We start from the raw sequence: 57,208 nt of genomic DNA, 5'->3' as shown, positions 1-57,208 counted from the left end.
CCGACTGGTTTCTACGCCCAAATGAATGACTGCTTTCAGAAGGACAGGTGATTTTCGACGGGAGCGCAGCGAACGCCCGCTTGCCGCCCTGCACGTCATTCGTCGTTCCCCGCGACCAACCGCGCCACCCGCTGCTCGAACCCCTGCCTGACTGAGGCCACCAGCCCTTCAGGAAACCCCGGTGGCATCTCCGCCAATGCCCTGTCAAAAGCCCGCTCCGCCCGCCCCCGAATATCCTCGAACACCCCCTCCACCTGTTCCCGCGAGAACCCCGCCGCCAGCGCCGTCTCGACAAAGTGCCGCCCGTGGATGTCCGCGACGCGGTAATGCCGCCCCTGGCCCGCGCGCATGGCGAGCTTCATGTCCTTGATCTGCAACGCGCCCGCATCCAGCGAGGGCTGCACCGTCAGCACGTCGTAGATCGGCGTCATGCGGAACCGCCCGCCGGGCATCAGGGCAATGCTGAAGTTCTTGGCGTGCCCGTCCGTCGCCCCGATCAGCCAGAACAGGATCACGGCCTTCAGGAAATCCGCCCGGTCGCGCTGCGGCTCGTCGCTGCCGGTCAGCACATCGCAGATTTCCACGATCCCCGGACCGCCCTCGTTCTGGTACTTGCGTGTCGGGGGCACCGACAGGGCCTGGCAGCAATCCTCCTGCGGCAGGCGGATCAGGCGGCCGTCGCGGGCGCGCAGCCGGTCGAAGCGTTCGATGACCAGTGCGCGCGTCCCTACGAAATCCGCGATCTCGGTCCGTGCGACGGTCAGGCCGAAGCCCGCCAGCAGGCGCAGGCAGAAATGCTCGTTCTCGATGCTGTCAGTCAGGTCCATTCCGTTGGGCAGGCGGCCGATGGCGGGCTTCAGGATATGTGTCGTGGGCGTGGTGCCGGTCGGCAGCACCCATTGCCCTTCGTGGAACAGAAGCGCCGTCTTTTCCTGCGCGCCGGCGACGGAGATGCGGAAATTCCGCTCGGCGTGGATGCCAAGCGGGGCCTGCGCCAGATCGCTCAGCATGGCGCCGATCTGGGCGTCGATCAACGGCTCGCCGGTCAGCGCGCGCGCGTCGCCGGGCTCCTCTCCCTCGGGCAGGAATTGCAGCGCGCCCACGCAATCGCGCCCGATCCGCGCGAGTAGGCTATAGGCGTCCACACCATCCGCGCCCACGCGTTCCGCCACACGGCGGCGGATCAGGTCGCTGTCGGGCAGCAAGTTCTCGAAAACCGCGATCACGGGCGGGCCGGTGTAGCGCTCGGGCCGCAGGGGCAGGGCGCGCGAGATGGGCAGCGTGTTCTCCCAGGCAAGCCATTCCGGCGCATAGGTGAAGGCGAAGGCTCCGTCCGGCGCGCGGAAATACTGCCCCACGCGGCGGCCGTTCATGTAGACGTCGAGCGGCGCATAGGCGCGCTTGCGCCCCATCAGAAGATGTCCTCGAGGTCATGCTGGGTCATCTTGCTGCGCGGCACGATCCGCAGTTCGAGGTCGAGCGCTGCCAGTAGGTCGAAGATCGTGTCCACCTTGGCGCCGCTGGTGCCGGTCTCGATGTTGGACACCGTGCGCTGCCAGACGCCCGCGCGGGCGGCGAGCTCGGCCTGCGTCAGGCCCTGTGCCTTGCGGGCAGCGCGCAGGACCTGGCCGAGATCCTTGGTGGTGCGGGCGATCTGATCCATCCGGGTGATCCTTTCCCGACGAAGATGATTGGGAGATCATATGGAGTCAATATGTTCTGTGAGTAATAATCTCGATTTATGATCCCGCAGACATTTTTCATCTTCGTTCGTTTTTGCCTTCTGCCGGGCGAGTGGTGGTGGATCGTCGACGGTGTAAGGCATGGCTGCTTGATGCTGGTCGGCATGAATTTTCCCCACGCGCAGAGACCGAGAATTAGCCCATGGGCTATATACAGAACTTATAGCTCTCGAGCTATATTGACACAATATCGTCCTTGAGCTATCGGAAAGCCATGGACACCCTGCCTGCGTACCCAATCCGAAGCCTGCGCCAAGCCGGGGCCGTGCTTAAGGCGCGGCGCGCGGCGCGGAAGATCAGCCAGAAGCAGCTTGGCGAGATGACGGGCACCGCGCAATCCACCATTTCCGACATCGAGAACGGCGTCGTGTCCGTCAGCCTCGATGTCTACCTGCGCCTTCTCGAGGCCCTCGGTGCGGAACTGTCCGCGACGGATCGTATAGCTGACCCAGGGCAGCGCTAGGATGGCACGGATTACACGCGCGGCCCGCCGCACACGCCAAAGCAAGACCGCCGTCTGGTACGAACGGGCGCGGGTGGGCACGCTGACCCGCGCGACGAATGGGGCCATCGCCTTCACCTACGATCCTGACTGGCTCGCCTCCGAGGCCGCCTTTCCGGTTGTCAGCGCCCTGCCGCTGACCAGGCTCAAATGGCAGGGCGATCCCGTTGTCGCCGCCTTCGACAACCTCTTGCCCGATGCCGAAGGCGAGCTGCGCGAGAAGATCGCCGCGCGTGTCGGGGCGCAGGGCAAGGATGTGTTCTCTCTGCTGTCCGTGCTGGGGCGCGACTGTGTCGGTGCGCTGCAATTCCTGCCGGTGGACGAGGCCCCGTCCGAACAGGACATGCAGTATCGCGTCATTTCCGAAGGGGAGATGGTCGCCGACCTGAAGAACCTCGCCGCCGCGCCGCTCGCCCTGGGTGAAGACGAGGATTTCCGGATTTCCATCGCCGGCGCGCAGGAGAAGACGGCCTATCTGCGTATCAATGACCAGTGGGCCAAGCCGCGCGGCATCACGCCGACCAGCCATATCTTCAAGACGCCCATGGGCCTCATTCCGGGCCCCGAGGAGATCGATCTGAGCGACAGCGTCGAGAACGAGTTGTTCTGCATGACGCTGGCGCGTGAAATCGGCCTGCCCGTCGCGCATGTCGAAAAGCTCACCCTTCCCGGGCAGGTGGTTTTGTCGGTCGAACGGTTCGACCGTGTCTGGCAGGGCGACACCCTGAAACGCCTGCCGCAAGAGGATATCTGCCAGTCGCTGGGCTACCCTTCTGCCATGAAATACCAGCGACTGGGCGGCCCCGGCGTCGCGCAGATCATGGAGCTTTTGCGGGAATCTGACACGCCCATCGAGGATCGGGAGACGTTCTTCCGGGCGCAGATCTTCTTCTTCCTGATCGGGGCCTCGGACGGGCACGCCAAGAACTTCAGCCTGCGTCTGGGGCGTCGGGCGCGGTTCACGCTCGCGCCCCTCTATGACATCCTGAGCGTCGCCCCGGTCGTCCGCGCGGGCCGCTTGCAGCGCAAGCGCTACCGCCTCGCCATGTCGATCGATGGCCATTACGGCATCGACGAGATCGTGCCCCGCCATTTCGAGGCCGAAGGCCGCGCGGCGGGTCTGCCCAAGGGCCGCGCCTTGGAGTTGTTGCAGGACATGGTAGATCGGCTGGGTCCTGCGCTCGAGCGGACGCTTCTGGCGGTAGGCGATCAGGTCCCGGCGGCGGTCAGTGAGCCGATCGCGAACGACGCGATCCAGCGGGCGGCGCAGATAAGGGACCTGCTTTAGTGTTCCGGAGCCTTTGCGGCTAACCCCTCCAACGCTTTGTCGACCTCGTACGCCTTCTTGGTCAACTGTGCCTCCCACAGGATGCGGAACGCCTCGGCGAATTCGACCAAGCCCCCGGCGAAGGTGCGGATCGTGGTCATGTCGTCATCGAAAAAGGGCAGCGGGCGGCTGCGCAATTTGGCCTCGTTCAGCTTGCGGGCGATGTGGTTGACCGCAGCGCCTTCGGTGGCGACCTGCGCACCCCAGGCTTGCAGGTGGTCGAGCACGGCCTGATCCACCGGGCGCAGCAGGATGTCGGCCGCTTCCATCAAGCGGCGCAGGGCGGCGGGTTGGTCGGTGATGCCTCCGCGCTCAAGCGCGGCTTGAAATCCCGCCAGCTGGCGCGCGCTTAGGCGGGTGCTCATCGTCGTTGTCGAAGCAGAGCGCGCGCCTTTGGCCCGGCTCAGCGTGTTGTAGATCGCCCGGGTCGAGACGCCGAAGCGGCGGGCCAGAGCGGCGGCAGGGCTGCCCTCGGCGCGGGCCTCGATGATCTGGCGACGTTCGTCGTCGGTCAGTTTGCGATGGTGGCGCATGTGAAGTTTACGTTCCTATTTCTTGCCAACTTCCTTCAAGCCCCCCGCCTCCCAGCGTCAGCGGAGGGGGATCAGGGGCTTGGAGTCCGTTTCGGTGGATTGCTGCGCGCGACGGGGTGCAGGGGACGCGAGACGGGAAACGCGATGCGCACAGCACGGGGCAGGAACCGCGGCGCAGAGGACGTGATGCGCGATGCAGAAGGCGCGGCGCAAAGGACGCGGGACAGGGCACACACTCCAGAAGGCGCGATGCACGGGACGCGATGCGCGGCGCAATTTGCAGAGGACGCGCCCGTCATCCCGCCAACCCCGCCGCGTGAAGCTGGCCATCGGTCACCAGCCCCGCCGCCACCAGCGCCGTCACCTGCGGGGCGGTGATGTGTTTGCACATCGGGCTGCGGTCTCGGACCCATGCCGCCAGCCGGGCGTGGTGATCAGCGGCCAGCGCCTTCTGCGCCTGCCGTTTCTCGGCCATCGCATCAAGGAAGCGCTGCCACCGGCGCGCGGCGAACCAGTTGTCCGCGAAACACACCTTGGACCGGGTGAAGCCAGCGCTCTCGTTCGCATAGGCCTGCACGGCGCGCAGCAGGTCGTCGGGGTCGATGCCCTCCTTCACGGCCTCTTCGATCTTCGAAAGGCACGCTGCCTTGCCGCGCTGCCGGTCTTTGGGGTAGGCGGCCCAGATCCTTTCAACCCTTTCATCCACCGCCTCCTCCGCGCGCTTGCGCGTAGGTGGTTTATGGATGGTTTCAGGGTGGTTTGGGGTCCACCGTGGACCCGGTACCCCGGCCACCCTGGACCCCCTACCGGGGTCACGCTGGACGGGGTCCACTGTGGACCCCGTTCCTTCGTCAGGTTCGGCGGAGCTTTCCAAGGCCATGACCCGGTCGAGCACGATCCGGTAGATCACGGTGAAACCGTTCTTGCAGGGACGCCGTCCGGTCTCGATCAGGATGCCTTCGCGCAGGAAGTCGGTGATGGTGCGCTTGACGGTGCTTTCGCCCAATTCGGTGTGGCGCTGGATCGTCCCCTTCGAGCACCAGATGCCCGAGCCGTCGTCGCTCGCCTTGTCGGCCAGGAACATGATGATCTGCTTGCGCGCGGCGCTGCCGAAGATGCGGTCGGCGCAGAGATTGGCAACCTTCCAGCTCATGCGCGGCCTCCCGGGAAGGGGAAGCGGCGACGCGTCAAGGGCGACGGATCATACCGCTTGACAGAACGGAAAACGCCGCCGCACCATCCGCCAAAAGCCTCTGTCCGGGCCTGCAAATGGTTTGACAATCGGCAGCTAAGTGCCTGATTTTCCGTAGTGGGTTTGACAGAAATTTCGCCCGTAACCGCCTGATATTCCATCCACAATTTGGGATTGAAAATCCTCGTGTCGGTGGTTCGATTCCGCCCCCGGGGACCATTCTTTAGAAAAATCACTATTTTTTCAGGACTCTGACCGTCAGCGTCAGCTCTCAATCCACCGATTCGACCACCTTTTTGCTGACGACTTAGCCCTGGACCCCGCATGTTGTCGCGGTGCAAACGACGCTTTCAATAGCGATCGGGCTCCAACTGCGCCAACGCACTACCACGCGCTGGGGCCGGCCGACTTCAAGGAATTTGCAAGCCGTTGCAACGATGATGGCGAGGAACTGGCACAAGCACCCAGGCAAGTCCGAAGGTCTTTCCAAGACCGACATGCCCATTTTCGGGTTTGTGTCGAAATCGGACACAGATTCTTCCGATGACACGCAACTTTCCTGCTACAGATGCCGGCCAACCTACAGCGCTGGATTTCGCGTTCAGGCTGAATTACGGTTCAGACTGGCAGCCTAGGTGTTTTATCCCACGGTTTGATGGTGCGATCCATTCGACGGAATGGAAGGAGGCACTATGGGACAAGTTCGTCATGGCAGCGCCACGTACTGTTACCCGACAAGCGATTTGCATGGCAAATCCGCCGAGACGGCGCGCAGGCTGTCAGAGCAGCAAGACGGCGATCGCAAGCTTCGACCGCGGCGCTGAGCCGGGAACTCGGCATCAATCCGAAGACCGTTGCGAAGTGGCGCAAGCGCAGGACGGTCGCGGATCGCAAGACGGGTCCGAGGGACCCACGCTCGCCTGTTCTCAACGAAGCCCAGGAGGCGATGGTGGTGGCTTCCGTCGCCACACTCTCCTGCCGCTTGATGATTGCCTGTACGCCTTGCTGCCCTCGATCCCGCATCTGCCCCGCTCAGCGCTGCATCGCTGCCTTCAGCGGCACGGCATCTCGCGGCTACCGGATGTCGAGGGCCCCTCTCGGGACATTGCTGCGCAATACCCTGCCGGGCAGCGGACAACCCCGAGCGTCAGCGCGTCAAGCGCGACCCGATCGGATTTTCCCACATCGAATGAGCCTTGTCGCGCCATTGGTCCGAGAGACAATGGCGAATGCCGAAGCGCAGACCGCAGAGGGCAAGCTCTATCTCTTCGTGGCAATCGACCGCACCAGCACGTTCGCGGTCACTCAGCGGGTCGAAAAGGGTCGACAGACTCGCAACCGTCGCGATCAGAAAGACCGGCTTGCGCCCCACTCCATCGGCGAGCCCACCGAAAGGCAGCTCGGCCATCATCGTCACGGCGGCGCAGACGGCAAAGAGCGTTCCGATCTCTCCAACACCCAAGCCCCATCCATCAAGCGCCAGAGCGGTCACGGTAACGATCGCCCCCATGGCGAAACGGTCCAGGAATTGGTGCCCTTGAAAGACATACACATGCCGACGCGCGGCTATCGGCAACTGTGCGAAGGGCATATCGGCGTCAGCGAGAATGTTTGGGAGACTCAGCCGGAAAAGCAGGCATTGCAACTGTCATCGTGGATCTTTGCCCGAAGCAGCTATCCGTGTAGTCCGTAGCATCGGTCAGAACGGGCTCGAGGCGGACTTGCGGCAGTGCGGCGGCTTCATCGCCTAGGTGAGCCGGTCTCCCCGGCGGCGACGGCTCGAACCGGTTATTGGCCGAGACAATCTGCACAGAATCGGTGCGTCACCGAACCGTCGGTCAGTCAAAAACAATATTGAAGGCCAGCCTGCTCTGTTCTTTCGGCAAGCCCTGCCGGTCCGCCCATGGAAGATGAGGCCGCGCGAGAAGCAGCGCCAAAAGGCAGCCCACAGACACTGCGATCTGGTCTGCACCGCCTGCGTAGGCAGGTCTGGACTGGCTCGGGCGACAATACGTGAAAGGTGGCCTCCCGGACCCGGGAGTCGAGAGCGGGAGGGCCTGTTACCAACGCCTGTCCAAAGGGGAACGGCTGGACCGTCCCGCACCGACACCTAATCCGGCGTCGGATATCTCGCCGGACCCGCCCGGCCAAATCCGGAGTGGCGTCTCTTTGGACACTGCTCCGGTCTGGCTGGCCTGCGCGGTTACTCTTGCGCGACGACCTGGATGAATTCCAGCATGTCGGGCGCCAGGGTTTCATCCGGCGTGTCGATATGCTCGACGACCGAGATGTGGTTGTGCCCCATCGCCGTCGCCATCACCGGCAGCGCGCCGTCGCGGGCGATCAGCCCCTCGACCAGCTGGCGGGTCTGCGAGACGATGAGCGCGGGCTCATTCTGCGCCCAAGCGACCATGACCGGGATCGTTCGGCCATCGAGCGCATTCAGCATCGATTGCGCCGCGCGGTCGCCATCTTCACCGAAATACAGAAGGTCGCGCATCGGATCGAGGTCATGGTCAGACAGGTTAGCCGACGGCATCGAGATCAGGATCGCGCCGACCACGCCATCATTCTCGGCCTGCAGGTCCTCGCGGAAGGCATAATCGCTCACATGCACGGATCCGGCCGAGTTTCCGGCGATGACGATCCGGGTCGGATCACCGCCCGAAGCCGCGATGTTCTCGCGGATCCAGGCCAGCGCACCGGCCACGTCTTCCGCCCCCATGGGAAAGGTGCTTTCGGGCGCATACCGATAGTTCATCGTCACGGCGACCACGCCATGATGCGCAAACCAGCGGCCGACATTTGCCGCCCCCGCCTTGTCCCCGCGCACGAAGCCGCCGCCATGGACGAACAGCAGCACCGGCAGGCCCTCGGCGGCGTCCGGCGCGTAGACATCGAGACGCTGACGCTCGTGCTCGCCATACGCCTGATCGTCCGTGACATTCAGGCCGTCATTCGTCTCTGCCGCGTGCAGCGGACCGTAGAGCTGCATCGTGCCGCCGACCATCTCGCGCGACAGTTCCACCCCCAGCCCGGGCAGGGCCGCCGCAATATCCGGCGTGTTGGTGATCTGCGCCTGCGCCATGGGCGCCGACAGCCCGAGGGCCGCCGCCAGTACAATCCGTTTCATATTCATCCTCCCTGAATGAAAAGCCTTACAGCTTCAGAAGCGCCGCCGCGTTCCCCTTGCAGACGGCAAGACGCTCTGCGTCCGAGATCGGCGCCGCCTCGATCCAGTCGCCGGCCTCGTCCGGGGTCTCGAACGGATAATCGACGGCGAACATCACGCGGTCGCTGCCCAACGTATCGAGCGCACAGCGCAAAGGCGCATCCGCGCAGACGCCCGAGGTCGTGGCCCAGACATTGCGCTGGAAATAGGCCGACGGCGCCATCGCCAGAGACATCGCGCCCCGATTCGAGATCTCCCAGCGGCTATCCAGCCGCCACAGCAGATAGGGCAGCGTCTCGCCCATATGACCGAGGATCAGCTTGGCGTTTGGGAAGCGGTCGAAAGTACCGGCGAAGACCAGCCGCAGCGCATGGGTTGCGGTTTCTACGGTCCATGACCAGACCGGCCCCCAAAGCTCGGGATGGTCATGGTACATCGCCACCTGTTCGGGCGGGTTGTTGGGGTGGATGTAGATCGGCACGCCCAGATCGCTGACCCGTTCCCACAAGGGCGCGTAGCGGTCATCGTCCAGATAGGTACCGCCGGTCTGCCCGTTGATCATCGCACCCTGCATGCCCAGATCGCGCACGCAGCGTTCCAGCTCATCGGCGGCGGCCTTCGGGTCCTGCACGGCGAGATGGGCGAAACCGCCGTAGCGGTCGGGGCGCCGGGCCATTTCTTCGGCAAGGAAATCATTGACCTGACGCGCTTTCTTCGTCGCGGTCGCGACAGTTTTCTCGGCCTGAACGCCGGGACCGGCCAGCGACAGGATTGATTTCTCGACGCCGATCACGTCCATCGACTCAAGCCGCCGGTCGCCGAAGTCCAAAAGCGCCTCACGCGCCTTGCCGAACAGCGAGGGCGAGATGTTCCCAGCCGTCTTTCCGAAATACTCGAAGAAGTCCGGGTGCATGAAATGCTCTTCCAGAGCAATCTTGGGGGTATGGGTCATGGGTCAGACTCCTTCAGAGTTCGAAGATCTTCTTCTCGGTCGCGTGCAGGCAATCCGAGGCCCCTTGCGCGGCGATCAGGTAATTGTCGCAGATCACCGCGAAGACGCGGCCATCGTCGAAACCGGGATGCACGGCAATGCACATGCCCTCGGCCAGTGGCATCGTTTCGTCGCGGCGGATCAGTGGACGCTCGACCATTTCGCAGCCCTGACCATGGGCATAGAGCCGGGTCTCGGCCGGAAGGCCCCGCGCCAGCATCCAGTCATCATGGGCGGCGGCGATCTCGGCCGGTCTGGCACCGGGTTTCATCAACGACAGCGTGTGATCCTGTGCCTCCTTCATCAGCGCGAAGGTCGACAGAAGGTGATCGTCGGCACGGCCCAGAACCATCGTCCGTGCGATTTCCAGATACAGACCGCCCGGGCCGTTGATCTCGATCAGGATGGCGCGGTGATCGCCCTTCTGCATCTCACGCGTCTGGAACGGGCGGTTCAGGAACCGACTCGATTGCCCGACGGGCGCGGACAGACCCAGCGTGATGCCCTGATCCGAACCCAGCCTGCGGCCCACAGCTTCGGCATGGCTTGACACGTCACGGTCAGTGACTCCGGGACGGATGAAGTCACAGACCTCGACAAAAACCTGATCCTGCAGATGCGCGATCTGGCGGATGAGGGCGATTTCCTCGAGGCTCTTCACCGCTTTCAACGGGTCGAGCGTCTCCGTCGCGTCGACCAGATCGAAGCCTTCCGACAGCGCTTTGATCATACCGTAGGGCATGGCTGACGGCACCAGCGCGCCAATGCGCTTGCAGCCTTTCAGCGCATCCAGCAACAGCGCGGTGTCGTAGTCCACCGTATAGACGATCGAATGGAACGACGGTGTGCCCAGCACCCGCCCTACCCCGCGCCAGGCGGGATCACCAGCCTCGGGCGCGCGGTCAGTGCCGAAGGCGCCCATCTCGATGACACTCATCGGGCGGTCGGCAAAAAACACCACGGTGCGCGGATAGCCGTTGTTGGCCGGCACATCGGTGAACCAGCGGACATAGCCGCCGATCCAGTCCTCGCGCGCCTGCATCACCAGTGCATCAAGGCCAAGTTCGGCCATGACGCGGCGGGCGATGGCCCAGCGGCGCTCCATTTCGGCGTCGGAGATCGGCGAATTGGTCTGCATGGGTTACTCCCGGTCCAGACGATTCGTCAGCGCGGCCACCCCGCCCGAGAGATACTCGGACATGCGCGCCTCGACGACCGGCAGGGCCTGTTCGTGGTAGGTGTCGGAAAAGCCGCCGATATGCGGCGTGACGATGCAGCGGGGCGCGTGCCAGAACGGGCTTTCCTTGGGCAGCGGTTCCTGTGCGAAAACATCCAGCGACGCGCCACCGATCCGCCCCTCGGTCAGGGCGGCCAATAGCGCGTCCTCGTCGACGCAGCCCCCGCGCGAGAGGTTCACGAGGTATCCGCCGGGCTTCATCGCGCCGATGGCCTCGGGGCCAACGATATGGTGGGTGGCAGGGCCATAAGGCACCAGCACCACAGTGAAATCGGCCTCGGCCATGGCGCGGGGCAGATCGGCGCGGCGGTGAATACGGTCGAAGCCCGGCACCTCGGCCCGGCCATCCGAAACGCCGGTGATCTGCATGCCGAAGGGTCGCGCCACCCGCGCCAAGGTCTCGGCAATCGCGCCGAGTCCGATGATGCACAACGTCTTGCCCATCAGCAGCGACTGCTTGCGCCGGTCCCACAAACCCGCGTTCTGGTTTGCCAGAATGGCCGGAAAATCGCGGGCCAGCGCCATCATCGACAGGATCGCGAGTTCTGACATCTGCGGCCCGTGAATGCCGCTGCAATTGGTCAGCGCCACGCCCTTCAGATCGGGATTTGTCAGCAGGTTGTCGATGCCGGTGGTCAGCGCCTGCACCCAGTCGAGCCCCGTCGCGGCGGCAATCGCCGGGACCGGGATGAAAGGGGCGAGGCCAATGATCACCTTGGCACCGGGCGCCATCATGACAGCCTCGTCCGGGTCATTGGTGGCGAGATACTCGGCCTGCGGCAGCCGCGCAGACAGTTCGCGCGCGTAGAACGGCGCCTCGCTGTCGAAGATCAGAACCTTGGGTTTCATCAATACAGGACCTCAGGCAGCCAGAGGGTCAGGGGCGGAAAGGCGAGGATCAGCATGATCAGGATCAGCGGCGCGATCAGGAAGGGCGTGATGCCCCGGTAAAGCGCGGCCATAGGCATGTCGGGCACCTGCGCGCGGATGATGAACAGGTTCATGCCGACGGGCGGTGTGATCAGCCCCAGCTCGACGAGGATCGCCACCAGCACGCCGAACAGGATCGGGTCGAAGCCATAGCCGGTCAGTACGGGCAGGAAGACGGGAACGGTGATCAGCACCATACCGATCCCTTCCAGAAAGCAGCCCATGACGATGTAGATCACGATGATCAGCGCCATTACCAGCACGGGCGACAGGTTGGCGTCCTGCGCCAGCGCCAGCAAGGTGACGGGCAGCCGGGTCTGGACGATGAACTGGGAAAACAGCGTCGCGCCGAGGATGATCATGAACAGCGCGCAACTGACGATGACCGAGGTCTGCACCGCTTTCACCAAGCCTTGCAGGCTGAGCGAACGGCGCAGCGTTCCCAGCACGATCGCCCCGAAGGCACCGATGCTGGCGGCCTCGTTCGGGCTGAAAAAACCGGCATAGATCCCGCCGATGGTGAGGCCGAACAGCAGCACGAATTGCCAGGCATGGCGCAGCGCAAGCAACCGCTCCATCAGGGACGCCGCTGCCTCGCGCGGGGTCGAGCCGTCGCGGCGCGCGACGATCAGGGCCACCGCGATATAGATCAGCATCAGGACGATGCCGGGGAACAAAGCGGCGGCGAAAAGGCGGGCCACCGATTGCTCGGCGATAGAGCCATAGATCACAAGGATGATCGAGGGCGGGATCAGGATGCCCAGCGATCCTCCTGCCGCGATGGAACCAGAGGCGAAGCCGTCATCATAGCCCGCTTTGCGCATTTCCGGCAGGGCGATGCGGGTCATCGAAGCGGCCGTTGCCACCGACGAGCCGCAGATTGCGCCGAAAGCGCCCGAGGCCGCGAGCGACGCCACTGCCAGCCCGCCACGAACGCCCGACAGCATGACGCGGGCGGCGCGGAACAATTCGGCCGACATGCGGGAATTGGACGCGACCTCGCCCATCAGCACGAAAAGCGGGATGACAGAGAGATTGTAATTGGACGCTGTGTCGAAGAACACCGTCCCCGCCACGTATTGCGCCATGCCAAGACTGTTCAGAAGAATGTTCCCGACGATCCCTGTGATCGCCAGCGCCAGCCAGACAGGCTGGCGCAGGAACAGCATGACGAACATCACGCCGATGCCCGAAAGGCCGAGGGCAAAGGCGCTCATTCCGACCCCTCCCGCCAATAGGACACAACCTGCACCAAGGCGGCCCAGAGGATGCCCAGAACGCCCACAGCGAGCACCCCCCACATCGCCCATTGCGGGATGCCCAGCTCTAATGAGCGGTCACCATAGCGCCACGCGTTGCGGGCCGGATCGATAGCGGACCAAGCGAAGAACAGCATGACTGCCATCGTCATCACCGCCGCGATCGACGCCAGCAGACGGACCGAACGGCGGCCGATGACCGCGTCCAGCAGGTCGATGACGATCTCGCCCCGATTGGCCAGCACGGGTGCGAAGCCGAAGGCGACCATCACCAGCAGCAGGATCGACACCGCGTCATAGGCGCCCTGCACCGGCGTGTTGAAGACGGCGCGCAGGATGACGTCGCAGGTCACCACCAGCATCATCAGCACCAACGCGACCGAGGCGATCCACAAGAACAGCTGGCTTACGCGGGAACGGGGCCGGGGGTCGGACGGGGTATTCATTCGATATTCCTCGAAGGATAGGGAATAGCGGCCCGCCCGCGCCTGAGCGGGCCGCTACCCTCTTACTCGGTATAGGCGTCGACGAAGGCCTGCGCCTGGCCGCCGACGGTTTCTACCGCCTGCGACACGATCCCCGAGAAGGCTTCGGTCAGGCTGCCGATCTGTTCGTCCGACAGCGTGACGATGTTCACACCGGCATCGACCATGTACTGGCGCCCGGCGGTCTCACCTTCGTCCCAGCGCGCGCCGTACCATTCCGCGCGGTCGGGGCCGGTGGTCGCGTCGATGGCGGCTTGCTGTTCGGGTGTCAGGCGGTCATAGGCCGCATCCCCCATCACCAGCGCGAACGTAGCCGATGCAAGGCCCGGCTCCATCGAGTACTGCGTGACCGGCGCAAGGTCGAAGGCCTGCGCGGCCTCGAACGGGAACGAGGCCCCGTCGACGATGCCACGGCTCATCGCGTCGGCCGATTCCGCCGGCGGCACCGGCACCGGCGAAGCACCCATCGCCTCGATGATCTGCTGCCAGACCGAACCGGCGTAGCGGATGCGCAGCCCGCTCAGGTTCGACAGATCCGAGGGGTCGACCGTTGTCAGATGGATCTTCAAGGGCGGCGTGACCGCCATCCATAGGATATGCGTCCCTTCGTGTTCCGCCGCGAGGTAATCCGGCGCAAGTTCGGTCAGGCGGCGCGACGTGATCGCGCTGTCGAGACCCGCCGACGGGTGGGTCAGCGGCAGGCCCGCGAGTTCGGTCATAGGGAAACGACCCGGCGTCGCGCCATGCAGGATGATGGCGATATCCGCCCCGCCCGACCGCACGAGGTCGAACTGCCGCGGCGGCGGCCCAAGCTGCCCGGCCGGGAAGATCTCGACCTGCAACTCGCCATTAGTGGCGGCGCTCAGCTCTTCGCCCCAGGCCTCGATCGCGCGGTTGAAAGTATGGTTGGGCGGCAGGAAGCTGGAAACGCGCAAGGTCTCGGCCGAGGCCATGCCGCTCCATCCCGTCGATAGCGCCGCAATTGCGGCCAGCGTCATTGTCATCAGTCTCATGTCGTCACTCCCCTGTTTGACATGGTCTGGTTGTGGCGCCGCCGATCGTGCCGCCGGTCGCCCTGTCACTCGCTGCAAGCCGCGTGTCAGAACGCGACCTGATCGCCGCCTTTCAGCGCGAGGATCTCGCGCGCCTCATCGGGCGTGGCGATGTCATGGCCGAGCTCTTCGACCAGACGGCGGATCTTGGCGACCTGCTGCGCATTCGATTCCGCCAGTGCCCCGCGCGAGATGAACAGGCTGTCCTCCAGACCGACGCGCACATGCCCGCCCATCTGGCTGGCCGTCACCGCCATCGGGATCTGCGCCGCCCCCGCCGCCAGAACCGACCAGCGGTACTGATCGCCGAACAGCTTGTCGGCGGTGCGCTTCAGGAACACGAGGTTCTCCACATCCGCGCCGATCCCCCCAAGGATCCCCAGTACGAATTGCAAGAAGATCGGCGCCTTGAAATGCCCCTGATCCATCATGAATTTCAGGTTGTAGAGATGGCCCACATCGTAGATCTCGTGCTCGAACTTGATCGCGTGCGGCGCCAGCGTCTGGGCCGCTTCCTTGATGTCCCGGAACGTGTTGCGGAAAATATTGCCTTCCGAGCCCTCGACGTAATCCTTCTCCCAGTCGAATTTCCACTCGCTGTAGCGCGCGGCAAGACCGTGGAAGCTGAAGTTCAGCGACCCCATATTCATCGAGCACATCTCGGGCGAGAAGGTCTTCGCGGGCGCGATCCGCTCCTGGATCGACGCGGTCAGCGAGCCGCCGGTCGAGATGTTCACCACCGCATTCGTCGCCTGCTTGATCCGCGCGAGGAAGGGCGCGAAATCGTCGGGGTTGATCGAAGGCGCGCCGGTTTCGGGGTTGCGCGCGTGCAGATGCAGGATCGCGGCCCCGGCCTCGGCCGCGGCGATCGCCTGCTCGGCGATCTGGTCATAGGTGTAAGGCAGGGCGTCCGACATGGTGGGCGTATGGATCGCCCCGGTCAGGGCGCAGGTGATGATGGTCTTGGGTTTGCGGGCCATGTCAGGCCTCCTTCTTGGCAAGGCCGCTCACACGACGGCTGAGCGGGAAAAGTTCAACGCCCCAGCGGTCACGCAGAAACCCCCAGAGACCGCGTGGCGCGAAAAGCATGATGACGATGGCGACGACTCCGAGCGCGATCAGGTAGAGCGTGCCGAGATCGGCCAGCGTCTCGCGCAGGGCGAAGAACACCAGCGTGCCCAGAATCGGACCTTCCAGCGTGCCGATCCCGCCGATCACGACGATGAAGATGACAAAGGCAGTCCAGTCATTGGCGCTGAAGGCGGCATCGGGCGAGATGCGCAGCTTTTGCAGAAAGATCAGCGCGCCGATCAGTGCCGTCAGGCCCGAGACCACGACATAGACGGTGAACTTGGTGCGCCAGATGTCGATCCCCAGCGAGCGCGCCGCGAGTTCGTTGTCGCGGATCGCCGTCAGCGCGACCCCTTGGCGCGAGCGCAAAAGCCACACCACCGCACCGATCACCAGCATCCCCGCCCCAAGCGCCAGCCACCACGCCACGGCTTCGCGCGCGTCGCGACCATCGGCCAGCGACCGGACGATGCTGGGCGAAAGCGACGTGCCCGAGCCGCCGCCGAGGCTGGATATCTGGGCAAAGGACAGCCGGAACACCTCGGCCACAACCCAGGTACCGATGGCGAAATAGGCGCCGCGCAGTCGGAAGATCAGCACCGCGACCGGCGCCGAGATCACGAAACCGGCCAGCACTACCAAGGGCAGCGCGGCAAACGGATGCAGCCCGGCCAGCATGGTCAGCGCAAAGAACAGGTAGCCGCCGAAGCCGACATAGGCCTGCTGCCCCACAGACACGAGGCCCGCATAGCCCGCAAGCAGGTTCCACAGTACAGCGAGCGACATGTAGAGCGCGATCTCGCCCATCAGCCGCAGGTCGGCCCGGCCTGCCCACCACGGCGCAGCGATCAGGAGGATGACGATCGGCACCAGCACGAACAGCCAGGCGGTCGACAGACGGGTGCGGCGCGTGACTGAAAGGCTCATGCGTCGATCCTCGGAAACAGGCCGCGCGGACGCAGGGCAAGAATGATCAGGAAGGCGATGTGACCGGCGAGGATCTGGTAGCCAGGGTCGATCTTGGCGCCCAGCGTCTGCGCAACGCCGAGGATCACCCCGCCGGCCAGTGTCCCCCAAAGGTTGCCCAGCCCCCCGATGATCACCGCCTCGAAGCCGAAAATCAGCCGGGTCCCGCCCGCTGCCGGATCGAAGGCCGTGCGGATGCCGAGGAACACGCCCGCCAGCGCGGTGACTGCCAGCGACAGCGCCATGGCCAGACCAAAGACATGCGCCCGGTTCAGCCCCATCAGCTGCGCCACGTCCTGTCGGTCCGAAGTCGCCCGGAATGCCCGACCCAGCGCGGTGCGGTAGAACATCCATTGCAACGCGGCAATCACCACCACGGCCGTGACGAAGACCATCACCGGCATTACCCCCACGGCAAGCGGGCCAAGACTGACCGAGGCGGTTTCGATCGCGCCCGCCTGCAGGTTCTGCGGATCAGCGGAATAGCCCATCAGCAGCACGTTCTGCAGGATCACCGACAGACCGAAGGTCACCAGAAGCGGCGGCAGAATGTCCTCGCCCATGGTGCGGTTCAGGATCAGCCGTTGCAGCGCATAGCCGACCAGCGCCATCGTCGGCACGACCAGCACGAGCGCCAGCAGCGGGTTCAGCCCAAGGCTCACACTGAAACTGAGCGCGACATAGGCAGACAGGACGATGAGATCGCCATGGGCGATATTCACGAGGCGCATCACCCCGAAGATCAGGGACAGCCCCGCCGCGAACAGGGCGTAAAGCCCGCCCAGCAGCGTCCCCTGAACGATGGCGTTGAGCCAGTCCATGCGTCAGACTCCGAAATAGGCGCGGGTGATGTCCTCGCGCGGTACGGTTTGCGACTGGCCTTCCAGCGAGACCCTTCCCTCCTGCAGGCAATAGACCCGCTGCGAGACCGACAGCGCCTTGGCGATATCCTGCTCGACGATCACCGCCGTCAGCCCCTCGCCGACGATGCCCGGCAGGGCCTCGTAGATCTGGCGGATGATGACCGGGGCGAGGCCGAGGCTGATCTCGTCCATCAGGACCAGGTCGGGGTTCGACATCAGCGCCCGGCCGATGGCGACCATCTGCTGCTGCCCCCCGGACAACGACGTCGATTGCTGGTTGCGACGTTCCTTCAGGATCGGGAACAGCGCATAGACCCGTTCCAGCGACCACGGACCCTTGCGGCCGAGCTGCCCGCCGATGATCAGGTTCTCTTCGACACTGAGGGACGAGAACAGAAGCCGTCCCTCGGGCACCAGCGCGATCCCCATCGCCGCGACCTGATCGGCGCGCAGAGCGCCGATGGCCTGCCCCTTCCAGCGGATCGCCCCGGGCGCGTTTCGCAAAAGGCCCGCGACCGAGCGCAGCATGCTGGTCTTGCCCGCGCCATTCGCGCCGATGACGGCCACCACCTCGCCGGGCTCGACCTTCAGGTTCACGCCGTACAGCGCCTGAAAGTCGCCGTAATGCGCGTTCAGCGCCTCAAGGGTCAGCAGAGCGTCAGGCATCGGCTTCGATCCCCAGATAGATTTCCTTGACCTCGCGCGATTGCATGATCGCCTGCGGCTCGCCCTCGGCAATCTTGCGGCCGAAATCGATCACCATCAGGCGGCTGACCACGGCGAGAAGGGCGTGCACGACATGCTCGATCCAGACGATGGACACGCCGGTCGCATGCACGTCGCGGATTGTCTGGATCAGGGATTGGCATTCGTTTTCCGTCAGCCCGCCGGCGATCTCGTCGAGCAGGATTACCCGCGGCTTCGCACAGAGCGCCCTGCTCAGTTCCAGCCGCTTGCGTTCCAGAAGCGTCAGCCCGCCCGCCTGAACGTTCGACTTGGCAACAAGGCCGGTGCGATCCAGCACATCGAGGCAATGCGCCTCGGCCGCGCGGCCGGACAGACCCGCCCCCTGCGTCGCCGCGACATAGGCATTCTCGAACACGGTCATATGCGCGAAGGGCTGGGGCACCTGAAAGCTGCGGGCGATCCCGGCGCGGCAACGCTTCGCCGCCGACCAGCCGGTGATGTCCTGCCCGTCCAGCCGGATCGTGCCCGCATCCGTGGAAAGCGTCCCGGTCACAAGGTTGAACATCGAGGTCTTGCCGGCGCCGTTTGGGCCCAGCACCCCCAGCGCCTCGCCGGGCTGCAGCGACCACGATTGGTCGTCCGCCACCACGACGGCGCCAAAGGCCTTCTTCACGCCCTGAAGTTCGAGGATCGCAGACATCGTCTCTCCTGCAGGTTCGGGGCCGCCGCCAGACGGCAGGCCCCTTGCACTCACGACAGCAGCATCAGTTCGCCGGTCGTGGGGATGTTGGGCGCGGTGGCATTGGCGACGATCTTCAGGTCGATTCCCTCACCCTCGCGCTGCCATTGCCCAGCCACCAGTGGCGTCTTGGTCACGTTGGGCACCGGCCCATTGGCCCAATTCACCGGTCCGACGATGGTGTTCATGTCGGTAGCCGCGATCGCGGCGATGATCGCGTCGGGATCTTCCAGATCCTCGGCCCGCGCGATCACGTCGGCGACGACTTCGAAAAGCGCGTGCTTGAAACCGATGGGCTGGGTCCAGGGACGACCCGTCGCCTGCGTGTAACCTGTCGCCAGATCACCGGCCGAGGCCCCGGTCAGCGAGGACGAGAACGGATGCGAGGGCGACCACCAGACCTCGGACGAGAGACCAATGCCCCGGTCGCCAAGGCCCTGAATCACGGACGGGAACAGCAGCGCCTTGCCGATGGTGACGATCTTCGGATTGAAACCCTGCTGCGCGGCCTGGCTCCAGAAGGTGCCGAAATCGGGCGGGATCATGTTGCCGGTGACGATCTCGCAACCCGCTTCCTTGAAAGCGTTGATGTAGTTCGAGAAATCATCGGTCATCGGCTGATAGCGGCCGGGATCGACCAGATCGTAACCGGCTGCGGCCAGCGGCGTCGGCAGACCCAGCTCCGGGTCGCCCCATGCGTTGCCGTCGGCATCGTTCGGGAACAGGCCGCCCACGCTCTTGGCCACGCCTGCGCCATCCCACATGGCGAGGAAGGCACCGATCACGTCCTCCAGACCCCAGAAGAAGTGGTAAGTGCTCAGAAAGCCCTCGGCCGGGTTGCCGCCGCGACCGAAAAAGTACGGCTGCCACGGGCAGTCGGTGGTGATGCAGGGCACCTCGTTGATCTCGGCCTGATCCGAAACCGGGTTCACCGTGTCCGGCGTCGAGGCGGCGACGATGATGTCGACTTCGTCGGACAGGATCAGCTCGCTCGCCACTTCAGCGGCGCGGTTCGGGTTCGACTGACTGTCCTTCGAGATGATCTCGATCTGCCAGGCGCGCCCGTTATTCTCGATCCCCGCGCCGAAGCGTTCGGTAATCGCCTGAAGGATATAGTCATCGGCTTCGGCGAACCCGGCGAGCGGGCCGGTTCGCGGGCTCACATGGCCCACCTTGATGGTCGGCGCCTGCGCATAGGCGCGGGTGGCCCGCAAGATCGCGGGTGCCGCCAGTAGCGCCGAGGTTCCCGTCAGAAAATGCCGTCTATTCAGAGTCTTCATCGTCTCGTCCTCCCCAGTTCGAGATGTTGAAAAGCGTCAGTCGTCCAGAATCGTGTCCAGTTTCTTCAGATGAGTGGTGACCCGGTTGCGGACCTTCGCGGCCTCTTCCGCAGTCCAGCTGCGGAAGCCCTCGCCCGACTTCATGCCGAGCTTGCCGTCCGCGACCAGTTGCTGAAGATAAGGCGAGGGTCCGGGTCGGTTCTCGATATCGGCCAGAACCGTTTCATGGATGGCGAGCGTCAGATCGGTGCCCACCAGATCGGCATTCTCCAGAGGGCCCAGCACCGAAAGCCGGCGCCCGAAGCAGGATTTCACCACGGTATCCACGGATTCCGCATCGCAGATTCCGCGCTCGACAAGGCTCACGGCCTCGCGCCAAAGTGCATGTTGCAACCGGTTGCCGATGAACCCCGGCACGTCCTTGTCGACGCGCACCGGGGTTTTTCCGGCCTCGGCCAGCAACGCCATCATCGCCGCCATCGCGGGCGCGGCGGTCCATTCGGTGCGGATGACCTCGACCAGCGGGATCATGTGCGGCGGGTTCCACCAATGCGTGCCAAGCGCCCGGTCCTTGAACGCGAGGCCCTCCATGATCTCGGTGATCGGCATGACCGAGGTGTTCGACGCAAGGATGCAGTCACGCGGCGCGGCGGCCTCGATCTCGGCGAAGATGGACTGCTTCAGCGCCATCTTCTCTGGCGCGGCCTCGAAAACCGCATAGGCATTCGCCACGGTCGAGGCGAGGGTGTCGCGCACCTCGATCCGCGACAGGGCGGCGGCGGTCGTTGCCTCGTCATGCCCCATGAGGGTCATCGACTCGCGCACGCGGGCGGGCAAGGCCGCGCGCGCCTCGGCCATCGGATCGGTGATGGCGACACGCAATCCGGCACGCGCCATGACAAGGGCGATCCCGTGCCCCATGAGGCCTGCGCCAATCACCCCGATGATGCGGTCCTGCGTCATGGATCAGCCCGCCGTATAGCCGCCATCGGCGTACAGGATATGGCCGGTGTAGAAATCCGACGCCTTCGACGACAGGAACAGAAGCGGCCCGGCCAGATCCTCGGGCTCGCCAAGGCGGCCCTTCGGCACGCGGGCCAGGAAGCCGGCACGCACGGACTTGGCATTGTCGTCGTCGCCGAACATCCAGGCCGTCAACGGCGACCGGAAAACCGTGGGCGCGATGGCGTTTACGGTGATCCCGGTCGGGCCCAGCTCGCATCCGAGCGCCTTGGTGATGCCATCGACCGCCGCCTTCGACGCGCAATAGGCGGTATAGCCCGCCGGATGGCCCAGAAGCCCGCGGGCCGAGGACACCAGAACGATCTTGCCTCCCGTCCCCTGCGCCTTCATCTGCTTGGTCGCCGCGCGCGCCATCAGCCAGCTCTGCGTGACATTCGCGTCCATCACCGACAGGAACGTGTCGGGCGTCATCTCGTCGATCTTGGCGACCTTGTTCATGCCCGACGCCACGACAAGGATGTCGCAGGCGCCAAACGTCTCGACCGCCGCCGCGATCAGCCCTTCGCAGGCGGCTTCGGTGTCGGGGCGGACATTGGCCTCATGCACCTCGGCGCCGCCCGCGCGGCATTCCTCGGCGATCTCGCTCAGCGCGGCGGTATTACCCGCGGCCAGCACAAGGCGGCAGCCGGCCCCGGCCAGCACCCGCGCGGCCACCATGCCGAAAGCGCCCGAGGCCCCGGTGATCACCGCAACCTTGCCTTTGACATCGAACATCGACAGGGGATTCATCAGGCTCATAGCCTCACTCGCTTTTCGGCTTGGGCGGATAGGGGACGACGACCAGCATCTTGCAGACATGGTTCGAACGGTTCTCGATCCGGCGCTGCTGGCCCGGCGGGATCGTGCAGCTGTCCATCGCCCGCAGCACCTCGGTCCTGTCGTCCCATTCAAGGGTCATCTCTCCCTCGAGCACGACATAGACCTTCTCGAAGGGCGTCTGATCCGGCCCCGCGCCGCCGCCCGGCAGGAACTGGCTGTAACCGATCCACTGATTGGTCGGGCCGCCGTCCTCGAAGCCTTGCAGCCGCAACCCCGAGACCCCCCAGTGATTGGGCGCATCATAGGGCTTGGCGTCTTGAAAACGCTTGATCAACATCGGCCAGACCTCCCCTTCCAGCTGTGCTTCACTTTGTCAGAAATACTCCGCGGGGGTCCGGGGGCGCGAAGCCCCCGGTTCCCGGATCAGATCGCGTCGCCGCGCTCGATGCGGAAGTTCTGCCCCTTGTCGATCATCGCCACGAGGCGGACGATGCAGCCGTCGCCGCGATCCCAGTTCCACGGGAAGAAAGCGAAGGTGCAGCGTTTGCCGGTCACCGCATCCAGATCGCCGCCGACATTCTCGATGCCCATGATCCCGTTCTTGAACAGGATGTTGTGCACCGGCTCCCATTCCGGGAACGCGTCCTTCCAGTCCACGCCGCCGGACCATTCCTTGTATTCCTCGGCCAGATGCGGCAGCAGCGGGCCGTTCCTTTGCGGGCCGATCGCGGTGGCCAGCGGGTGGTCGTTGGCCTGCGTGTCGTGTCCGACGACCTTCACGCCCTTTTCGACCATCCATTCGCCCGCCGATTTCACGAAGCCTGGGCAATAGGCGAAGTAATCGCCATCTTCGTACTGGTGATGCCAGCCGGTATTGATGATCAGCACGTCGCCCTTGCGGATCGACTTGCCGCAGGCCGCTTCCAGATCGTCATAGGTGATCGGCTCCCATTTCTTCTTGGGCATCGAGACAACAATTCCCGAGCCGAAGAAATGCGGCAGCGGCACTTCGTCGATGAAGGGCGTGCCCTGCACAACATGCGCGGGCGCGTCGATATGGGTCGTGGCGTGCATCGTCGTGGTGATGCGCTGCGACAGCACGCCCGACTTCGCCATATAGTGGATACGCTCGATCTTCGTATCCTCGAAATACGGCCAGTTGGGGTTCTGGAAACCGAAGCGGTGGCTCAGGTTGTAGAATTCCAGACCCATGCTGTTGTCGAGGTTTCCCTCGAATTCGATGCCGCGAACTTTGACCATCTCGGCCCCTCCCTTCCGATGTGTCCCATTCATGCTGCACCGCAATATGGTGCCGCCGATCCACTATACGGTACACACGCGACTCACTGCCCGTCAACAAAAATCTGGGACAACTGTACCGCATTGCAGAGCAAGCAAGTTTCGCTGTATTGCTATGCGGGCAGACGAAGGAGAAAAGGCATGGCAGACAGGGACGAAGGGCGCTCAGGCATTCAGGTGATCGCGCGCGCGGCCGCCATCCTGCGCGTGCTGCGCGACAACACCGAGGGGATGAGTCTCGGGCAGATCGCGGAACGGGTGGAGCTGCCCCGCTCTACGGTACAGCGCATCGTCGGCGCCCTTCAGGCCGAGCGGCTGGTCATCGCCACGTCGACCGGCGGGTCGATCCGTCTCGGCCCCGAGATCACCGCGCTTTCCGAGGCCACGCGCTATAACGTCGTCGAGGAATGCCGCCTGCACCTCTCTGAACTATCGCGTCGATTGGGTGAGACGGCGGATCTGTCGGTCTTGCGCGGCGCGGGGATGATCTTTCTTGATCAGGTGCCCGGCACGCAGCGGCTGCGGACGATCTCGGCGGTGGGCGATGTCTTCCCGCTGACCAGCAGTGCCAATGGCCGTGCCGCCCTGTCACTGCTGCCCGAGGCCGAAGCCCGCACGCTGGTCGAGGCGGAATGGAAACGGACCCATCAGACCGGCGACTGGCCCGCCTTCGCCGCGATGCTCGCCAAGACACGCGAACGCGGCATCGCAGAGGATGCCGACGAGCACACGGTCGGCATCTCGGCTCTCGGTGGCGCCTTCCGCGACCGCAACGGCGAGATCCACGCGATTTCCGTGCCCGTCCCCACGCCTCGTTTCATGGTGATGCGCGAAATGGTCGAAACGGAATTGCGTGAAACGCTCGACAGCGTGCGCCAGCATTTCGCCGAATGATGACCACGGCCCGTCCGTGCGGTGCCGGAAAGCTTTCGCGTCCCGGTAAGCCAATCAATTGGCCCAACCCGTGTTCTTGTGCTTGGCCAGCGTCCGCCCGTAGCGGGACGCCTTTCGCGAAACGGACCTCGTCGTCATGGGGCGCTCCACCTATGCCGCACAGCGCGCACTGGCGCGACACATGCGAATACCGACCGTCCCAATCTCAGGCGATACGTCGCGACATCTACCGTTCAGGACCAGGGCGTGTTTCCGAAGCCCTCCGCTCTGAACGGCTTTGGCATTTTGGACAGGCAAGCCCGGCCCGCCTGCAGCGGACCGGCTTGTTTCAGGCGTCGATCTCGATCGCGCCGATCGGGTTCGAACAGCACGCGAGGATATAGCCGCTTTCGATGTCCTCGTCCGAGATACCGCCGTTGTGAACCATATGCACGTCGCCCGCGGTCTTGCGCACCTTGCAGGTGCCACAAACGCCGAACGTGCACCCCGACGGAATGACGATCCCGGCTGTCCGGGCAACCGCCAGAACGGTGTCGGTCTCGTGGCATTCGGCGGTCACATCGGACCGGGCGAAGGCGATTGTCGACTTGGCGTCCTCGTTCAACACCACGTCGTCATGTTCGGGAAGTTGCTCTTCTTTCTTGACCGGCGCGGTGAAGCTCTCCTGATGGTAGCGCTCCATGTCATAGCCGAGGCCGATGAGCATCTCGCGCACCGCGTCCATGAACGGTTCGGGACCGCAGCAGTACACCTCGCGTTCCAGGTAATCACCGGCGATCAGGCCGATCATCAACTGGTTCAAACGGCCACGCAGCCCGGTCCAGACGCGGTAAGGATCGTCCTGTTCGACAATGAAGAACAGCTTGATCGAGGGAACCCGCGACGCCATCTGTTCAAGCCGCTGTCGGGCGATGATATCCTGCGGACGTTGCGCGCAATGCACGAAGGTAACGTCGATATTGGTGCCGCGATCGTACAGATAAGTGGTCATCGCCAGCGACGGGGTGATCCCCGACCCGGCCGAGATGAACAGGTATTTCTTCTGTTCCTTGCGCGGCAGGGTAAAGATACCGGCCGGCCCCGTGGCCTTGATCGTCATGCCGGGCTGCAGATGATCCAGCATCCAGCGGGTGCCGACGCTGCCGGTCTGGGCCTTCACCGTGACCGAAAGCGTCAGGGGCCGCGAGGGCGACGACGAGATCGTGTAGGTTTTCCAGACTGTGCCGCCCGGCACCGGCAGTTCGAGCGTCACGAACTGGCCGGGCTCGTAGCGGAATTGCCGTCCCGAGGGCGACACGAAGCTGAACGTCGCGGTGTTGGGTGCTTCGGGCACCACGGCGCAACAGACCAGCATCTCGGAATCCTGCCAGATTCCGTCGTCGCCCGAAGCCCGCATGTCAATATCGAGAACCATGGCCTCACTCCGCCGCAATCGGGGTGACGACGCCGGTGATCGCCCGGATCATGGTGTCGGCGTACCAATTGGTGAACTGGATGTTCCCGCCTTCATGCGTCGGCGAGTAGGGCCCGGGCACATAGGCCGGAGACCGGATGCCACGCTGGTTGTTTTCGACCACTTCGCGGTCTTCATCATTGGTGGCGATCCAGACCTCGGTCAGGCGCTTGAGATCGTAATCCTGCCCCTCGACCGCATCCTTGTGCACCAGCCATTTGGTGCAGACTTCGGTCTGCGTCGCGCTGATCGGCGTGACACGGAAAACCAGTGCGTGGTCCGACAGGAAGTGGTTCCAGCAACCCGGATATTTGTATTTCAAAAGCGAACCCCCATCCCGGAACGGGATCGAAGAGTTCGGTTTGGTCACGGCGACCTTGCCATCCATCGTATAGCTTTCGCCCGCCCCCAACAGCGGCGTGCGCACGAAACGCCAGTCGCCCTGCAGGGCCTCCTTGTAGGCGGACGGCGCGCCGACCGCTTCGCAACGCTTGACGTGCTTGTCCAACAGGCCGGACATCTCGCCGCTATCATCGTTGCCGATGGCACGCGGATCTTCGGGGAAGGTGCGGCATAGCGACGGGTGGTTGCCCGAGCAATGGTAGCATTCGCGGTTGTTTTCCCAGACCAGCTTCCAGTTGCCGTTCTCGATGATGGTGCTCTCAAAGGCGACCTTCGAATTTTCCAGATCGTGCGGCGCAAGGTAACGCGCGGTCTGCGCGGCAAAGTCCTCGATCGCGGGCGCTTCGTCGGCGAGACAGATATAGACCATCCCCGAAACATTGCGGCAATGCACCGGCTTGAGCCCGTGCTTGGAGGCATCGAAATCGGGACCCATCTCGCGCGCCCAGAGCAGTTTGCCATCCAGCTCATAGGTCCACTGGTGGTAGGGGCAGACCAGCTTGGGACCGGTGCCCTTCTTGGTCTTGCACAGGACCGACCCGCGGTGACGGCAGGAATTGTGAAAAGCGCGGATCTGACCGTCATTGCCGCGCACGATCACGACCGAATAGGCGCCGATCTCGTGAACAACGTAGTTCCCGGCCTTGGGAATTTCGCATGACGGCAGGATAAACAGCCACTCTTTGTACCAAATGCGGGCCATGTCGGCTTCGAAGACGCCGGGATCGCAATACAGGTCCTGGGCGAGCGAATGCGCAGGCTTTCGGCGCATCAGAGTGGAAAGGACATCAGATTCACTCAGCATGTGACACCTTTGGGTTTGCGTCCGCGATTGCGCGGAATATGGCGATTCAGTCCAGCGAAGCGGTTGCCCCTTCGTTGCGTCCTGCGTCGCATGGTGCGCGCGCGTCTTCCCGGGAGATTGCGACTGAGGGAACCGTTTTTGCGACGATCTTGCAGATATGATTTCGCGCCGCAGGGGCAGCCGGGACGGCACGGCGGGACCGACAGGGTTACAGGGCGGAAAGCTCTGCCCCATAACCCGCTCGGAACCGTGTTGCCCGCCTGCCCCGCGGGATGGGCCGAGACGGCGCTGCCGTCCCGGATGCGCCGGATCAGATGTCTTTCATCAACCGCAGGGCATCGTAGATCGCGGCGTGCGTGTTGCGCGCGCTGACCGCGTCGCCGATGCGGTAGAGCGCGAAGGTCCCCTCGGGATTGCGGGTGACGTCCTGCGGCTGGCCGTCGATGAGCGCGTCGTAATCCACCGCGCCGCCGTTCGACGACAGCGGTTTGAGTGCGAAATACAGATCGTCCATCGGCAGGGTGCCATAGTTCAACACCACCTGATCGTAGGTCTTTTCCGTTTTCAGGTCGCTGTAATCCGTGCCGATCACCGCCTTCAGCTGATTGCCGTCGCGGCGCACGTCTTTCAGGCGGCGCGTGACGGTAAAGGTCACATCCTTGTCCTGCAGCGCGCGCATATAGGGCACGAGGTTCATCGCCATGATGTCAGGGGCAAAGGTCCGGTCCGGCGTCATGATCTCGACCTTGCTGCCCGCTTTGGCGGCGATCTCGGCGGCCATGACGCCGGGATGGTCGCCGCTTTCGTCATAGATCAGTACGTTCTGGCCGGGCTTGACGTCGCCCGCGATGATATCCCAGGCGGTGACGACCAGATCCTGTTCCTTGCCGCTTTCAAACAGCTCGGTATTGGGCAGGCCGCCGGTGGCGACGATGACCACGTCCGGGTTCAGCGCGGTAATGTCCTCGGCCTCGGCCCAGCTATTGAAGCGGAACTCGACATCGCGCGCGGCGCATTGCGCCATGCGCCAGTCGATGATGCTGATCATCTCACGGCGGCGCGGATTCTGCGCGGTCAGGCGCACCTGCCCGCCCGGATCGGGCTGCGCTTCGAGAACCGTCACGGCGTGCCCGCGCTCGGCGGCGACGCGCGCCGCCTCAAGGCCCGCGGGACCGGCACCGACAATCACCACCCTCTTGCGGGTCTCGGCGGGTTCGATCGAATGCGGCATGGTCAGCTCGCGGCCCGTCGCGGCATTGTGGATGCACAGCGCGTCACCCGCCTGATAGATCCGGTCGAGGCAATAGGTCGCGCCGACGCAGGGACGGATGTCATCCTCGCGCCCTTCCATGATCTTTTTCACCACATGCGGGTCGGCCATATGCGCCCGGGTCATGCCCACCATGTCCAGAAGCCCCGCCGCCACCGCATGACGGGCCGTCGCCACGTCGGGGATCTTTGCGGCGTGGAAGGTGGGCATGCCGGTGGCCTGCTTCACCCGTCCGGCGAAATCCAGATGCGGGGCGTTCTTCATGCCCTGGATCGGGATCAGGTCGGTCATCGCCGGATCGGTGTGGATCCGGCCTCGCACCACGTTGAGGAAATCGACCATGCCCGAGGCGGCAAGGCGCTTCGATATCTCGATGCCGTCCTCTTCGGTGATGCCGCCGTCCTCGGCCTCGTCCGCCGTGTAGCGCAAACCGACAATGAAGTCGTCGCCCACCCGCTTGCGGATACCGCCCAGCACATCCATCAGCAGTTGCATCCGGGTGTCCAGCGTCTGGCCCCCATAGGGCCCGTCCAGATCATTGGTCAGCGGCGACCAGAACTGATCGAGCAGGTGGCCATAGACCTGCAACTCGATCCCGTCCATGCCACCCGCCTTCATCCGCTCCGTGGCATCGGCGAAATCGGCGATGATGCGTTCGATGTCCCAGTCCTCGGCCCGCTTGGGAAAGGCCCGGTGCGACGGTTCGCGGTGCTTGGAAGACGAGACCGAGGGCAGCCATGCCCCCTTGTTCCACGCCGTGCGACGACCGAGATGCGTCAGCTGGATCATCACCGCGCAGCCATGATCGTGGCAGGCATCGGTCAGGGTCTTGATCCACGGCACCACCTCGTCCTTGTAGGCGAGGATGTTGTTGAAGACCGGCGGGCTGTCCTTGGACACCGCTGCTGACCCCGCCGTCATCGCCAGCGCCACACCGGCCTTCGCGCGCTCCGCATGATAGGCGGCATAGCGTTCCTTGGGCATGCCGTCTTCGGGATAGGCCGGTTCGTGGCTGGTCGTCATGATGCGATTGCGCAACGTCAGGTGCTTAAGCTGGTAGGGCTGCAACAAGGGGTCGTTGGACATGGCGTGGCTCCGGTTGACTGGCAGCAGGTTTTCAGGACTGTTCACCACTGTCAATTTAATGTTCATGACTGACGATTTTCTTGCTGAATACGACGCGGCCCCATAAAGTAGCGACATGACCGAAAAGACCGAAAAAACAGGCGGATGGCGCGGCTCACGCGAAGTCTGGCTCGACGCTGCGCGCGAGGCGTTCGTTACCTCCGGACTCGACGCTGTGAAGATCCAGCCACTGGCCACGCGGCTGAATCTGTCGCGCACCAGCTTTTACTGGTTTTTTCCGGATCGGGCGGCGCTGCTGGATGCGATTCTGGCGGATTGGGAGGCAACGAATACCGGCAGTCTCGAACGCGCGACGCAAAGCTATTCAGAGACCATCGCCGAGGCCGTGCTCAACCTGATCGGCGTCTTTCTGGATGACGGCCCGTTCGAGACACGGCTCGACCTCGCGGTGCGCGGATGGGCCCACCAATCGGACGACGTCGCCGCCCGCGTGCATGCCGCCGACGCCGCCCGTCTAAGTGCCATCCACGATATGTTCGCCCGCTTCGGTTACAGCCCGGGCGAGGCCGATGTCCGCGCGCGCACCGTCTATTTGACGCAGATCGGCTATATCTCGATGCAGGTGCGCGAAACCATGGCTGAGCGTCTGGCGCGTGTGCCCGATTACGTCATGACCTTCACCGGTCAGGCCGCCACCGAAAGCGAGCTGGCCCGGTTCCGCGCGCGTCATAAGACCTGACCGATTGGCGCTTTCCCGGACCGCATTACCGGTAACCGAGTACAGGTCCGTGGCTGATGCATCAGTGCGCCGTTCAGAAGCCCAGCGCATGCGGCAAGGCCAGCACGATCGACGGGATATAGGTGATAAGCCCCAGACACAGGATCAACGTGATCAGAAACGGCCACAGGTAACGAACGGTCTCGCCCATCCCGACCTTCGACAGCCCCCCGAGAACGAAAAGCAGCAGACCGAAGGGCGGCGTCACAAGCCCGATCATGATGTTCACCGTGATCAGCACGCCGAAATGAACCGGATCAATCCCCAGCGCCGCAACCGTCGGCATCAGCAGCGGCACGAAGACGAGAATCAGCGTGCCGGTATCGATCAGGCAGCCCAGCGCCAGGAACAGCAGATTCACGATCAGCAGGAACGCCCAGGGTGCCATGTCGCGCGACAGGATCAGGTCGGCGAGCGCGCGGTCGAGGCGTTCGGCCGTAACCGCATAGTTGATCAGGAACGCCCCGGCGATCAGCAGCATGACGACGCTCGCGTTCGACATCGACAACCGCAACACCGCCCACAATCCGCGCAGGTCGATGGCACGATAAACGACGGCCGACAGGATGAAAGCCCAGATCGCACCCACGGCAGCCGCCTCTGTCGGCGTGAAGATGCCCGACCAGATCCCGCCCAGCAGCACCACCGGCAGCGTCATGGGCAGGATCGCCCCCCCGAGGGCCCGCAGGATCTCGGATCGGCTCATCGGGTCGGAGGCCGGCAGATCCATTCGCGGGGCGATGATCGCGATGGTGATCATCAGGCCCACCCCCATCATCAGGCCCGGCACGATACCGCCCAGAAACAGCGCCCCGACCGAGGTATTCGAGTTCAGGGCATACAGAACCATCGGGATCGAAGGCGGAATGATCGGCGCGATGACCGCCGAGGCCGCCGTCACCGCGACGGCCAGACCGCCGGGATAGCCGCCCACTTTCTGCATCATGCGGATCGACATCATGCCGGGTCCGGCCGCATCGGCCACGGCACTGCCCGACATCGAGGAAAAGACGATGCTGACAAGGACATTCACATGCCCCAGCCCGCCCCGCGCCCGCCCCACCAGTGCATCGGCGGCGCGCCACAGCCGTTCCGAGATCGTTCCGGCATTCATCATGTTCGCGGCGAGGATGAACATCGGGACCGCCAGCAGCACATACGAGCTGAACATGCTGTTCATGATCTGGTCGACAACCAGACCCATATCCTGTTCGCCCATCCACAGATAGGCAAAGCCCCCGCAGATCATCGCAAAAGAGATCGGCACGCGCAGCAGCACAAGGCCGACGAGCACGATGAGAAGGGACGCGAAGGCAAGGCTCATGGGGTCTTGTCTTTCTGTGCAGAAGACTCGGCATCAAAGGGAACCGGACGCCCCGACAGGACGATGGCCGCGCGCAACAGCAGGCTGAGCGCGACGAGGCCCTGGAAGATTCCGAAGATCAGGTAGACATGGTTCAGGCGCAACCGCATCGCGGGCGTGCGTTCACGCCAGAGAAACGCGATGTAATCGAGCGTCACCGGCAGCGTCGCCAGCAAGATCGCGCCGCACAGCGCCGCGCCGAGAGCTTCCAGCAAGCGGCGTCTGGACGGTGCGACATTGTCGGTTAGCAAGCCAACCGCGATCTGCTCGCGGTAAGGAATGACCAGAGCCGCTGCGGAAAAGATGATCCACAAGAACAGGACCATCGCCAGCTCATCCGACCAGCGCGACGGCGTGCCCATGACGTAGCGTTGCCAGACAGTATAGGCGAGCAACGCGGCCAGCGCGGCGAAGGAGAGCGTCGCCGCCGCCTCGGCGAGGCGGCGGACGACTCGGGCACCCGAAAGGAGTGTCGGGAGAATGCGGGCCATCGGCGGCTTAACGGCCCATGACCTGATTCATCAGGTCGGCATTCCATTCCTCAGCGAGGTCCGAACTGGCATAGACCGCGTCGGCGTTCTCATAGAACGCGCTCAGATCGATCTCATCGACGCGCAGACCCAGCTCGCTGACCAGACGCTCGGCGACCGACATTTCGTCAGCGCGGCGCTGTTCGTTGTTCCATTCGGCGCCGATCCGGGCACCGTCGCGCAGCACCTGCTGCTGTTCGTCGGTCAGCGCATCGAAGAAGGGCTTCGAGATGGCAAAGAAGACCGGCTGAACCATGTGCGAGGTCAGAAGAACTTGTTCGCTGACCTCGTGGAACCGCGCCGCGTTGAAGATCGTCAGCGGGTTTTCCTGCCCGTCGATGGCGCCGGTCTGCAGCGCGACATAGACCTCGGGCATTGCCATCGGCGTCGGCTCGACCCCCAGCGATTCACCCAGAAGCAGCCATTCGGGCGAGCCGGGCATCCGCAGGCGCACGCCGTTCAGGTCTTCGGGGCCGGTGACGTCGCGCGCTTCGCGCAGAGCGACCTGGCGGGTGCCGAGATAGGCCACGGCAAGGATCTCGATCCCCATTTCCTCGGCCACGTCGGCGGTAAGCTGCTCGCCGATCGGCCCGGACATGACCTCCATCATGTGGTCATAGTCCCGGAACAGGAACGCGCGGCTCAGGAAGCCCCACGACGGGATCTGCCCCGAGATTTCGGGCGCGGCCATGGTGCTCATTTCCAGATTGCCGCGCTGGATCGCCGGAACTTCGGTGCCCTGCCGGAACAGCGACGACGAGGGATAGGTCTCGACCGTGAGACCGACATCCGCGTCGGCAACGTGCTGCGCCATCATCTCCATCCCGCGATAGAGAAAGTCGCCCGCCGGTCCGGCGGTCGAAAAGCGCACGGTCTGCGCCTGCGCAAGGGCGGGCAAAGCCGCAAGACCGAACGCGGTGGCCGCGATCATCGCGCGTCGGGTTAGGTTCATGGCAAACATGGTCATCTCTCCGTGTTGAGGGGCGCGCCGTTAGCCGGCGTTCGTCTTCGGGGGTTGAATGGTGTTCTTCAGGGTGCCGATGCCTTCGATCCAGGCCTCGACCTCGTCACCGACCGACAGGAAGGTCTGTTTGGCAGCGCCGACGCCCGCAGGGGTGCCGGTCAGAACCACGTCGCCCGGATCGAGCGTCATGATGCGCGACAGGGTCGACAATTGCTCGGCGACGGAAAAGATCATGTCGCCGGTGATGTCGTCCTGCTTGGTCTCGCCGTTCACGCTCAGGCCCAGCCGCAGCGCCTGAGGATCCGGCAGGGCCGAGGCCGGGATGAAGCGCGGACCGAGGGGGCAGCAGCTTTCCTGCGCCTTTCCCGCAACCCAGTCGAGCTTGTAGAATTGCTCGGGCGCCTTGTTGAGGTCACGGGCGCAGAAATCGACCGCGACGGTGTAGCCCGCGATGTAATCGAGAGCCTCTTCGGCGCTGACGGCGCGGCAGGGTTTGCCGATCACCAGCGCCAGTTCGACCTCCCAGTCGAAAGCGTTGGTATCGAGCGGCATGTGAACCGTCGGCCCTTCGCCAACGACAGCATTGCGGGGCGGCTTGAAGAAGAAAAACAGCCGCTGCGTGGACTTGTCCGAAACCGGAAAGCCCATCTCGGCCATGTGCTTGAAATAGTTCGCCCCCGCACAGAGCACCTTGCCGGGATACAGGATCGGCGCCAGCCGGGGCAGCATGCCGTCGACCGCGTCATCGCGCGAGACCTGCGCGGCAGCCTGCGCCAGCGCCGCCTCGGCCCGGTCCCAGTCTTCGAACAGCGCCGTGCCGGTCACATCGCCGTCCCACCCGACACGCGTCAGCGAGGCCGCAAGATCATAGAGAACGCCATCGACTTCCAGACAGGCAACAGGCCCCGCGTCGGTCGACACGGTAGCAAGCGCCCATGCGCCAGCAGGGGAAACGGTTTGCGTCATGGCGTCGACAGCTCCTTTTGTGCCCAATTCCAGGCTTGACGGGTCATATTATGTGAATTAGATTAGATTTTATAAAATCTGTAAGTCAATACAAAAAATGAGCACCACCGAAAACGCCCAGGCTTCTGCCTATGACCTGCTGCGGCACGAGATTCTGCACGGAGACCTGCTTCCAGGCGAGCGCTTGCGCGCCGCCGATCTGCGTGAACGCTACAATCTGGGCCTGACGCCGATCAGAGAGGCGTTGATGCGGCTCTCGAGCGAAGGAATGGTCACAAACGAGGTCAATCGCGGCGCCCGCGTGCGCGAGGCGACGCTCGACGAGCTGCGCGACCTGATGCAGACCCGCCGCGAGATCGAAGAGCTGTGTCTCACGAAGGCCATCAAGCTTGGCGATGCCGAATGGGAAGGCGAGATCGTGCGCGCGATGCACTTGCTGGCCCGCGCGCCCTTGCCCGAATCCCCCGACGACCGCGAGACCGCCGCCGCATGGGAGCGTCTGCACCGCAAGTTTCACTACGCGCTGGTCGCGGCGGCCGGATCGACCTGGCTTTTGCAGATCTGGCGCGAACTGGCGGATCATTCCGAGCGATACCGCAAACTGCGCCTGCTGAATTATCGCAATCTGGCCGCCGATGTGCGCGATGTGAATGCCGAGCATCGTCAGATCATGGACGCCGTCCTGAACCGTGACGCCACGCATGCGGTTGCGCTGATGAACACCCATTTGCGCAAGACCGAGGATGCGGTCGCGCGCTTGCTGACCCCGACCGACAGCTGAAAGGCCATCCCATGATACTCAGATCCGCCTTGTTGCTGGGCTCCGTCGCCCCTGACGACCAGCCCGCTTTCGACGCTTATATGCGCGATGTCGTCGTGCCCGAGATCGGCACCTATCCCGGCATTCGCGAGGTCACGCTGCGCAAACTGGTTCAGGCCGATGACGGCGCGCCACCGGTCTACATGCAGTTCGACCTTCTGTTCGACTCGCTGGCGGATATGGACGCGGCGCTGGCCAGCCCGGTTCGCACCGCTGTCCGCGACCGGATCAAGGAAGGTATGGCGCCCTTCAACGGGACCGTGACGCATGTCGTTTCAGAAGCGATCGAGGGCTGAGCCATGGGCGCCAAACGTACGTCGCTGGTCACCGGGGCGGGACAGGGTATCGGGTTGGCCATCGCCCGGGCACTTGGTGTGGCCGGGGACCGAGTAATCCTGCTGGACCTCGATCGGACCAAGGTCGACGCCGCGTCCGAAGCCTTACGCACCGAAGGATTCGATGCGCAAGGCATGGTCGCGGATACGACCAACCGTGCGCAAATTCAGGCTGTCATGGATGCCGAAGAGCGGATCGACACGGTAGTGACGGCCGCCGGCGTCTACTGGGATCGCAAACTGGCGGATCTGACCGAGGACGACTTTCGCAAGATGATGGAGGTCAACCTGATCGGCACCTTCATCGCTGCCCAAGAGGGGATCGCGCGGATGCAGTCAGGCGGTCGGGTGGTAACGATCTCGTCTCGCGGTGCCCTGGGCGGCACGCGCTTTGCGCATTACGTCGCTTCGAAAGCGGCGGTGGTCGGTCTGACCCGGGCCTTCGCGATGGAATTGCGCGGCACCGGCATCACCGTGAACTCGGTCGCACCCGGATTCACCGATACCCCTATGACCCGCTCGGCCCCCGACGAGATGTTCGAAGCCTGGAGCAAACTGGAACCCGCAGGCCGCGCCGCCGATCCGTCCGAGATCGCCTCGGCCGTCGTCTGGCTGGCCAGCCCCGAAGCGGCGTTCGTCACCGGTCAGACGCTGTTCGTGGACGGCGGCAAATCGCTGGGTGGGTTGGGCATTTGAGCCCGGTCCTTATCACCGGCGCGGGCCTGATCGGCCAGCAATGCGCCCGCCCTCGCCATCGGTTCTGGCCCTGCCCGGCGTCGCGTTCATCGAAGCCGATATCTTGCGCGCACCGCTACGGAGCTGCTGAATGACGTCGACGGGGTTCTGCATACCGCCGCGATCTCTCGGGCGCGGTTCTGTCGGCCGCCGGACGGAAACTGAGCTTTGAGGCAGAGCACAGGTTGGGAGATACTCTGGAAACATGGTGGAGAAACGCATGAACCCTGACGAGATCACGCACAGCATCGACGTTCCCGTTCCGCCCGAAAGGGCGTGGGCGCTCTTTGTCCATCACTTCCCCGACTGGTGGCCCCGCGAGCATTGTTTCTGCGGCGAGGCCGCGCTCGACACCGTGTTCATCGATCTGGACAAGGCCCAATGGGGCGAGATCACGCGCAGTGGCGACCGAGATCTCTGGGGCGCGGTTCTGTTGGCGGATGCCGGGCGATCGCTGAGCCTCGGATGGCAGATGGACGCCACCGTCAGTCCGTGGGTGCCCGAACCCGATCCCGCGCGCGCCAGCGTCATCGACATCACCTTCGCCAAGCACCCCGACGGGACGCGCGTAACCTTGCGACACCACGGATTCTCGCGCCAGGGCGAACCCCATGCCCAAGCCATGCGCGATGTGATGATCGGGCTGAAGCGGTGGCAGGAATGGCTCGAAATGTTCTGCCAATACACCGCGAAAACGGCCTAAACCGCTTGCGCCGGGGCCATCACTGGCCCAGCGCGATGCCCTCGCGCCGGGGATCGGCGCCGCCCTGCAGCCCGTCGGGGTGAAGCGCGATGGCGTGCAGGCCCGAGTTCAGCGCGCGGACGCTTACCTCGTATCCCAGCGCGGAGAGCGGCTCGGCCAGGCTCGCCGCCTCGGTTCCCTCTTCCAGATCGAAGGTCCCGAACCGGTTGACCGCATGCGGCATGGCGACCGCCTGTTGCACATCCATACCCCAGTCGAGATGGGCGATGATGGATTGCGCAACATAGCCGATGATCCGGCTGCCGCCCGGCGAGCCGATGACCAGAACGGGCGCGCCGTCTCTCATCACGATGGTGGGCGCCATGGACGAGCGCGGGCGTTTCCCCGGTTCCAGCCGGTTCGCAATCGGCACGCCGTCGACATGGGTGCGGAACGAGAAATCGGTCAGCTCATTGTTCAGCAGAAACCCGCCCGGCGTCATCAGCCGCGATCCGAACGCGTTCTCGATCGTCGTCGTCATCGACAGCGCGTTGCCATAGGCATCGACGATCGAGATATGCGAGGTCGACGGCAGTTCGAGCGAGATATCGTCGGACAGGTTCAGCGCATGGTCCCACCCGGGCGCGCCGGGGCTGACCCGCTCCAAGGCATGGTCACCCGACAGAAGCGCGCCGCGTAGCCCCAGATACATCGGATCGACAAGACCATCGGTCGGCATCGGCACGTAATCGCTGTCGGCCATATAGTGGCCTCGATCCGCGAAAGCGAGCCGCGACGCGTCGCCGATCAGCCGCCACGATTGCGGGTCATCAGGCCCCGAAGCGGCAAGGTCATAGCCCTCGAGCATTCCCAGAATCTGCCCCACCGTCAGCGCCCCCGAGGATGGCGGACCCATGCCGCAGACCTCGTGGGCGCGGTAATCGACGCAGATCGCCGGACGCTCAACGACGTCATAGGCGGCGAGATCGGCCATCGACAGCAGCCCCGGATTGCCCTCGGCGCCGCGCACGGTCGCGACGATCCCCTCGGCAATCGGCCCCGTATACATCACCCGCGACCCGTCACGCGCCATGGCCCGAAGGGTCTCGGCATAGGCCGGGTTGCGCAAGGTGTCACCGGCGGCAAGCGCCTGCCCGTCGGGAAAGAAATAGGCCGCCGTCGCCGGGAAACGCTGCAAGCGCTCCGCGCCGCCCTCGACAAGCGCCGCCAGCCGGGGCGACACAGCAAAGCCCGCCTCGGCATGGCCGATGGCGGCGTCGAACAGCCCGCTCCACGATTGCCGCCCCCAGCGGCGATGCGCCGCCTCCAGAAGCGCGGGCGTGCCCGGCGCGCCCACGGACAACCCGCCGACAACGGCGTCGAAAAACTGCAGCGGCGCGCCGTTCTCGTCCTGAAACAGGGTTGGGGTCGCGGCCATCGGTGCCGTTTCGCGGCCATCCAGTGTCGTGATGCTGCGCGTCGCGGAATCGTACCAGACGAGGAATGCACCGCCGCCCAAACCCGAGCTTTGCGGCTCGACCAGCCCCAGCACCGCCTGAACCGCGACCATCGCATCCGCCGCGCTGCCCCCCGCGGCCAGAACATCCGCCCCCGCCTCGACCGCAAGCGGGTTCGCGGCGACGATCATCCAGTTATCGGCCCGCACCGGCACTCCCGCCTCGCGCGCGGCGAACGAGGCCTGCGCTGCGTCCGACAGGCCCGCGAAGGCCGCCGATGGCGACGCCATTTCGGGGGCGACTGCATCGGTGGTCTGCTGGGCATCAGCCGCAAAGGCGCTGAGCGCCATGCATGCCGAAAGAGACAAGATCCTGATCATTCCGGGCCTCCGCTTTCCGTCAGAAACTCAGAATGCCCATTCCCGCCAAGAATCATAGCCCGTCAAGCCTGCCCGCTGAGCGCGAAGGCCTGACCAATGTCGTGCCGGCGCAGGGGACGCGCGGCTTCAGCCTGCGCGCGCTTCACCGGCCGGGATGTTGACCAGCCGCCCGCCCTGCTCGACCGTCTCGATCTCGCCGCGCCGGACCAGCCGGTTCACATGCGCCAGCGCTTCGGTGAAGGCAAAGGTCATCTGGTGCGGATCGAGCGGGCGGCGGAACAGGATCGGCACCAGCTCGGCCACCGTGCGCGGCGCGCTCAGGCAGGCCTCGCGGATCAGATCGCAGCGTTCCTCGTGATGCGCTTCCAGCTCGACGCAGCGCGCATGCAGACCGTGGAACGGCAGCCGGTGGCCGGGCAGAACCAGAACATCGTCGGGGATTTCCTGCCGCAGGAAGCGCAGCGAGCGCAGGAAATGCCCCAGCGGATCGCCGTTCGGTTCATTCGCGTATACGCTGATATTGGGCGAGATCTTTTCGATCACCTGATCGGCCGCGAACAGCAGCCGCTCGTCGTCGCAATAGAGCATCACCTGCTCGGGCGCGTGGCCGTCCCCGATCAGAACCCGAAAGCTGCGCCCGCCGATTTCCAGCACGTCGGGCATCACCAGCCGCAGGAAGGTGTTCGGCAACGCGTTGACCCGCCGCAGGTATTCATTGCCCTGAATCGCCACGATCCCGGCGACTTCGTCGCTCATCCCGTGGCGCGTGTAGAAATCGAACTGGTTGCGCGTCGTGCCCTCGTCGAAGCCCTGCGAGATGACCTTGCAGCCCACATAGGTCGAATAGCTGGTCAGCAGCGGCGCCTCGAACCTGTCGCACAGCCAGCCCGCCAGCCCGATATGGTCGGGATGGTGATGCGTCACGATCACCCGCGAAATGGCCTTGCCCTTGAGCGGCCCGTCAAAGAGCTGCTCCCAGGTCGCAAGCGCCTCATCGGTTTTGATGCCGGTATCGATCACCGCCCAGCCATCGCCATCCTCGATCAGGAAGATGTTCACGTGATCCAGCAGGTAGGGCAGCGGGATGCGGGTCCACAGGATGCCTTGCGCGATTTCCTGAACCTCGCCATAGGCCGGGGCCGCGTCGAAGGCGGGGCGCAGCGCCTTCAGCGGCGCGGGGGATCTGTCGTCAGCCAAGAGCTATCCTTCCTGTGTTCGGCGGGCCTGCAAGATACATCCGCATGCAAACTGCTCGCGCATGCTTGTCACGGGTTGGGACGGGTTTTGCAAACCCGTTTGTAACGGTCCCGGCCCTGCCACCGCGTCAGACCGGCGCCGCAGGCGATCTGGGACAGAGCGCAGCAGCCATTGACCGCCACAGCGGATGGGGAAAGGTTGCGGCGCTGACTTGATGCATTGTCCCGGACAATGCCAAACCCGTCCCCCTACAGGCGCCATCCGCGGACCGAAGGAGCCAATACCACTGAGCGAGACGACCTCCGATCGGGTCCTTGGGGATCTGAACCTGTTTGCCGACGACCGCGCGGAATGGTCGATCGAGGATCGACAGCGTTCGCAGCTGGGCACTCCGTTCAGCCTCGGGACAGTGGTCGAACACGGGATCCGCCGCAATTGCCATGGGCTTGTGTTCGGCTGCCCGAAGGGCTCTGTTGCACAAATCCAGCGAGAGATTCATCTCGCGAATCCAGAGTGGTAGCTGGAATGCATGAGCAGACCCGCACCTCCCCAACCCACAGGACCAGCAACCGGCAGGCCCAGGGTCAGGATTCCTAACCAGTAGATGACGACCGCTGCGAGGGCGATGGCGGAGAGGAACACCATGGGACAGCGATCGTAGCGTGTCGCCACCCGCCGCCAGTCCTTGAGCCTGCCGAACATGATTTCGCATCGCTGCCCGGCAGGGTATTGCGCAGCAATGTCCCGAGAGGGGCGTTGCGCCGCTTGTATCGGCGCTTGTCGTATGTGACCGGGGTCTTGCGTTGCTTTCCGCCGGGGATGCAGGCGCGTATCCCTTTGTCTTTCAACGCGTCTCTGAACCAGTCGGCGTTGTAGCCGCGATCCCCGAGCAGCCAGTCGACCTTTGGTAGGGTGCCAAGCAGCGCCCGCGTGCCGATGTAATCGCTAACCGGCCCTGCGGTGACGAACAGGTTGAGCGGCCGCCCCTTGCTTGCGCCGCACGCCGTGCAGGTTTCGGGTAGCGGTCAGCTAACTGCTGTCTCTCCTGAATTCGATCGACAGCATCGTCCAGTAAGAATCCGAAATCGGCAGATACGCCGAGAATATTCGACGAGCTTCGCGCACGGATTTGCGCGTAACCGTCACTGACAACTCAAGCTGGCGGAGGCCGCGGCGTTACATAGCCTTTGCTTAGTCGGCTGAATCGTTCCGCCAGGTCAAACAGGCAGACAGGTAAGCTCGAGCGTCGGCAGAAAGGCGCGCAATGCCCGCACGCCGCGCGAGATCCAGAACCGGATCCTCACTCCTACTCAGCTCGGACGCATTGCGATCATAAAGCTCAGAGAACTCGGTGCGTGAAATATCCCGGATGGAGCGAACCAAGCCAGAACGAAAACCGACCCTGTCGGCTTTCGTTCCCACTGTCCAAAGGAATTCGACACCATTCTCGGGATGCAGCTCAACCAAGCCAAGCGCCTTGGAGACCTGCTCGGAGATCCGGCGTCCTGTTCTTTGCCAGCCATGCATCCCGGAGACCCGCTTGCCCAGCAAGGCAAACGGCATGGGGCCTTCGCGCTCGACCACGCCCGCGATCAGGCGCTCAAGGACGGGAATGTAGTCCGCATCGAAGAACCTCTCGGGATCAGGGCTGGCTTCGCTCGAACCAGCTCCTCCCCCCTGAGGCGTGACGGCTGAGGGCGCTGCACGGGCAAACTGAGCCTCCTGCCGGACAGGCTCTGACGGCGCTGCGTCTTCTTCAACGCCAACCTCCGCGATCGGCAGCTCGACCTCAGCGGACTCTGCTTCCTCGACCTCACGTGAGACCTCGATCACAGCGGCCACTTCCGCAAGCACGGCTTCGCGCGCCGCGTCCTCTTCGGCCCGCTTGATGCGATCCGCCTCGAGGTGCTCGGTCAGCGCGGCGTGGATGCGTTCGACCACGGCCGCAGGATTGCGGAACCAGTCTGTCGACCAGATCCGGAAGATCGTCCAGCCAAGGTTTTCCAGCACCGCTTGCCGCACCTTGTCCCGATCCCGCGCCGTGGCGGAACCGTGATAGGTCGCCCCGTCACACTCGATCCCGGCAAGATAGACGCCCGCATGATCCGGATGCACGACGCCAAGATCGATGCGGAAGCCCGAGACGCCGATCTGCGGACGCAGCTCCCAGCCCTTCGCCTCGATAGCTGCCTTGATCGCGGCCTCGAAGACATTCTCGACCGGCCCGAGCGAGCCATCGTCCTGCGCCGGAATCGCCACAGGCCCGCGTGCTGCAAAATCAAGGAAGCCCTTGAGGTGCTTCACGCCCACAGCCTTGGTGCGCGTCAGGTCGATCTGATCGGCCCGGATTGAGGCAAACACGTGCAACTCCGCCCGAGCGCGCGTCACCGCCACATTCAGGCGCTTCTCGCCGCCATCTCCGTTTAGCGCGCCGAAGGCCATCGAAAGCTTGCCTGCATGGTCAGGGCCGAAGGTGATCGAGAACAGCATCACGTCCCGCTCGTCCCCCTGGATGTTCTCAAGGTTCTTGACGATGACCGGCTCTTCCCGTGCATCCTCGAAGAACCACTCCAGTTCCGGGTTCTTCCGCCGCTCTTCGTCCAGCAGGTCGAGGATCAGACCCTGCTGCTCAGCATTGAAAGTGATCACACCAAGTGTCAGCCGCTCATCTTCAGGCCACGTCAGCCATTCGTTCAGGCGGCGCACCGTCATGCGCGCAATCGCGCGGGCTTCGGCCTCGTTGGTTCGGCCCTGGCCCCGCGCATAGACGCCATCGACCTGGTGCAGGCTCACCGCTTCGGAGGCCGTTGCCGGAGACGGGAAAGTCACCAGACGGCCGCCGTAGTAATGCCAGTTGGAGAAAGCGATGAGCGCCTCGTCCCGGCTGCGATAATGCCAGTCGAGCTGCTGTGTCGGAATGCCTGCCGCGGCGACCTCGTCCAGGATGGACGCCAGATCCCGCTCTGCCTCAGGCAGCTCGTCCTCACCGGCGTCGCTGCGCCCGAAGAAGTTCGTCGGGGGAAGCTGCTTCGGGTCGCCGACGATGATCGCCTGCTTGCCCCGCGCGATCGCACCAATCGCGTCCCAGGTGGTGATCTGTGACGCCTCGTCGAAGATCACCACGTCGAAGGCCGCTTGCCCCGCAGGAAGGTACTGCGCCACCGAAAGCGGGGACATCAGCACGCAGGGGGCCAGCTTGGTGAAAGCGTCGGGCATTTCCGAGATCAGCGTGCGGATCGGCATACTGGGCCGCTGCAGCCCAAGCTGATGCCGCAGCGTGCCAAGTTCAGACCGGCGCGCAACAGCATCCTGAGCTGGCAAGCCATGCTGGATCCGGGACAGGACCTGCCCCGCCGCCATGTCCGTTGCGCGGCCGTCCAATTCCCGGAAGCGCTTGATTGCGTCCTCGTGTGACCAGTGGGAGAAGCCCCGCAATTCTGGCTGCGCGTCCATGGCATGCGGCAACCACCAGGCCGCGTAGGCCGAGGCAAAGGCGGCATCGACATCGCCCTCGATCTGGCCGTCTTCGACTGCATGGACGAGGGCCTCAAGCCCTGCGCCGCTGGCTTGCGTGCGGACTTCGACCCACCGGGTCCAATCCTGCAGGTGCTGCTTGTTGTCATGGATGGCCTGCAGAGATGCCAGCAGCTCCGACAGGGCCATCCCCTCGGGCGAGCTATGCGCCGTCTGCGCGAAGGCCCCGGCATGCTCCTGCCAGCTTTCATGCTTGCGTTGGAAGAGCGTGATCGCGTTCCGCAGATCACCGCCGTTCCGCTCCGCAAGACTCTGGCGGGCCAGATCCCAACGGGCCGGATCGGCGACCGTAGCCGCGATCTCTGCGAGTACCGTCTTCATCAACCGCGCCTGCTCCATCCAGTCAGAGAGACGTGCCGGATCCGTATCCACGCCCTTGACCACCGGACACCCGGTGAGCGGAGTTGCCTCAACCTCAGCTCGGGCACGCTTGGCCTCCGCCAGCGCGGCGATATCGGATTGGGGATCGGCCTTTCCGCCCTCCGCATAGGTCTGCAAGAGCTTGCGCACCGAGGATTTGGCAAAGATCGAGAACGGCCACATCTTCGTCTGTGCAAGTCGCCAGTTGGCATCAAGCTGATCCAGCGGAATGCTTTCCAGCCGCGCCATCGGATAGCTGGCAGAAGTTCGACCGGCTGCGGCGGTGTAGGCGGCAAGCTTGTCCGTCAGCGCCTCGGACTGCGCCTGCATCTCGGCCACATCCCGCGGCAGCGACCAGCTTACGTCCTCGCCATTCTCGGGGATCGACGCGAGGCGCAGCAGCGGCGCGACCTCGGACGCCTCGCCCGCACCCGCCCAGGTCAGCCCGGCATGGCGCGCGAGCGCCTCTGCGGCCTCAGCCAGTTCACGGGTGGCCGTTCCGAGCTTCGCACTTCGCTCCAGCAGCTCCGCCTGCCAGCCAAAGGACCACTCCTCCGCCTGTACCAGCGGCAGCGGCTTGCGGCCCGCGATGATCTCCTGGCACCGGCCAAGGGCTTCGGCCAGCTTCCGCAGATGCATGTAGCTTTCCGCATCATGCGCATCCTTGTTCGCGAAGCTCAGGCTGAACGGCTGTTCCTGCCCAGCAGCCTTGCCAATCGCCTGAAAGACACTGAAGCCTTGCGTACCCTTCTTGTGCAGCGCCGTGACATAGGTGTTCAGCTGTTCGCGGGTGACCGTCAGCTCATCCGTCACCTTGATCCAGTCGGCATCCGACGTGCTGGCCGCCCGCGCCCAGCTTCGGCCCAGCTGAGACAGCACCGATTTCCGGTCGGCCTTGTTGGAATGCAGCTCCAGCACCGCATCGCCAAGCCCATGCGACGCAAGCCGCCGCTGCACCACGTCCAGCGCCGCCGACTTCTCGGCCACGAAGAGAACCGTCTTCTGCATGGCGAGGCATTGCGAGATGATATTGGCGATGGTCTGGCTCTTGCCCGTGCCCGGCGGCCCGATCAGAACGAAATCATGCCCCTCCTGCGCGGCCAAGACGGCAGCGAGCTGGGAGGAGTCTGCGGGCAGCGGCGTGAACAAATCGCGCGGCGCCAGCCTGCGGTCCACATCGACCGCGACCGGAAGACCCGGCGCCCCTTCAGCCAGGAAGGGCTCGGTCGGGTTGTCCACCAGATGCTTTACCAGTGCGCTCTCGCGGAGGCTGTCGGTCCGCTCTACCAGGTCCTTCCACATCAAGAACTTGGCGAAGGAGAAGGTCGAAAGCGCCAGCTCCTCGACCACCTCGAAACCAGCCACATCGCGCACCTTGCGACGCATGATTTCAAAGATGCGAGGCAGGTCGAAACCGCTCTCGTCCCGCGGCAGATCCCCCTCCAACTCGGGTACTTTCAGGTCAAAATCCCGCTTGAGAAACTCCAGCAGCGTGGTGTTGAAGCGCACGTCGTCCTCGTGATGCTCGATCACGAACTCCGACTGCGCCGACCTGCGGGAGATCTTCACCGGCACCAGGAGCAGCGGCGCGCGGTAGCTGCGCGTGTCCCCTTCGGACTTCTTCCAGCGCAGAAAGCCAGCCGCCAGAAACAGCGTGTTCGTGCCGCCTTCCTGCATATCGCTTTTGGCGCGCCGGTGCAGCTCGAGCAGCCGGCGCTCGCTTTCCTTTCGGGTCAGCGGGACCGCGATCTGGCCCTTCGCGAAGGCATCCTTCGCGACCTCCTCAAGCAGCTTGGGTTCCTCCTTCGCCAGAAGGTCGCGCGTGCCGACCGGATCCTCGTCCTTTAACGCCAAGGCGCGGAACTTCTTCCCGTCGGCCAGTTGATCCTCCAAAGCCGATACATCGGGGCACAGGAAAGGTAGCGTCTGCTTGCTATCCTTGAAATTAAGCAACCGGTTGCGCAGCGACAGGTCCAGGAGCTTTCGTTGCCAGCGAGAGATACGGTCCGCCGGCGTCGTGGCCTTATCCTCGATCAGTTCACCCGGAAGCAGGCCCAGATCCAGCGGGCGCGGCAGCGCTGCCGGACTTGCAACGACGTCTTCCGCCTCGGCCTCCGGTTCAGAGCGGTGGCTGGCAAGCGGGCGGATACGGGCCGCACGGGCGCGCCGGATATCGACTGCCGTGACGAAGCTGTGCTCATTGCGCTCGGAGGTCAGCTCGCGCGCCGTATCAACTGCCTGCTCGAACCCGACGCTGGGTTTCTTCGTCAGCAAGGTGGTCTCCATGACCACGAACTCACGCGCATCAATTGCTTTACGGACCGTCATCACGTCGGGCTCACTGATGGTTCCGAAATCCCGCTCCGTCAGCCAGACCCCGGTCCAAGCATGCCCCTCAGCGAAGAGCACGACGGGGTTGAGGCCAGCGGCCTCGAAGCAGCCGGCCAGCAGAAGGGCACTATCCAGGCAGGTGGCCAGTCCTTCAGACTTGATGCGACCGGGGTCGCGCACTTTCTGGCCGTTCAACTCGAAACTTGCCGGAGGCACCGCGTAGGTAAGCCCCATGCCGGTCGCGGCCGACCAGATCGCCCCGGCCAGCATCCATGCACGCGACGGGTCGCGGGACTGGTAACCATCCATGGCACCGCTCTGCCCGGCACCCTCCAGTAGCCGGCTGGCCTCCTTTAGGACACTAGCGACAACCGTGTCATTGGGAGAGACGAAGGCCGCAAGCAGATGCGCCATGTCACCGACACCGCCCCATTCATCCCGAGCCAGCATCTCGATCGGAACACGTTCATGAAGCAACTCGTTCTCGCCGTGCTTCACGACGACATGAAGTTCTCCCCGCTCTGCCTCGTTGAGGCCACCAAGAAGAGCCGTATCCAGAGGCGTTTCAAGGTCATGGAGTTCCTGATGCTGTCCAGAAGCGATGCGATCGACGGTCCAACTCTTCGGACGTATCAATCCGGGGCGACTGCTGAGTTCGACCGTTAGCTTCTCCAGCGGCGCTTCAAATTGATTCTTCAGCAACAACTTCTTTAGAACCGAAACGCCGTTCTGAGACGATGCAAAGTTCACCTTCTTCGCGATCGACAACTCCAATACGAGGCCGCCAGGCTTCCCTTCCTCAACCGTCTCAAATGACATCATTACTCGACCTGACCTAACAGTTGCAGAACCAATCAGGCACACGGGCTTTGGTGTGTCAATTGCGCGGCAAGGTTGTAATGTACTCCCGGCTCACCTTCTAGCTGCGTTTACTTAAACGATCTGAGGCAGGCGCTCTTCTCGCGTTCATCTAGAATTTGCGCAGTTGCAGGGTTGTGCGGGTGGGTCCTATGGCGGCTCTGTTGGTCGTGGCAAAACGCCAAGAGATGTTACCCTGCCCCGTTACCCCGAACGAAGAAGCCCCGCCATTGGCGGGGCCTTCTGGGCACTAAGTGCTTGATATAATTGGTGGAGCCAAGGGGAGTCGAACCCCTGACCTCTTGAATGCCATTCAAGCGCTCTCCCAACTGAGCTATGGCCCCACCGAGGTGCATCCCATCGGGCTGCGAGGGGCGGTGTATGGTTTCGCGTGGGACAGATCAAGAGGAAAAATGCAATCGCGGAAAAAACCCGCGCGCCGGTTGCGAGGTACGGGTTAGGCAATGGGCCGGACTGTCCTGCCGGGCGTGCCCGGTCCCTGAAAAGCAAAACGGGCGCCCGTTGCGGGGCGCCCGTTTCGTATCAGCAGACCCTGTGGCCCGCTCAGCTGTCGTCTTCGCTGTCGTCAGCGACGTCGCCCAGTTCGTCGAACGACACGGTATCGTCGTCCTCGTCCTCGAGCAGTTCGTCGTCGGCCTCGACCGCGACATCGTCTTCATCGTCGAGCAGCGCGTCTTCGCTCTCGGGCTCGGCCTTGGGAGCGGATTTCGACTTGTTCGATTCGGTGGCCGCAGTGACGCCCTTGCGACCCGGCTGTTCCGTGGGAACGACCTCGCCGGTATAGGGGCTGATCACAGGCGACTTGTTCAGGTCGTAGAATCGCTTGCCCGTCGTCGGGCAAAGGCGCTTCACGCCCCATTCTTCCTTGGGCATTGACAATCCTTCCCATGCTTGGATCGACGCCCGTTGCCATAGTTGGATTGCCTTGTCAAAGCCTTTCGGGCGTTGTTTGGTGCCACCGGTCGGGGCATGACGTCTGCCATCGCCGCCGCCCGCGCGCCATCGCGCGCCGCTTTGGCCCCGCAGCAAGGAAAATGCATGCCGCCCGAAACCGAGATGATCGAATTGCCCGGCGATCCGCCGCTCTCGGTGCGGCTGAAGCGCTCGCGGCAGGCGCGGCGGGTCTCGCTGCGGGTTTCGCGGCTGGACGGGACGATCACTCTGACGGTCCCGGCGCGGGCCTCGGTGCGAAACGCGATTGCCTTTCTCAACGAACGCCGCGACTGGCTGGACCGCGCGGTGGCCGAGACCGAGACGCCGCTGGCGGTCGTCTCGGGCGTGGCGATCCCGGTCGAAGGACGGCTGCTGAGGGTGGAACCCGCCGCGATCCGTGCCGCGCGGATCGAGGGCGAGCACCTGCTGGTGCCCCGCCAGCGCCCTGCAGCGGGGGCGCTGGCCTTTCTGCGCCTTCAGGCCCGGGACCGGCTGGCCGAGCGGGTGGCGGTCCACAGCGCCGCTCTGGGACGCCCAACGGGCAAGCTGACGCTGCGCGATACGCGCTCGCGCTGGGGGTCGTGCACGGTGACCGGCGATCTGATGTTCAGTTGGCGGCTGATCATGGCGCCGCCGCCGATCCTCGATTACGTCGCCGCGCATGAGGTCGCGCATCTGGTCGAGATGAACCATTCCGCGGCCTTCTGGGCGCAGGTCCAGAGGCTGTTCCCCGGCTATCAGGAGGCGCGGCGCTGGCTGAAGAGCGACGGCGCGCGGCTGCATCGCTTCCGTTTCGACGCCGCGCCCGGGACAAGCGGGCATAGCGCATCTTGACGGCCTGAGTGGATTTGTGATCACGGTTCGCGCATGGAAGTTCCCGCCCGCCCCGGCCCCGATGCCTCGACCCTTTCGGCGCATGACCGCGTGTACCGCACGCTGCGCACGCGGGTGATTCATGGCGAATTGCTTCCCGGTCAGCCGCTGACGCTGCGCGGGATCGGCCGTGAATTCGGGGTGTCGATGACGCCCGCGCGCGAAGCGATCCAGCGTCTGGTGGCCGAGGGCGCGCTGACGATGTCCGGGTCGGGCCGCGTGCAGACGCCGGAACTGGGCAATGAGCGGATCGAGGAACTGGCGACGATCCGCGCGCTGCTGGAGCCCGAACTGGGCAGCCGCGCCCTGCCCCGCGCGCATTCCGCGCTGATCGACCGGATGGAGGCGATTAACGCCGCCAATACCGATGCCGTGCTGCGCGGCGACGCGGTGACCTATGTGCGCACCAATCTGGAATTTCACCGCACGCTGTATCTGCGCGCGCAGTCGCCCGCGATGCTGGCGATGGTCGAGACGATCTGGCTGCAGCTGGGGCCGACGATGCGCGCGCTCTATGGCCGCTTGCGTCGCAATACGCCGCCGCCGCATCACCGGATGATCCTTGCCGCGCTGAAAGCCGGGGACGAACCGGGGCTGCGGCTGGCGATTCGCACCGATGTCACGCAGGGATTGCGGCATCTGACGCAATAATCGGTGATCGACCCCTCGCGGGAGTAGACAGACGCCCGTTTGCAGGCCGAAAATGCCGGGCATGGCACGCAAAATCGTATCCGTCCTTTCGCTGGCTGTCCTTGGCCTTGTGCTGTTCCCGGCCCTGTCGGCGGTACCGGCCCATGCGCTGAGCGCGCATGTGCGCTGTGTGCAGGAGCAGCTCAATGCCTCGGGCTATCGCGAAGGTCCGGTGGACGGGCGGCTGGGCGACCCCACGCGCGCCGCGCTGGGGCTTTTTGCGCGCGATAACGGGCTTGAGATCGACTCTGACGTCAGCTCGGACACCGCGGTGACATGGTGCCGCCGCATCGGGTTGACCGATCCCGCCTTGCGCGCGTTCTGGCCTTCGGCGCGGCGCCCGGTGGACCTGTCGATCGCGCCGGACGTGCCGCGCGATATCGCCGCGCGGATCGAGGCCACGCTGGTGCCTGAGATGCAGTCGCTCAGCGCGCTTCTGGGGCTGGAACTGGCCGCGACGGACGAAGTGATCGTCGTACGCAACGATACATGGCGCATTGCTCTGCCCCGGATGCAGGCGCTGCGCGGGGCGAATGACAACCCGTTCTTCGCCGAAGCGATGGAACGTCACTGCACCGGCATCAACCGGCTGGGCGGCTGGACGGTGTCGGGACTGACAATCTTGTGCCTGCGCGATGACGCTGTTCTGGGCGAGTCGCTGTCTGAACGCGACTTGCGCCACGCCCTGCGCCACGAGGCCCTGCACCTGATCCAGCATCAGGTCTCGGCACTGCGGGTGCGCCGGATCAACGAAACGCCCGGCTGGGACCCGCATGAAGTGCCGATCTGGATGGCCGAGGGCACGGCGGTGATCCTTGAGGGCCGCTATCCCGCCCAGAGCGCGGTGAATACCATAGACCGGCGGCTGATCGGCACGTTCGACGACCGCGACTGGCCCAACCTGCGGCAGCTTGAAACGCGCCACGGGCTGAAGATCGATTACGACGGCGTCTATCTGGGCGGCGCGGTGGCGGTGTCCTACCTGATCGCGCGGCATGGCGGGTATCCCGCGCTGGGGCAGCTGTATGAGCGGGTGGGCGAAGGCCGCCGCTTCGACAACGCCTTCGCCGATGTATTCGGCCTGTCGCTCGCCGGGTTCTACGAAGAGTTCGCGGCGCTCGGCAACACGCCGGGATAGCGCCGTTTCAGGCGCTGACCCGGCGACCGCTGGCCGTGTTGAACGGATGCAGCGCCTCAAGCGGGACATGCAACGGGATCGGATCGCCCTCGTTCATCGTCGGCAGGCCGGGGATCCGCACGGTGATCGGCTGATCGTTGCCGTCGAGCGACACGTAGATATGGCTTTCAGCCCCGGCGGGTTCGAGCAGAACCACCCGCCCGTTCAGCGACAGATGCGGCGCGGCGGGGGCGGTAAGCAGCATGTCGTCGGGACGCATCCCGACCAGATCGGTGCCGCCGGGCAGGGTCGTCGGTGCGGCGCCGCGGTCGCGCAGATAAGCCATCTCGATCATGTTCATCGCAGGCGAGCCGATGAAACCCGCGACGAACAGTGTCTCGGGGCGCTGATACAGCTCCATCGGGGTGCCGACCTGCTCGATCTGGCCCGCGTTCAGCACCACCAGCCGGTCGGCCAGCGTCAGCGCCTCAAGCTGATCGTGCGTGACATAGAGCGAGGTCGTGCCCAGCCGTTTCTGCAATTGCCGGATCTCGACGCGCATCTGCACCCGCAGCTTGGCGTCGAGGTTCGACAGCGGCTCGTCGAACAGGAAGGCCGAAGGCTCGCGCACCAGCGCGCGGCCCATCGCGACGCGCTGACGCTGGCCACCCGATAGGGCGCGCGGCTTGCGTTGCAGGTAATCGCCGATCTGCAGCATCGCGGCGGCTTCCTGCACGCGGCGCTCGATCTCGGGCTTCGCCACGCCCTGATTGCGCAGGCCATAGGCAAGGTTGTTGTAGACCGTCATATGCGGGTAGAGCGCATAATTCTGGAACACCATGGCGATGTCGCGGTCGGCGGGTTCGAGGGTGTTCACAACCCGGTCGCCGATGCTCAGCGTGCCGCCGGTGATCGTCTCAAGCCCCGCGACCATGCGCAAAAGCGTGGACTTGCCGCAGCCCGACGGGCCCACCAGCACGATCATCTCGCCGTCGGCAATGTCCAGGCTGATGCCCGTCACCGCCTTCACGCCGCCGGGATAGACCTTGTGCAGGTCGTCCATCACGATGCGGGCCATGTTATTTCTCCGTCTCGGTCAGGCCCTTCACGAAGAGCCGTTGCATGAACAGGATCACCAGAATGGGGGGCAGCGCGGCCAGCACGACGGTGGCCATGACCAGATGCCACAGCGGTTCGCTGTCGGCGCCGGTCACCATGCGCTGAATGCCCATGACGACGGTGTAATAACTCTCGTCGCTGGTGATCAGAAGCGGCCAGAGATACTGGTTCCAGCCATAGATGAACATGATCACGAACATCGCCGCGATGTTGGTGACACTGAGGGGCAGCAGGATGTCCTTGAAGAATTTCATCGGTCCCGCCCCGTCGACCCGCGCGGCTTCGAGCATTTCCTCGGGCACGGTCATGAAGAACTGCCGGAACAGGAAGGTCGCGGTGGCCGAGGCGATCAGCGGGATCGTCAGCCCGGCATAGGTGTTGAGCAGGTTGAGATTCGCCACGACCTCGAAAGTGGGCACGATCCGCACTTCGACCGGCAGCATCAGCGTGATGAAGATGATCCAGAAAAAGAAGATGCGGAACCGGAAGCGGAAATAGACGATGGCAAAGGCCGATAGCAGCGAGATGGCGATCTTGCCCACGGCGATCATCATGGCCATGACGAAGCTGTTCCACAGCATCAGCCCGATGGGCGGCGCACCCGCGGTCGAGCGACCTTGGAAAATCACCTCGCTGTAATTCTCGATGGCATGACTGCCGGGCAGAAGCGGCATCACGCCCTGCAGGAAGGTGCCCGGCGCATGGGTCGAGGCGATCACCGCCACATAGACCGGGAACACCACGATCCCCACCCCGAGGATCAGGATCAGATGCGCAAGGAAGGTGCCGAAGCGGTCGTTCTGTACCATCGCGGGCCCCTCAGTAATTGACGCGGCGTTCGATCCAGCGGAACTGGATCACGGTCAGGACGATGACGATGGCCATCAGGATCACCGACTGCGCCGCCGACGAGCCCAGATTGCCGCCGACGAAGCCGTCGCGGAACACCTTGTAGACAAGGATATTGGTGGCGCGCGCGGGGCCGCCCTCGGTCGTGGCATGGATCACGCCGAACGTGTCGAACATCGCGTAGACGACATTGACCACCATCAGGAAGAAGGTGGTGGGCGACAGCAGCGGGAAGACGATGGTCCAGAACCGCTTCATCCGTCCCGCACCGTCGATCGAGGCCGCCTCGATCAGCGATTGCGGGATGGATTGCAGGCCGGCCAGAAAAAACAGGAAATTGTAGCTGATCTGCTTCCACGCGGCGGCGATCACAACAAGGATCATCGCGTCGGTCCCGTCGAGCCGGTGGTTCCAGTCATAGCCGAAGCCCTGCAGCATATAGGGCACGATCCCGACCGAGGTGTTGAACATGAACCACCACAGCACACCGGCAATGGCAGGGGCCACGGCATAGGGCCAGACCAGAAGCGTCGTGTACCATTCGCGCGACCGCAGCATCCGGTTGACCATCACCGCGAACAGCAGCGACACGCCCATGGCCAGAAACGTGGTGCCGACGGCGAAGATCGCCGTGGTCTTCATCGCGGCCAGATAATGCGGATCGGCAAAGAGACGTTCGAAATTCCGAAACCAGACGAAGGTCGAGCGCAGCCCGAACGGGTCTTCGCGCAGCATCGACTGCCAAAGCGCCTGACTGGCGGGCCAGACGAAGAAGACCAGCGTGATCAGCACCTGCGGCGCCAGCAGCGCGTAAGGCAGCCATCGGCTGGAGAAGGTCATGCGCTTGGTTTGCATGGTCCGGGCTCCGGTCGCGGATCGTCAATGCGGGACGGGCGTTTCCGTCCGTCCCGCGTGTCAGGAAACCGTGGAGTTACTGCAGCGACGATTCGAAGTCACGCAGCAGCATGTTGCCGCGCTCGACGATGTTGTCGGCAGCGTCCTGCGCCGAGATCGAACCGATCAGCATCGCTTCCATCTCTTCCGAGATGATGTCGCGGATCTGCAGGTAGTTGCCGAAGCGCAGGCCGCGCGAATTCTCGGTCGGCGGGTTCAGGTTCATCTGCATGATCGACACATCGGCGCCGGGATTGGCTTCGTAATAGCCCTGCTCTTGCGACAGCTCATAGGCGGCCTGCGTGATCGGCAGGTAGCCGGTGTTCTGGTGCCACCACGCCTGCTGCTCGGGCGTCGAGAGGAACTCGAAGAAGCGCGCAACGCCTTCGTAATCGCCTTCGTCATGACCCGACAGAGTCCACAGCGTGGCGCCGCCGATGATCGAGTTCTGCGGCGCGCCTTCGACATCGGCGTAATAGGGAAGCATCGCGTAGCCCACGTTGAACGGCGCGTTGGCCATCACGCCCGCGCGGCCGGCCGAGCTTTCCATCATCATCGCGCATTCGGCCGAGTAGAAGGTCGGACCCGCATCGGGGCCGTCATTGCCACCAGCCCATTTGAAGATGCCTTCGGACTGCCAGCGGGCAAGGTTTTCCCAGTGACGGATCAGCGGCTCTTGCTGGTTCAGGACCAGCTCGGCGTCGAAACCGGCGAAGCCGTTCTGCTCGGTGCCAAGCGGCAGGTTGTGCAGCGCGAGGAAGTTCTCAAGCTGGATCCAGGACGGCCAGCGGGTGGTGAAACCGCAGGTCGCGGCGCCCGAATCGATGATCTGCTGCGAGAATTCCTCGACCTCGGCCCATGTGGCGGGCGCCGTTTCGGGGTCAAGCCCGGCGGCTTCGAACACGTCCTTGTTGTAATACAGGATCGGCGTCGACGAGTTGAACGGGAAGGACAGCATGTTGCCGTCGGGATCGGTGTAATAGCCCACGACGGTGGGGATATACGCGTCGGGGTCGAATTCGACGTCGTGCTCGGCCATCAGCTGGTAGATCGGGATGATCGCGCCCTCGGCGGCCATCATCGTGCCGGTGCCGACTTCGAAAACCTGCAGGACATGCGGCTGCTCACCGGCGCGGAAAGCGGCGATGGCGGCGTTCATGGCTTCGGAATAGGTGCCGCGATAGCTGGGCACGACGACGTAATCGGATTGCGATTCGTTGAACGTCGCGGCCGTTTGCTCGACCAGTTCGCCAAGGCGGCCGCTCATCGCATGCCACCACTGGATTTCGGTCTGGGCCGAGGCCGCGGCAGGCGCGACAAGGGCCATGGCCGTGGCGGCCATCAGGCTTTGCTTGAACATCAGGGGTCCCCCCATTGGTTTCGTCGTTATTGCGCACGGGTTTGCGAAACCGCTCCCCACGATCCCGCGGGCGCGAATTTCATCACTTTGCTGCGATATTCTTCGTTTGTGAAGAGTGGATGACAAAAACCGAAAATACCTCGACGTAAAGTCGTCATCTGACGCCCTTGCGCGCTTAGGCTGCGGACCGCGATTCTGGGGGATGTTGCGCTCAGGCGCTGGCGGCGAGCGCCGGTTCGGGCAGGCTCAGCGGCTGGCGATCTTGCCAGCGCGGCCAGCCCAGAAGCGCGGAAATCGTGCGGAATTCCAGCCCCTGCGCAAGGATTCCGGCCAGCGTTTCGGGCAAAGCGCCCAGCATCTGATCGTTGACGTCATGCGCCAGCAGGATGGCGCCCGGTGCGGCGCCGGCGATCATCCGCTCGGCGATCAGTGTCTCGCCCGGATAGCGCCAGTCCTTGGGGTCCACGTTCCAGCCGATGGTCGGCAAGGCGCGATTGGCGTGCAGCATCGCCTTTTGATGCGGCGTGAACCGGCCATGCGGCGCGCGAAAAATCACGGGCTGATGGCCCACCACGTCGAAGACCGCGCGTTGCGCCAGATCGACCTCGCGCAAGACCGCGTCATCGCCCTGCGTCACCAGATAAGGATGGCTGAAGGAATGATTGCCGATCTCGTGCCCCTCGGCGACGATCCGGCGGGCGAGATCCGCGTGGCGCAGAACCTTCTGGCCGATGACGAAGAAGGTCGCGCGCGCGCCCGCTTCGGCCAGCATGTCCAGCACACGCGGCGTGCGCTCGGGGTCGGGGCCGTCATCGAAGGTCAGCGCCAGAACGGGCTGCGCGGTTTCGACCTCGATCAACGACACGAGGCCCTTCATCGGCTGCAAGGGCGCCATCGGAAAACGGGCATAGGGCCGCGCCGCCGAAAGCGGTGCCCTGCGCCCCGGTTGCGTGCCACGCAAAGTTGCGGACGCAAGTACAGGCTCACCAGTTTTACGCGAAAAATGATTCATTCTTCCCAACCCTTAGGCGAGTTGCCGTGGCAACTCTGGGTTACTTAAGCGCTAATGGCTTCGTTTCGCGAGGAAATTTCTGCTGATTCCTGCGGAAACCGGGAAGAATCGGGCTCAAACCCCTGTGTTGCCAAGGGCCGGGGCCCACGACGGCCCGCCCAAAACGAAAACGGCGCGGCCCCGGAAAGGGTCGCGCCGAATCACAGTCATGCGTTGCGACCGATCAGCCGCGATGTTGCCGGGACGAGGCGCTTACATAGCGCAGCCCGCGCGGCCCCCAATGCGGCCAGGCCAGCAGATCGGACATCGTCACCGGCTCAAGCCCGCGCGCAAGGATCCCCTGCAGCGCCTGTGGTACCGCGCGGATCGTCGGGCCGTGGATGTCATGCGCCAGGATCACCGCGCCGGGGCGCGCGCCGCGCACCATGCGGTCGGCCACGACCGACACGCCGGGACGACGCCAGTCCTGCGGATCGACCGACCAGACGACGGTCGACAGGTTGCGCTGGTTGAACAGCATGTTCATTTGCCGGTGCGAGAACGACCCATAGGGCGGACGCATCGTCACCGGCACCGCGCCGACCGCGTCCCAGACGATCTGCTGGGTGCGGTCGATCTCGCGCAGGACATTGCCGTCGCCCAGCCGCGCCAGCACCGGGTGGCTGAGCGTGTGGTTCCCGATCTCGTGGCCTTCGGCAACAATCCGGCGCAGGATCTCAGGATAGCGCTGCGCGTTGCGGCCGATCACATAGAACGTGGCCTTGGCGTTGTACTGCGCCAGAATGTCCAGCAGCCACGGCGTGTTCTGCGGATGCGGACCGTCATCGAAAGTCAGCGCAACGCGCGGGCGCGTCGTCTGCACGGCGTTGAGCGAAACCACCTCATGCGTGCGCGAAAGGCGCGGCATCGGCGGTTGCGGGACCGCAGGCACGGATTGCGCCATGGCGGTCGAAGACAGGCCCATGGGCGCGGCGCCGGCAAGGCACATCACCCCGAGCCCGGACATGAAAGTCCGTCGGTTTTGATTGGTCACACTGTCCCCCGACAGTTGTGTTGGCAGCTTCGGGAGTCCTACGAAGCCGCCCCGCAAGCGGGAAGGATGAATCCGTCAATTGTGTCGTTTGGTGTGTCTCATGCGACGCAAATGCCACAAAACATGGGCTTTTCGCAGGTTTGGGCCGGGATTCACGGCCCTCAGGCGATGCAGATTGCATCGGCGGACGGCCGCTTACGGGAAATATTCACGCTGTGTCGACAGGGGTTTCGCACGGAACAGGCGAATCAGTTCGCGCGTCAGAGCTTATCCCGCAGCGAAAACCAGACCATCGCCAGCACCATCAACGGCCAGCGGAGCGTCGCGCCACCGGGGAAGATCGGGCTGGGAACCGAGGCCATGACGTCGAACCGCTCGGCCTGACCGGCGATCGCTTCGGCCATCAGCTTGCCCGCCAGCGTCCCCATAGCGACCCCGTGGCCCGAGAAGCCCGACGCGGTCAGCACGTTCCCCGCCAGTCGCTCGAAATAGGGCATCCGGTTGAAGGCGATGCCCAGCGTCCCGCCCCAGGCATGGGTGATCTCGATATCCTTGAGCTGCGGGAAGATCTCTTCCATCGGCTTGCGGACTTTCGAGGCGATATCGTCGGGAAAACGATAGCCATAGGATTCGCCACCCCCAAAAAGCAGGCGGTTGTCCTGCGAGAAGCGGAAATAGTTGATGACGAATTTCGAATCCGCGACGGCGTGGTTCTGGCGGATGATCCCGGCGCGTTCCTCGTCGCTCATGGGGCGGGTCGCGGCGATGAAATTGTTGATCGGCATCACCCGGGCCGAGATTTCCGGCTCGAGCCGCCCGGCGTAGCCGTTCACGCCCAGCGCAAGGTACTTCGCGGTTATCCGGGCAGCGCCGGTATCGACGCGCGCGGGCTCGCCCTTGGTGAAGGAAATGACGCGCGACTGCTCAAAGATCCGCACGCCCGCCGCCTGAACCGCGCGCGCCAGACCCACCGCATAGCGCAGCGGATGCAGATGCCC

50 protein-coding genes, 1 tRNA gene and 2 pseudogenes (1 of these 53 cut by a window edge) are annotated in these 57,208 nt (G+C 64.2%); 12 read left to right on the top strand and 41 right to left on the bottom strand.

The window, feature by feature from the left end; genetic code table 11:
• Positions 1-95 precede the first annotated feature (95 nt).
• Together JI664_RS15660 and JI664_RS15655 are read right to left on the bottom strand one after the other, a co-directional pair.
• A complete protein-coding gene (locus JI664_RS15660) occupies positions 96-1,412 on the bottom strand; it encodes a type II toxin-antitoxin system HipA family toxin (protein ID WP_207014698.1) in 1,317 nt (438 codons plus the stop codon).
• Positions 1,412-1,663 (bottom strand): helix-turn-helix domain-containing protein, encoded by a 252-nt coding sequence (locus tag JI664_RS15655; RefSeq protein WP_207014697.1) that lies wholly within the window; start codon positions 1,661-1,663, stop codon positions 1,412-1,414. The genes JI664_RS15660 and JI664_RS15655 overlap by 1 nt, the downstream gene beginning before the upstream one ends.
• Before the next feature lie 293 nt (positions 1,664-1,956).
• Between JI664_RS15655 and JI664_RS15650 the strand changes: the two genes are divergently transcribed.
• Together JI664_RS15650 and JI664_RS15645 are read left to right on the top strand one after the other, a co-directional pair.
• Positions 1,957-2,205, top strand: coding sequence for a helix-turn-helix domain-containing protein (locus JI664_RS15650; RefSeq protein WP_166131985.1), 249 nt, complete (start codon positions 1,957-1,959; stop codon positions 2,203-2,205).
• 1 nt (position 2,206) lies between these two features.
• On the top strand, positions 2,207-3,532 hold the full coding sequence (locus JI664_RS15645) for a type II toxin-antitoxin system HipA family toxin (protein WP_207014696.1): 1,326 nt from the start codon (positions 2,207-2,209) through the stop codon (positions 3,530-3,532).
• Here the strand turns inward: JI664_RS15645 and JI664_RS15640 are convergent.
• Positions 3,529-4,104 (bottom strand): helix-turn-helix domain-containing protein, encoded by a 576-nt coding sequence (locus JI664_RS15640; protein WP_207014695.1) that lies wholly within the window; start codon positions 4,102-4,104, stop codon positions 3,529-3,531. The genes JI664_RS15645 and JI664_RS15640 overlap by 4 nt on opposite strands.
• A 295-nt stretch (positions 4,105-4,399) precedes the next feature.
• Positions 4,400-5,257 (bottom strand): hypothetical protein, encoded by an 858-nt coding sequence (locus tag JI664_RS15635; RefSeq protein WP_207014694.1) that lies wholly within the window; start codon positions 5,255-5,257, stop codon positions 4,400-4,402.
• 731 nt (positions 5,258-5,988) lie between these two features.
• Between JI664_RS15635 and JI664_RS24060 the strand changes: the two are divergent.
• A pseudogene (locus JI664_RS24060) lies at positions 5,989-6,614 on the top strand (hypothetical protein); the annotation flags it as partial.
• A gap of 885 nt (positions 6,615-7,499) precedes the next feature.
• Here the strand turns inward: JI664_RS24060 and JI664_RS15625 are convergent.
• From JI664_RS15625 to JI664_RS15545, 17 genes are all read right to left on the bottom strand, one after another.
• Positions 7,500-8,429: an alpha/beta hydrolase gene (locus tag JI664_RS15625; RefSeq protein WP_207014692.1), complete on the bottom strand. Its 930-nt coding sequence runs from the start codon at positions 8,427-8,429 to the stop codon at positions 7,500-7,502.
• 25 nt (positions 8,430-8,454) lie between these two features.
• Positions 8,455-9,420 (bottom strand): amidohydrolase family protein, encoded by a 966-nt coding sequence (locus tag JI664_RS15620; RefSeq protein ID WP_207014691.1) that lies wholly within the window; start codon positions 9,418-9,420, stop codon positions 8,455-8,457.
• Positions 9,421-9,433: 13 nt separating this feature from the next.
• Positions 9,434-10,597, bottom strand: a complete 1,164-nt coding sequence (locus tag JI664_RS15615; RefSeq protein ID WP_207014690.1) for a M24 family metallopeptidase — start codon at positions 10,595-10,597, stop codon at positions 9,434-9,436.
• A gap of 3 nt (positions 10,598-10,600) precedes the next feature.
• Positions 10,601-11,545: a D-2-hydroxyacid dehydrogenase gene (locus JI664_RS15610; protein ID WP_207014689.1), complete on the bottom strand. Its 945-nt coding sequence runs from the start codon at positions 11,543-11,545 to the stop codon at positions 10,601-10,603.
• Positions 11,545-12,843, bottom strand: a complete 1,299-nt coding sequence (locus JI664_RS15605; RefSeq protein WP_207014688.1) for a TRAP transporter large permease — start codon at positions 12,841-12,843, stop codon at positions 11,545-11,547. Before JI664_RS15605 ends, JI664_RS15610 begins: the two co-directional genes overlap by 1 nt.
• Positions 12,840-13,331, bottom strand: coding sequence for a TRAP transporter small permease (locus JI664_RS15600; RefSeq protein ID WP_207014687.1), 492 nt, complete (start codon positions 13,329-13,331; stop codon positions 12,840-12,842). Before JI664_RS15600 ends, JI664_RS15605 begins: the two co-directional genes overlap by 4 nt.
• A 62-nt stretch (positions 13,332-13,393) precedes the next feature.
• Positions 13,394-14,383 (bottom strand): TRAP transporter substrate-binding protein, encoded by a 990-nt coding sequence (locus JI664_RS15595; RefSeq protein ID WP_207014686.1) that lies wholly within the window; start codon positions 14,381-14,383, stop codon positions 13,394-13,396.
• Positions 14,384-14,469: 86 nt separating this feature from the next.
• Entirely contained in the window at positions 14,470-15,402 is a 933-nt protein-coding gene (locus JI664_RS15590; protein ID WP_207014685.1) for a 3-keto-5-aminohexanoate cleavage protein, read from the bottom strand.
• A gap of 1 nt (position 15,403) precedes the next feature.
• On the bottom strand, positions 15,404-16,420 hold the full coding sequence (locus JI664_RS15585; RefSeq protein WP_207014684.1) for a branched-chain amino acid ABC transporter permease: 1,017 nt from the start codon (positions 16,418-16,420) through the stop codon (positions 15,404-15,406).
• Entirely contained in the window at positions 16,417-17,280 is an 864-nt protein-coding gene (locus tag JI664_RS15580) for a branched-chain amino acid ABC transporter permease (protein WP_207014683.1), read from the bottom strand. The genes JI664_RS15585 and JI664_RS15580 overlap by 4 nt, the downstream gene beginning before the upstream one ends.
• A gap of 3 nt (positions 17,281-17,283) precedes the next feature.
• Complete coding sequence (locus JI664_RS15575) at positions 17,284-17,988, bottom strand: ABC transporter ATP-binding protein (protein ID WP_207014682.1); 705 nt, start codon at positions 17,986-17,988, stop codon at positions 17,284-17,286.
• The gene (locus tag JI664_RS15570; protein ID WP_207014681.1) at positions 17,981-18,709 is read right to left on the bottom strand and encodes an ABC transporter ATP-binding protein; all 729 of its coding nucleotides are present in this window, start codon (positions 18,707-18,709) and stop codon (positions 17,981-17,983) included. The genes JI664_RS15575 and JI664_RS15570 overlap by 8 nt, the downstream gene beginning before the upstream one ends.
• Positions 18,710-18,759: 50 nt before the next feature.
• Complete coding sequence (locus JI664_RS15565; RefSeq protein WP_207014680.1) at positions 18,760-20,028, bottom strand: ABC transporter substrate-binding protein; 1,269 nt, start codon at positions 20,026-20,028, stop codon at positions 18,760-18,762.
• A 36-nt stretch (positions 20,029-20,064) separates the two neighbouring features.
• Positions 20,065-20,991 (bottom strand): 3-hydroxyacyl-CoA dehydrogenase family protein, encoded by a 927-nt coding sequence (locus JI664_RS15560; RefSeq protein ID WP_207014679.1) that lies wholly within the window; start codon positions 20,989-20,991, stop codon positions 20,065-20,067.
• A gap of 3 nt (positions 20,992-20,994) precedes the next feature.
• Positions 20,995-21,789 carry an SDR family NAD(P)-dependent oxidoreductase gene (locus tag JI664_RS15555; RefSeq protein ID WP_207014678.1) on the bottom strand — a complete coding sequence of 265 codons (795 nt, stop codon included), beginning with the start codon at positions 21,787-21,789 and terminating at the stop codon, positions 20,995-20,997.
• 4 nt (positions 21,790-21,793) lie between these two features.
• Entirely contained in the window at positions 21,794-22,147 is a 354-nt protein-coding gene (locus tag JI664_RS15550) for a cupin domain-containing protein (protein ID WP_207014677.1), read from the bottom strand.
• An 86-nt stretch (positions 22,148-22,233) separates the two neighbouring features.
• On the bottom strand, positions 22,234-23,070 hold the full coding sequence (locus JI664_RS15545; protein WP_207014676.1) for a cyclase family protein: 837 nt from the start codon (positions 23,068-23,070) through the stop codon (positions 22,234-22,236).
• 180 nt (positions 23,071-23,250) lie between these two features.
• Between JI664_RS15545 and JI664_RS15540 the strand changes: the two genes are divergently transcribed.
• Entirely contained in the window at positions 23,251-24,003 is a 753-nt protein-coding gene (locus tag JI664_RS15540; protein ID WP_207014675.1) for an IclR family transcriptional regulator, read from the top strand.
• Positions 24,004-24,331: 328 nt separating this feature from the next.
• On the opposite strand, the gene JI664_RS15535 is transcribed toward JI664_RS15540, so the two are convergent.
• From JI664_RS15535 to JI664_RS15525, 3 genes are all read right to left on the bottom strand, one after another.
• Positions 24,332-25,417, bottom strand: coding sequence for a hybrid-cluster NAD(P)-dependent oxidoreductase (locus JI664_RS15535; protein ID WP_207014674.1), 1,086 nt, complete (start codon positions 25,415-25,417; stop codon positions 24,332-24,334).
• A 4-nt stretch (positions 25,418-25,421) separates the two neighbouring features.
• On the bottom strand, positions 25,422-26,663 hold the full coding sequence (locus JI664_RS15530; RefSeq protein WP_207014673.1) for an aromatic ring-hydroxylating oxygenase subunit alpha: 1,242 nt from the start codon (positions 26,661-26,663) through the stop codon (positions 25,422-25,424).
• A 310-nt stretch (positions 26,664-26,973) separates the two neighbouring features.
• Entirely contained in the window at positions 26,974-29,019 is a 2,046-nt protein-coding gene (locus JI664_RS15525; protein WP_207014672.1) for an NADH:flavin oxidoreductase, read from the bottom strand.
• 115 nt (positions 29,020-29,134) lie between these two features.
• Between JI664_RS15525 and JI664_RS15520 the strand changes: the two genes are divergently transcribed.
• Complete coding sequence (locus JI664_RS15520) at positions 29,135-29,758, top strand: TetR/AcrR family transcriptional regulator (RefSeq protein WP_207014671.1); 624 nt, start codon at positions 29,135-29,137, stop codon at positions 29,756-29,758.
• A 73-nt stretch (positions 29,759-29,831) separates the two neighbouring features.
• Here the strand turns inward: JI664_RS15520 and JI664_RS15515 are convergent, their stop codons facing one another.
• The 4 genes from JI664_RS15515 to JI664_RS15500 are packed head-to-tail and all read right to left on the bottom strand — an operon-like array spanning position 29,832 to position 33,620.
• Positions 29,832-31,121, bottom strand: coding sequence for a TRAP transporter large permease (locus JI664_RS15515; protein WP_207014670.1), 1,290 nt, complete (start codon positions 31,119-31,121; stop codon positions 29,832-29,834).
• On the bottom strand, positions 31,118-31,651 hold the full coding sequence (locus JI664_RS15510; protein WP_207014669.1) for a TRAP transporter small permease: 534 nt from the start codon (positions 31,649-31,651) through the stop codon (positions 31,118-31,120). Before JI664_RS15510 ends, JI664_RS15515 begins: the two co-directional genes overlap by 4 nt.
• A 7-nt stretch (positions 31,652-31,658) precedes the next feature.
• Entirely contained in the window at positions 31,659-32,651 is a 993-nt protein-coding gene (gene dctP / locus JI664_RS15505; RefSeq protein WP_207014668.1) for a TRAP transporter substrate-binding protein DctP, read from the bottom strand.
• A gap of 30 nt (positions 32,652-32,681) precedes the next feature.
• Entirely contained in the window at positions 32,682-33,620 is a 939-nt protein-coding gene (locus tag JI664_RS15500) for a fumarylacetoacetate hydrolase family protein (protein ID WP_207014667.1), read from the bottom strand.
• Between the two features lie 97 nt (positions 33,621-33,717).
• Between JI664_RS15500 and JI664_RS15495 the strand changes: the two genes are divergently transcribed.
• From JI664_RS15495 to JI664_RS15480, 4 genes are all read left to right on the top strand, one after another.
• A complete protein-coding gene (locus tag JI664_RS15495) occupies positions 33,718-34,401 on the top strand; it encodes a GntR family transcriptional regulator (protein WP_207014666.1) in 684 nt (227 codons plus the stop codon).
• Between the two features lie 11 nt (positions 34,402-34,412).
• Positions 34,413-34,736: an EthD family reductase gene (locus JI664_RS15490; protein ID WP_207014665.1), complete on the top strand. Its 324-nt coding sequence runs from the start codon at positions 34,413-34,415 to the stop codon at positions 34,734-34,736.
• 3 nt (positions 34,737-34,739) lie between these two features.
• Positions 34,740-35,471, top strand: a complete 732-nt coding sequence (locus JI664_RS15485) for an SDR family NAD(P)-dependent oxidoreductase (protein ID WP_207014664.1) — start codon at positions 34,740-34,742, stop codon at positions 35,469-35,471.
• 259 nt (positions 35,472-35,730) lie between these two features.
• The gene (locus tag JI664_RS15480) at positions 35,731-36,213 is read left to right on the top strand and encodes an SRPBCC domain-containing protein (protein WP_207014663.1); all 483 of its coding nucleotides are present in this window, start codon (positions 35,731-35,733) and stop codon (positions 36,211-36,213) included.
• Between the two features lie 19 nt (positions 36,214-36,232).
• Here JI664_RS15480 and ggt read toward each other — a convergent pair whose 3' ends face one another.
• From ggt to JI664_RS15450, 6 genes and pseudogenes are all read right to left on the bottom strand, one after another.
• Positions 36,233-38,029 carry a gamma-glutamyltransferase gene (gene ggt / locus JI664_RS15475; protein ID WP_207014662.1) on the bottom strand — a complete coding sequence of 599 codons (1,797 nt, stop codon included), beginning with the start codon at positions 38,027-38,029 and terminating at the stop codon, positions 36,233-36,235.
• A gap of 126 nt (positions 38,030-38,155) precedes the next feature.
• Positions 38,156-39,226: an MBL fold metallo-hydrolase gene (locus JI664_RS15470; RefSeq protein ID WP_286174121.1), complete on the bottom strand. Its 1,071-nt coding sequence runs from the start codon at positions 39,224-39,226 to the stop codon at positions 38,156-38,158.
• 594 nt (positions 39,227-39,820) lie between these two features.
• Positions 39,821-40,218: pseudogene (locus JI664_RS15465) on the bottom strand (transposase); the annotation flags it as partial.
• Between the two features lie 199 nt (positions 40,219-40,417).
• A complete protein-coding gene (locus tag JI664_RS15460) occupies positions 40,418-46,270 on the bottom strand; it encodes a DUF3320 domain-containing protein (RefSeq protein WP_207014661.1) in 5,853 nt (1,950 codons plus the stop codon).
• A gap of 307 nt (positions 46,271-46,577) precedes the next feature.
• Positions 46,578-46,653, bottom strand: a tRNA-Ala gene (locus JI664_RS15455).
• Positions 46,654-46,873: 220 nt separating this feature from the next.
• The gene (locus tag JI664_RS15450) at positions 46,874-47,203 is read right to left on the bottom strand and encodes a TIGR02300 family protein (RefSeq protein ID WP_207014660.1); all 330 of its coding nucleotides are present in this window, start codon (positions 47,201-47,203) and stop codon (positions 46,874-46,876) included.
• Positions 47,204-47,368: 165 nt separating this feature from the next.
• Here JI664_RS15450 and JI664_RS15445 point away from each other — a divergent pair, with 165 nt between their 5' ends.
• The 3 genes from JI664_RS15445 to JI664_RS15435 all read left to right on the top strand — a co-directional run bounded on the left by JI664_RS15445 (position 47,369) and on the right by JI664_RS15435 (position 49,964).
• The gene (locus JI664_RS15445) at positions 47,369-48,097 is read left to right on the top strand and encodes a M48 family metallopeptidase (protein ID WP_414707741.1); all 729 of its coding nucleotides are present in this window, start codon (positions 47,369-47,371) and stop codon (positions 48,095-48,097) included.
• A 33-nt stretch (positions 48,098-48,130) separates the two neighbouring features.
• Entirely contained in the window at positions 48,131-48,787 is a 657-nt protein-coding gene (locus JI664_RS15440) for a GntR family transcriptional regulator (protein WP_207014659.1), read from the top strand.
• 61 nt (positions 48,788-48,848) lie between these two features.
• Complete coding sequence (locus JI664_RS15435; RefSeq protein WP_207014658.1) at positions 48,849-49,964, top strand: peptidoglycan-binding domain-containing protein; 1,116 nt, start codon at positions 48,849-48,851, stop codon at positions 49,962-49,964.
• A 7-nt stretch (positions 49,965-49,971) separates the two neighbouring features.
• On the opposite strand, the gene ugpC is transcribed toward JI664_RS15435, so the two are convergent.
• From ugpC to JI664_RS15400, 7 genes are all read right to left on the bottom strand, one after another.
• Entirely contained in the window at positions 49,972-51,021 is a 1,050-nt protein-coding gene (gene ugpC / locus JI664_RS15430) for a sn-glycerol-3-phosphate ABC transporter ATP-binding protein UgpC (RefSeq protein WP_207014657.1), read from the bottom strand.
• Position 51,022: 1 nt separating this feature from the next.
• Entirely contained in the window at positions 51,023-51,871 is an 849-nt protein-coding gene (gene ugpE / locus JI664_RS15425; RefSeq protein ID WP_207014656.1) for a sn-glycerol-3-phosphate ABC transporter permease UgpE, read from the bottom strand.
• Between the two features lie 10 nt (positions 51,872-51,881).
• Positions 51,882-52,766, bottom strand: coding sequence for a sn-glycerol-3-phosphate ABC transporter permease UgpA (gene ugpA / locus JI664_RS15420; RefSeq protein WP_207014655.1), 885 nt, complete (start codon positions 52,764-52,766; stop codon positions 51,882-51,884).
• A gap of 76 nt (positions 52,767-52,842) precedes the next feature.
• Positions 52,843-54,165, bottom strand: coding sequence for a sn-glycerol-3-phosphate ABC transporter substrate-binding protein UgpB (gene ugpB, locus JI664_RS15415; protein WP_207014654.1), 1,323 nt, complete (start codon positions 54,163-54,165; stop codon positions 52,843-52,845).
• A gap of 211 nt (positions 54,166-54,376) precedes the next feature.
• Positions 54,377-55,030, bottom strand: coding sequence for a polysaccharide deacetylase family protein (locus tag JI664_RS15410; RefSeq protein ID WP_207014653.1), 654 nt, complete (start codon positions 55,028-55,030; stop codon positions 54,377-54,379).
• Positions 55,031-55,400: 370 nt separating this feature from the next.
• Positions 55,401-56,183: a polysaccharide deacetylase family protein gene (locus JI664_RS15405; RefSeq protein WP_207014652.1), complete on the bottom strand. Its 783-nt coding sequence runs from the start codon at positions 56,181-56,183 to the stop codon at positions 55,401-55,403.
• A gap of 287 nt (positions 56,184-56,470) precedes the next feature.
• Positions 56,471-57,208: the 3' portion of an NAD(P)/FAD-dependent oxidoreductase gene (locus JI664_RS15400; RefSeq protein WP_207014651.1), read on the bottom strand. Its footprint extends 564 nt past the window's final position; the window shows 738 of its 1,302 coding nt (coding positions 565-1,302); the start codon falls outside the window, past its right edge; it ends in the stop codon at positions 56,471-56,473.

It is taken from the genome of Rhodobacter sp. NTK016B (assembly GCF_017303295.1).
Classification (GTDB): Bacteria; Pseudomonadota; Alphaproteobacteria; order Rhodobacterales; family Rhodobacteraceae; genus Pararhodobacter.
Note: the sequence above shows the minus strand (reverse complement) of the source record. Positions and strands in the feature narration are given on the sequence as shown.

Excerpts from the sequence above, each read along its gene's own strand:
- JI664_RS15570 (WP_207014681.1), bottom strand. The coding sequence starts at position 18,709 with ATGTCTGCGATCCTCGAACTTCAGGGCGTGAAGAAGGCCTTTGGCGCC.
- JI664_RS15545 (WP_207014676.1), bottom strand. The coding sequence starts at position 23,070 with ATGGTCAAAGTTCGCGGCATCGAATTCGAGGGAAACCTCGACAACAGC.
- JI664_RS15635 (WP_207014694.1), bottom strand. The coding sequence starts at position 5,257 with ATGAGCTGGAAGGTTGCCAATCTCTGCGCCGACCGCATCTTCGGCAGC.
- JI664_RS15460 (WP_207014661.1), bottom strand. The coding sequence starts at position 46,270 with ATGTCATTTGAGACGGTTGAGGAAGGGAAGCCTGGCGGCCTCGTATTG.
- JI664_RS15555 (WP_207014678.1), bottom strand. The coding sequence starts at position 21,789 with ATGAGCCTGATGAATCCCCTGTCGATGTTCGATGTCAAAGGCAAGGTT.
- JI664_RS15575 (WP_207014682.1), bottom strand. The coding sequence starts at position 17,988 with ATGCCTGACGCTCTGCTGACCCTTGAGGCGCTGAACGCGCATTACGGC.
- JI664_RS15530 (WP_207014673.1), bottom strand. The coding sequence starts at position 26,663 with ATGCTGAGTGAATCTGATGTCCTTTCCACTCTGATGCGCCGAAAGCCT.
- JI664_RS15480 (WP_207014663.1), top strand. The coding sequence starts at position 35,731 with ATGAACCCTGACGAGATCACGCACAGCATCGACGTTCCCGTTCCGCCC.
- JI664_RS15610 (WP_207014689.1), bottom strand. The coding sequence starts at position 11,545 with ATGAAACCCAAGGTTCTGATCTTCGACAGCGAGGCGCCGTTCTACGCG.
- JI664_RS15650 (WP_166131985.1), top strand. The coding sequence starts at position 1,957 with ATGGACACCCTGCCTGCGTACCCAATCCGAAGCCTGCGCCAAGCCGGG.
- JI664_RS15450 (WP_207014660.1), bottom strand. The coding sequence starts at position 47,203 with ATGCCCAAGGAAGAATGGGGCGTGAAGCGCCTTTGCCCGACGACGGGC.
- JI664_RS15445 (WP_414707741.1), top strand. The coding sequence starts at position 47,369 with ATGCCGCCCGAAACCGAGATGATCGAATTGCCCGGCGATCCGCCGCTC.
- ugpB (WP_207014654.1), bottom strand. The coding sequence starts at position 54,165 with ATGTTCAAGCAAAGCCTGATGGCCGCCACGGCCATGGCCCTTGTCGCG.
- JI664_RS15405 (WP_207014652.1), bottom strand. The coding sequence starts at position 56,183 with ATGTCCGGGCTCGGGGTGATGTGCCTTGCCGGCGCCGCGCCCATGGGC.
- JI664_RS15560 (WP_207014679.1), bottom strand. The coding sequence starts at position 20,991 with ATGACGCAGGACCGCATCATCGGGGTGATTGGCGCAGGCCTCATGGGG.
- JI664_RS15495 (WP_207014666.1), top strand. The coding sequence starts at position 33,718 with ATGAGCACCACCGAAAACGCCCAGGCTTCTGCCTATGACCTGCTGCGG.
- JI664_RS15615 (WP_207014690.1), bottom strand. The coding sequence starts at position 10,597 with ATGCAGACCAATTCGCCGATCTCCGACGCCGAAATGGAGCGCCGCTGG.
- dctP (WP_207014668.1), bottom strand. The coding sequence starts at position 32,651 with ATGTTTGCCATGAACCTAACCCGACGCGCGATGATCGCGGCCACCGCG.
- JI664_RS15595 (WP_207014686.1), bottom strand. The coding sequence starts at position 14,383 with ATGAGACTGATGACAATGACGCTGGCCGCAATTGCGGCGCTATCGACG.
- ugpC (WP_207014657.1), bottom strand. The coding sequence starts at position 51,021 with ATGGCCCGCATCGTGATGGACGACCTGCACAAGGTCTATCCCGGCGGC.
- ugpA (WP_207014655.1), bottom strand. The coding sequence starts at position 52,766 with ATGCAAACCAAGCGCATGACCTTCTCCAGCCGATGGCTGCCTTACGCG.
- JI664_RS15540 (WP_207014675.1), top strand. The coding sequence starts at position 23,251 with ATGGCAGACAGGGACGAAGGGCGCTCAGGCATTCAGGTGATCGCGCGC.
- JI664_RS15440 (WP_207014659.1), top strand. The coding sequence starts at position 48,131 with ATGGAAGTTCCCGCCCGCCCCGGCCCCGATGCCTCGACCCTTTCGGCG.
- JI664_RS15625 (WP_207014692.1), bottom strand. The coding sequence starts at position 8,429 with ATGAAACGGATTGTACTGGCGGCGGCCCTCGGGCTGTCGGCGCCCATG.
- JI664_RS15620 (WP_207014691.1), bottom strand. The coding sequence starts at position 9,420 with ATGACCCATACCCCCAAGATTGCTCTGGAAGAGCATTTCATGCACCCG.
- JI664_RS15485 (WP_207014664.1), top strand. The coding sequence starts at position 34,740 with ATGGGCGCCAAACGTACGTCGCTGGTCACCGGGGCGGGACAGGGTATC.
- JI664_RS15585 (WP_207014684.1), bottom strand. The coding sequence starts at position 16,420 with ATGAGCCTTTCAGTCACGCGCCGCACCCGTCTGTCGACCGCCTGGCTG.
- JI664_RS15510 (WP_207014669.1), bottom strand. The coding sequence starts at position 31,651 with ATGGCCCGCATTCTCCCGACACTCCTTTCGGGTGCCCGAGTCGTCCGC.
- JI664_RS15640 (WP_207014695.1), bottom strand. The coding sequence starts at position 4,104 with ATGCGCCACCATCGCAAACTGACCGACGACGAACGTCGCCAGATCATC.
- JI664_RS15565 (WP_207014680.1), bottom strand. The coding sequence starts at position 20,028 with ATGAAGACTCTGAATAGACGGCATTTTCTGACGGGAACCTCGGCGCTA.
- JI664_RS15645 (WP_207014696.1), top strand. The coding sequence starts at position 2,207 with ATGGCACGGATTACACGCGCGGCCCGCCGCACACGCCAAAGCAAGACC.
- JI664_RS15590 (WP_207014685.1), bottom strand. The coding sequence starts at position 15,402 with ATGGCCCGCAAACCCAAGACCATCATCACCTGCGCCCTGACCGGGGCG.
- JI664_RS15550 (WP_207014677.1), bottom strand. The coding sequence starts at position 22,147 with ATGTTGATCAAGCGTTTTCAAGACGCCAAGCCCTATGATGCGCCCAAT.
- JI664_RS15435 (WP_207014658.1), top strand. The coding sequence starts at position 48,849 with ATGGCACGCAAAATCGTATCCGTCCTTTCGCTGGCTGTCCTTGGCCTT.
- JI664_RS15490 (WP_207014665.1), top strand. The coding sequence starts at position 34,413 with ATGATACTCAGATCCGCCTTGTTGCTGGGCTCCGTCGCCCCTGACGAC.
- JI664_RS15600 (WP_207014687.1), bottom strand. The coding sequence starts at position 13,331 with ATGAATACCCCGTCCGACCCCCGGCCCCGTTCCCGCGTAAGCCAGCTG.
- ggt (WP_207014662.1), bottom strand. The coding sequence starts at position 38,029 with ATGATCAGGATCTTGTCTCTTTCGGCATGCATGGCGCTCAGCGCCTTT.
- JI664_RS15605 (WP_207014688.1), bottom strand. The coding sequence starts at position 12,843 with ATGAGCGCCTTTGCCCTCGGCCTTTCGGGCATCGGCGTGATGTTCGTC.
- JI664_RS15535 (WP_207014674.1), bottom strand. The coding sequence starts at position 25,417 with ATGGTTCTCGATATTGACATGCGGGCTTCGGGCGACGACGGAATCTGG.
- JI664_RS15525 (WP_207014672.1), bottom strand. The coding sequence starts at position 29,019 with ATGTCCAACGACCCCTTGTTGCAGCCCTACCAGCTTAAGCACCTGACG.
- JI664_RS15660 (WP_207014698.1), bottom strand. The coding sequence starts at position 1,412 with ATGGGGCGCAAGCGCGCCTATGCGCCGCTCGACGTCTACATGAACGGC.
- JI664_RS15655 (WP_207014697.1), bottom strand. The coding sequence starts at position 1,663 with ATGGATCAGATCGCCCGCACCACCAAGGATCTCGGCCAGGTCCTGCGC.
- ugpE (WP_207014656.1), bottom strand. The coding sequence starts at position 51,871 with ATGGTACAGAACGACCGCTTCGGCACCTTCCTTGCGCATCTGATCCTG.
- JI664_RS15580 (WP_207014683.1), bottom strand. The coding sequence starts at position 17,280 with ATGGACTGGCTCAACGCCATCGTTCAGGGGACGCTGCTGGGCGGGCTT.
- JI664_RS15515 (WP_207014670.1), bottom strand. The coding sequence starts at position 31,121 with ATGAGCCTTGCCTTCGCGTCCCTTCTCATCGTGCTCGTCGGCCTTGTG.
- JI664_RS15500 (WP_207014667.1), bottom strand. The coding sequence starts at position 33,620 with ATGACGCAAACCGTTTCCCCTGCTGGCGCATGGGCGCTTGCTACCGTG.
- JI664_RS15520 (WP_207014671.1), top strand. The coding sequence starts at position 29,135 with ATGACCGAAAAGACCGAAAAAACAGGCGGATGGCGCGGCTCACGCGAA.